Source organism: Sphingomonas insulae (genome assembly GCF_010450875.1).
GTDB classification, from domain to species: Bacteria; Pseudomonadota; Alphaproteobacteria; order Sphingomonadales; family Sphingomonadaceae; genus Sphingomonas; species Sphingomonas insulae.
This window is the reverse complement of sequence record NZ_CP048422.1, coordinates 2,543,739-2,600,704: the sequence shown is the minus strand read 5'-3', so window position 1 is coordinate 2,600,704 and position 56,966 is coordinate 2,543,739. Positions and strand designations below refer to the sequence as shown.

The 56,966-nt window shown below is 66.5% G+C and carries 53 protein-coding genes, 2 tRNA genes and 1 pseudogene (2 of these 56 cut by a window edge); 20 read left to right on the top strand and 36 right to left on the bottom strand.

Annotated features, from left to right (window positions below; genetic code table 11):
* Together GTH33_RS14060 and GTH33_RS14055 are read left to right on the top strand one after the other, a co-directional pair.
* On the top strand, positions 1-739 hold the 3' portion of the coding sequence (locus GTH33_RS14060) for a class I mannose-6-phosphate isomerase (RefSeq protein ID WP_163958925.1). Its footprint begins 86 nt before the window's first position; the window shows 739 of its 825 coding nt (coding positions 87-825); its start codon lies off the left edge, out of view; its stop codon occupies positions 737-739.
* Positions 740-806: 67 nt separating this feature from the next.
* Complete coding sequence (locus tag GTH33_RS14055; protein WP_163958924.1) at positions 807-2,012, top strand: glycosyltransferase; 1,206 nt, start codon at positions 807-809, stop codon at positions 2,010-2,012.
* Here GTH33_RS14055 and GTH33_RS14050 read toward each other — a convergent pair.
* The 4 genes from GTH33_RS14050 to yajC are packed head-to-tail and all read right to left on the bottom strand — an operon-like array spanning position 1,994 to position 5,300.
* On the bottom strand, positions 1,994-2,365 hold the full coding sequence (locus GTH33_RS14050) for an Mth938-like domain-containing protein (protein WP_163958923.1): 372 nt from the start codon (positions 2,363-2,365) through the stop codon (positions 1,994-1,996). The genes GTH33_RS14055 and GTH33_RS14050 overlap by 19 nt on opposite strands.
* Positions 2,366-2,369: 4 nt before the next feature.
* The gene (gene secF / locus GTH33_RS14045; protein WP_163958922.1) at positions 2,370-3,347 is read right to left on the bottom strand and encodes a protein translocase subunit SecF; all 978 of its coding nucleotides are present in this window, start codon (positions 3,345-3,347) and stop codon (positions 2,370-2,372) included.
* A gap of 16 nt (positions 3,348-3,363) precedes the next feature.
* A complete protein-coding gene (gene secD / locus GTH33_RS14040; protein ID WP_163958921.1) occupies positions 3,364-4,962 on the bottom strand; it encodes a protein translocase subunit SecD in 1,599 nt (532 codons plus the stop codon).
* Entirely contained in the window at positions 4,962-5,300 is a 339-nt protein-coding gene (gene yajC, locus GTH33_RS14035) for a preprotein translocase subunit YajC (protein ID WP_163958920.1), read from the bottom strand. Before yajC ends, secD begins: the two co-directional genes overlap by 1 nt.
* Positions 5,301-5,503: 203 nt before the next feature.
* On the opposite strand from yajC, the gene GTH33_RS14030 reads away from it, so the two are divergent.
* Positions 5,504-5,580, top strand: a tRNA-Pro gene (locus GTH33_RS14030).
* Between the two features lie 125 nt (positions 5,581-5,705).
* Positions 5,706-6,752: a spore coat protein U domain-containing protein gene (locus tag GTH33_RS14025; protein WP_338054385.1), complete on the top strand. Its 1,047-nt coding sequence runs from the start codon at positions 5,706-5,708 to the stop codon at positions 6,750-6,752.
* On the opposite strand, the gene GTH33_RS14020 is transcribed toward GTH33_RS14025, so the two are convergent.
* Positions 6,737-7,393, bottom strand: coding sequence for a GntR family transcriptional regulator (locus GTH33_RS14020; RefSeq protein ID WP_163958918.1), 657 nt, complete (start codon positions 7,391-7,393; stop codon positions 6,737-6,739). The two genes, GTH33_RS14025 and GTH33_RS14020, sit on opposite strands and share 16 nt — an antisense overlap.
* Positions 7,394-7,544: 151 nt before the next feature.
* Between GTH33_RS14020 and GTH33_RS14015 the strand changes: the two genes are divergently transcribed.
* Together GTH33_RS14015 and GTH33_RS14010 are read left to right on the top strand one after the other, a co-directional pair.
* Positions 7,545-8,576 (top strand): LacI family DNA-binding transcriptional regulator, encoded by a 1,032-nt coding sequence (locus GTH33_RS14015; RefSeq protein ID WP_163958917.1) that lies wholly within the window; start codon positions 7,545-7,547, stop codon positions 8,574-8,576.
* 54 nt (positions 8,577-8,630) lie between these two features.
* The gene (locus tag GTH33_RS14010) at positions 8,631-9,905 is read left to right on the top strand and encodes an MFS transporter (protein ID WP_163958916.1); all 1,275 of its coding nucleotides are present in this window, start codon (positions 8,631-8,633) and stop codon (positions 9,903-9,905) included.
* 239 nt (positions 9,906-10,144) lie between these two features.
* Here the strand turns inward: GTH33_RS14010 and GTH33_RS14005 are convergent, their stop codons facing one another.
* Positions 10,145-12,580: a TonB-dependent receptor gene (locus tag GTH33_RS14005; protein ID WP_243848225.1), complete on the bottom strand. Its 2,436-nt coding sequence runs from the start codon at positions 12,578-12,580 to the stop codon at positions 10,145-10,147.
* A 181-nt stretch (positions 12,581-12,761) separates the two neighbouring features.
* On the opposite strand from GTH33_RS14005, the gene GTH33_RS14000 reads away from it, so the two are divergent.
* The 7 genes from GTH33_RS14000 to GTH33_RS13970 are packed head-to-tail and all read left to right on the top strand — an operon-like array spanning position 12,762 to position 20,077.
* Positions 12,762-13,643 carry an aldo/keto reductase gene (locus GTH33_RS14000; RefSeq protein ID WP_243848250.1) on the top strand — a complete coding sequence of 294 codons (882 nt, stop codon included), beginning with the start codon at positions 12,762-12,764 and terminating at the stop codon, positions 13,641-13,643.
* A complete protein-coding gene (locus tag GTH33_RS13995; protein WP_163958915.1) occupies positions 13,640-14,707 on the top strand; it encodes an LLM class flavin-dependent oxidoreductase in 1,068 nt (355 codons plus the stop codon). The genes GTH33_RS14000 and GTH33_RS13995 overlap by 4 nt, the downstream gene beginning before the upstream one ends.
* Before the next feature lie 54 nt (positions 14,708-14,761).
* Positions 14,762-15,355 carry an NADPH-dependent FMN reductase gene (locus GTH33_RS13990; protein WP_243848226.1) on the top strand — a complete coding sequence of 198 codons (594 nt, stop codon included), beginning with the start codon at positions 14,762-14,764 and terminating at the stop codon, positions 15,353-15,355.
* Positions 15,352-17,364 carry an alpha-glucosidase gene (locus tag GTH33_RS13985; protein WP_163958914.1) on the top strand — a complete coding sequence of 671 codons (2,013 nt, stop codon included), beginning with the start codon at positions 15,352-15,354 and terminating at the stop codon, positions 17,362-17,364. The genes GTH33_RS13990 and GTH33_RS13985 overlap by 4 nt, the downstream gene beginning before the upstream one ends.
* Positions 17,361-18,398 carry a YeiH family protein gene (locus tag GTH33_RS13980; RefSeq protein WP_163958913.1) on the top strand — a complete coding sequence of 346 codons (1,038 nt, stop codon included), beginning with the start codon at positions 17,361-17,363 and terminating at the stop codon, positions 18,396-18,398. Before GTH33_RS13985 ends, GTH33_RS13980 begins: the two co-directional genes overlap by 4 nt.
* Before the next feature lie 16 nt (positions 18,399-18,414).
* Positions 18,415-19,641, top strand: coding sequence for a molybdopterin-dependent oxidoreductase (locus tag GTH33_RS13975; RefSeq protein WP_163958912.1), 1,227 nt, complete (start codon positions 18,415-18,417; stop codon positions 19,639-19,641).
* Between the two features lie 10 nt (positions 19,642-19,651).
* Positions 19,652-20,077 carry a hypothetical protein gene (locus tag GTH33_RS13970; RefSeq protein WP_163958911.1) on the top strand — a complete coding sequence of 142 codons (426 nt, stop codon included), beginning with the start codon at positions 19,652-19,654 and terminating at the stop codon, positions 20,075-20,077.
* 9 nt (positions 20,078-20,086) lie between these two features.
* Here GTH33_RS13970 and GTH33_RS13965 read toward each other — a convergent pair whose 3' ends face one another.
* The 16 genes from GTH33_RS13965 to GTH33_RS13890 form a co-directional block, all read right to left on the bottom strand.
* Positions 20,087-21,493 (bottom strand): M20/M25/M40 family metallo-hydrolase, encoded by a 1,407-nt coding sequence (locus tag GTH33_RS13965; RefSeq protein ID WP_163958910.1) that lies wholly within the window; start codon positions 21,491-21,493, stop codon positions 20,087-20,089.
* A gap of 79 nt (positions 21,494-21,572) precedes the next feature.
* Positions 21,573-21,839, bottom strand: coding sequence for a hypothetical protein (locus GTH33_RS13960; protein ID WP_163958909.1), 267 nt, complete (start codon positions 21,837-21,839; stop codon positions 21,573-21,575).
* 23 nt (positions 21,840-21,862) lie between these two features.
* On the bottom strand, positions 21,863-24,643 hold the full coding sequence (locus GTH33_RS13955) for a TonB-dependent receptor plug domain-containing protein (protein WP_163958908.1): 2,781 nt from the start codon (positions 24,641-24,643) through the stop codon (positions 21,863-21,865).
* A 515-nt stretch (positions 24,644-25,158) separates the two neighbouring features.
* Complete coding sequence (locus tag GTH33_RS18395) at positions 25,159-25,383, bottom strand: FCD domain-containing protein (RefSeq protein ID WP_212592693.1); 225 nt, start codon at positions 25,381-25,383, stop codon at positions 25,159-25,161.
* Positions 25,384-25,400: 17 nt separating this feature from the next.
* Positions 25,401-26,294, bottom strand: a complete 894-nt coding sequence (locus GTH33_RS13945; protein WP_163958907.1) for a glycosyltransferase family 2 protein — start codon at positions 26,292-26,294, stop codon at positions 25,401-25,403.
* Positions 26,291-27,235 carry a polysaccharide pyruvyl transferase family protein gene (locus tag GTH33_RS13940; protein WP_163958906.1) on the bottom strand — a complete coding sequence of 315 codons (945 nt, stop codon included), beginning with the start codon at positions 27,233-27,235 and terminating at the stop codon, positions 26,291-26,293. Before GTH33_RS13940 ends, GTH33_RS13945 begins: the two co-directional genes overlap by 4 nt.
* The gene (locus GTH33_RS13935; protein WP_163958905.1) at positions 27,232-28,293 is read right to left on the bottom strand and encodes a glycosyltransferase; all 1,062 of its coding nucleotides are present in this window, start codon (positions 28,291-28,293) and stop codon (positions 27,232-27,234) included. Before GTH33_RS13935 ends, GTH33_RS13940 begins: the two co-directional genes overlap by 4 nt.
* Positions 28,290-29,195 carry a glycosyltransferase gene (locus GTH33_RS13930; RefSeq protein WP_163958904.1) on the bottom strand — a complete coding sequence of 302 codons (906 nt, stop codon included), beginning with the start codon at positions 29,193-29,195 and terminating at the stop codon, positions 28,290-28,292. The genes GTH33_RS13935 and GTH33_RS13930 overlap by 4 nt, the downstream gene beginning before the upstream one ends.
* A 4-nt stretch (positions 29,196-29,199) precedes the next feature.
* Positions 29,200-30,339, bottom strand: coding sequence for a glycosyltransferase (locus GTH33_RS13925; protein ID WP_163958903.1), 1,140 nt, complete (start codon positions 30,337-30,339; stop codon positions 29,200-29,202).
* On the bottom strand, positions 30,336-32,204 hold the full coding sequence (locus GTH33_RS13920; protein ID WP_249054906.1) for an HAD-IIB family hydrolase: 1,869 nt from the start codon (positions 32,202-32,204) through the stop codon (positions 30,336-30,338). Before GTH33_RS13920 ends, GTH33_RS13925 begins: the two co-directional genes overlap by 4 nt.
* 912 nt (positions 32,205-33,116) lie before the next feature.
* Positions 33,117-33,192 (bottom strand) — tRNA-Lys (locus GTH33_RS13915).
* Positions 33,193-33,307: 115 nt separating this feature from the next.
* Positions 33,308-34,417 carry a rod shape-determining protein RodA gene (gene rodA / locus GTH33_RS13910; RefSeq protein WP_163958901.1) on the bottom strand — a complete coding sequence of 370 codons (1,110 nt, stop codon included), beginning with the start codon at positions 34,415-34,417 and terminating at the stop codon, positions 33,308-33,310.
* Entirely contained in the window at positions 34,414-36,480 is a 2,067-nt protein-coding gene (mrdA, locus tag GTH33_RS13905) for a penicillin-binding protein 2 (protein ID WP_243848251.1), read from the bottom strand. Before mrdA ends, rodA begins: the two co-directional genes overlap by 4 nt.
* Positions 36,481-36,509: 29 nt before the next feature.
* A complete protein-coding gene (mreD, locus tag GTH33_RS13900; RefSeq protein WP_249054905.1) occupies positions 36,510-37,034 on the bottom strand; it encodes a rod shape-determining protein MreD in 525 nt (174 codons plus the stop codon).
* A gap of 4 nt (positions 37,035-37,038) precedes the next feature.
* Positions 37,039-37,917, bottom strand: coding sequence for a rod shape-determining protein MreC (locus GTH33_RS13895; RefSeq protein ID WP_163958899.1), 879 nt, complete (start codon positions 37,915-37,917; stop codon positions 37,039-37,041).
* Between the two features lie 144 nt (positions 37,918-38,061).
* Positions 38,062-39,102, bottom strand: coding sequence for a rod shape-determining protein (locus GTH33_RS13890; protein ID WP_163958898.1), 1,041 nt, complete (start codon positions 39,100-39,102; stop codon positions 38,062-38,064).
* A gap of 130 nt (positions 39,103-39,232) precedes the next feature.
* On the opposite strand from GTH33_RS13890, the gene mutL reads away from it, so the two are divergent.
* Complete coding sequence (gene mutL, locus GTH33_RS13885; RefSeq protein WP_163958897.1) at positions 39,233-41,068, top strand: DNA mismatch repair endonuclease MutL; 1,836 nt, start codon at positions 39,233-39,235, stop codon at positions 41,066-41,068.
* 120 nt (positions 41,069-41,188) lie between these two features.
* On the opposite strand, the gene GTH33_RS13880 is transcribed toward mutL, so the two are convergent.
* From GTH33_RS13880 to GTH33_RS13860, 5 genes are all read right to left on the bottom strand, one after another.
* Positions 41,189-41,677, bottom strand: a complete 489-nt coding sequence (locus GTH33_RS13880) for an Imm26 family immunity protein (RefSeq protein WP_163958896.1) — start codon at positions 41,675-41,677, stop codon at positions 41,189-41,191.
* Between the two features lie 451 nt (positions 41,678-42,128).
* The gene (rplI, locus tag GTH33_RS13875; protein WP_163958895.1) at positions 42,129-42,722 is read right to left on the bottom strand and encodes a 50S ribosomal protein L9; all 594 of its coding nucleotides are present in this window, start codon (positions 42,720-42,722) and stop codon (positions 42,129-42,131) included.
* A 12-nt stretch (positions 42,723-42,734) separates the two neighbouring features.
* Entirely contained in the window at positions 42,735-42,959 is a 225-nt protein-coding gene (gene rpsR / locus GTH33_RS13870) for a 30S ribosomal protein S18 (RefSeq protein ID WP_007403456.1), read from the bottom strand.
* Entirely contained in the window at positions 42,959-43,390 is a 432-nt protein-coding gene (gene rpsF, locus GTH33_RS13865) for a 30S ribosomal protein S6 (protein WP_163960073.1), read from the bottom strand. The genes rpsR and rpsF overlap by 1 nt, the downstream gene beginning before the upstream one ends.
* A gap of 169 nt (positions 43,391-43,559) precedes the next feature.
* The gene (locus GTH33_RS13860) at positions 43,560-43,919 is read right to left on the bottom strand and encodes an RcnB family protein (protein WP_163958894.1); all 360 of its coding nucleotides are present in this window, start codon (positions 43,917-43,919) and stop codon (positions 43,560-43,562) included.
* Between the two features lie 208 nt (positions 43,920-44,127).
* On the opposite strand from GTH33_RS13860, the gene fabD reads away from it, so the two are divergent.
* The 6 genes and pseudogenes from fabD (at position 44,128) to mltG (ending at position 49,041) form a co-directional block, all read left to right on the top strand.
* Positions 44,128-45,087, top strand: a complete 960-nt coding sequence (gene fabD / locus GTH33_RS13855) for an ACP S-malonyltransferase (RefSeq protein ID WP_163958893.1) — start codon at positions 44,128-44,130, stop codon at positions 45,085-45,087.
* 34 nt (positions 45,088-45,121) lie between these two features.
* Positions 45,122-45,577, top strand: coding sequence for a GxxExxY protein (locus GTH33_RS13850; protein ID WP_163958892.1), 456 nt, complete (start codon positions 45,122-45,124; stop codon positions 45,575-45,577).
* Positions 45,556-46,295 (top strand): annotated as a pseudogene (gene fabG, locus GTH33_RS13845) (3-oxoacyl-[acyl-carrier-protein] reductase). The gene GTH33_RS13850 and the pseudogene fabG overlap by 22 nt, the downstream one beginning before the upstream one ends.
* A gap of 119 nt (positions 46,296-46,414) precedes the next feature.
* Positions 46,415-46,651 (top strand): acyl carrier protein, encoded by a 237-nt coding sequence (locus GTH33_RS13840; RefSeq protein WP_017979028.1) that lies wholly within the window; start codon positions 46,415-46,417, stop codon positions 46,649-46,651.
* A gap of 157 nt (positions 46,652-46,808) precedes the next feature.
* Positions 46,809-48,068: a beta-ketoacyl-ACP synthase II gene (gene fabF, locus GTH33_RS13835; RefSeq protein WP_163958891.1), complete on the top strand. Its 1,260-nt coding sequence runs from the start codon at positions 46,809-46,811 to the stop codon at positions 48,066-48,068.
* 4 nt (positions 48,069-48,072) lie between these two features.
* Positions 48,073-49,041: an endolytic transglycosylase MltG gene (gene mltG, locus GTH33_RS13830; protein WP_163958890.1), complete on the top strand. Its 969-nt coding sequence runs from the start codon at positions 48,073-48,075 to the stop codon at positions 49,039-49,041.
* A gap of 111 nt (positions 49,042-49,152) precedes the next feature.
* Here mltG and GTH33_RS13825 read toward each other — a convergent pair whose 3' ends face one another.
* The 9 genes from GTH33_RS13825 to GTH33_RS13785 form a co-directional block, all read right to left on the bottom strand.
* Positions 49,153-49,542, bottom strand: coding sequence for a hypothetical protein (locus tag GTH33_RS13825; RefSeq protein ID WP_163958889.1), 390 nt, complete (start codon positions 49,540-49,542; stop codon positions 49,153-49,155).
* A 76-nt stretch (positions 49,543-49,618) separates the two neighbouring features.
* Positions 49,619-50,224 (bottom strand): bifunctional 4-hydroxy-2-oxoglutarate aldolase/2-dehydro-3-deoxy-phosphogluconate aldolase, encoded by a 606-nt coding sequence (gene eda / locus GTH33_RS13820; protein WP_163958888.1) that lies wholly within the window; start codon positions 50,222-50,224, stop codon positions 49,619-49,621.
* Positions 50,225-50,235: 11 nt separating this feature from the next.
* On the bottom strand, positions 50,236-51,204 hold the full coding sequence (gene glk / locus GTH33_RS13815) for a glucokinase (RefSeq protein WP_163958887.1): 969 nt from the start codon (positions 51,202-51,204) through the stop codon (positions 50,236-50,238).
* Positions 51,205-51,316: 112 nt separating this feature from the next.
* Entirely contained in the window at positions 51,317-53,128 is a 1,812-nt protein-coding gene (gene edd, locus GTH33_RS13810; protein ID WP_163958886.1) for a phosphogluconate dehydratase, read from the bottom strand.
* A 34-nt stretch (positions 53,129-53,162) separates the two neighbouring features.
* Complete coding sequence (gene pgl, locus GTH33_RS13805) at positions 53,163-53,867, bottom strand: 6-phosphogluconolactonase (RefSeq protein WP_163958885.1); 705 nt, start codon at positions 53,865-53,867, stop codon at positions 53,163-53,165.
* Positions 53,868-54,016: 149 nt separating this feature from the next.
* Complete coding sequence (gene zwf, locus GTH33_RS13800) at positions 54,017-55,480, bottom strand: glucose-6-phosphate dehydrogenase (protein ID WP_163958884.1); 1,464 nt, start codon at positions 55,478-55,480, stop codon at positions 54,017-54,019.
* A gap of 19 nt (positions 55,481-55,499) precedes the next feature.
* Positions 55,500-56,429 carry an N-acetyl-gamma-glutamyl-phosphate reductase gene (argC, locus tag GTH33_RS13795; protein WP_163958883.1) on the bottom strand — a complete coding sequence of 310 codons (930 nt, stop codon included), beginning with the start codon at positions 56,427-56,429 and terminating at the stop codon, positions 55,500-55,502.
* Positions 56,426-56,692 (bottom strand): SH3 domain-containing protein, encoded by a 267-nt coding sequence (locus tag GTH33_RS13790; protein WP_163958882.1) that lies wholly within the window; start codon positions 56,690-56,692, stop codon positions 56,426-56,428. The genes argC and GTH33_RS13790 overlap by 4 nt, the downstream gene beginning before the upstream one ends.
* Before the next feature lie 52 nt (positions 56,693-56,744).
* Positions 56,745-56,966: the 3' portion of a MarR family transcriptional regulator gene (locus GTH33_RS13785; RefSeq protein WP_163958881.1), read on the bottom strand. Its footprint extends 99 nt past the window's final position; the window shows 222 of its 321 coding nt (coding positions 100-321); the start codon falls outside the window, past its right edge; it ends in the stop codon at positions 56,745-56,747.

The window sequence follows — 56,966 nt, the reverse complement described above, 5'->3', positions numbered from 1 at the left end:
GGGTGGCGAGCCGATCGGCGAGATCTGGTTTCAGGAGCCGGGCGACACCACCCCCGACCTGCTGATCAAATACCTCTTCACCGGCCAGAAGCTGTCGGTGCAGGTCCATCCTGATGACGAGCAGGCACACGCGCGGGGGCTGCCGCGCGGCAAGGACGAATGCTGGACGATCCTCGCGGCAAAGCCCGATTCGACGATCGCGCTGGGGCCAAAGCAGCCGATGACCGCGGAGCAGCTTCGCGCCGATGCGCAGGACGGCTCGATCGAGGCGGACCTCGACTGGGTGCCGATCAAGGTCGGCGATTTCTACTATGCGCCGTCGGGGACGATCCACGCCATCGGTGCGGGCCTCACCCTGATCGAGGTGCAGCAGAACTCCGAAACCACCTATCGTCTGTACGATTACGGCAGCGATCGAGAATTACATCTCGAGGACGGCGTCGCGGTCTCCCACCTGACGCCGTATCGGCCGATCACGTCGCCGGGTGGCGCGGGCGCGGGCCGCGACATTCTGGTCGAAGGCCCCAAGTTCGTCCTCGAGCGCTGGACCGGCGGCGAGCGGAACGTCGCACTGGCGGACGGGCAGACCGGCTGGCTGGTGCCGATCAGCGGGTCGGGGGACGTTGCGGGCGTCGCCTTCAAGGCCGGCGAGTGCGTCACCGTCACCGGCCATGAGACGATCGTGGCCAGCCCGGATGCCGATCTGCTGTTCGCCTATCCCGGCACGCAAAGGATCTGATCTGGGGTCGGTCCGATCAGGGGGAGGGTGGAAGCGTTAACCCCAAGGCCCTAGCGTTCGCCGCGACATGCTTCGGGTCCTGACGCTTTCCACCCTGTTTCCGGACGCGACGCGGCCGAACTTTGGCATCTTCGTCGAACGGCAGACCGCGGGGCTGGCAGCACGCGACGGGGTCGAGGTTCGGGTGGTCGCACCGATCGGTCTGCCGCCCGGACCGCTCGCGTTGATCCAGCATGCCGATAAGCGGTCATTGCCCGAGCGAGAAGCCTGGCGTGGACTGGACGTGTACCGGCCGCGGTTCACGAGTATACCGGGGGTCGGCGGACGTTGGCACGCCCGCCAGCTGCAACACGCGCTGGAGCCGCTGTTCGATGCGATCCGACGCGATTTCGCGTTCGACGTGATCGACGCCTCGTTCTTCTTTCCGGACGGGCCCGCGGCGGTGGCGCTCGGTGCGCGCTATGGCGTGCCGGTGTCGATCAAGGCGCGGGGCGCCGATATCCACCATTGGGGAACCGGCGGGCCGACCGCGGCGCAGGTCGTCGCGGCCGGGCAGGCGGCGGACGGCGTGCTGGCGGTCAGCGGCGCGATGCGCGCGGACATGATGGCGCTGGGCATTCCCGGCGAGCGGATCAGAGTCCATCACACCGGTGTCGACCTCGATCGGTTCCGGCCGGTCGATCGGGTCGGCGGCAAGGCCGAACTGGGCATCGCCGGGCCGCTCGTGCTGTCGCTGGGTGCGCTCATCCCGCGCAAGGGACAAGACCTGGTGGTGCGGGCCGTGGCGACGCTGCCGGACGTGACCCTCGCGATCGTCGGCGAGGGCGCGGAACGGGCGCGGCTGACAGCGCTGGCTGAGAAACTGGGCGTGGGTCACCGCGTGCGATTTCTTGGCAGCGTGGCGCACGATAGCCTGCCCGCGATCATCGGCGCCGCCGACGTCATGGCGCTTGCCTCGACGTCGGAAGGGCTTGCCAATGCGTGGGTGGAATCGCTCGCCTGCGGCACGCCCATCGTCATCACCGACGCTGGCGGCGCGCGGGAGGTGGTGACGACGCGCGATGCCGGACGGATCGTTCCGAGCCATCCCGTCAGCATCGCCGCGGCGATCGGCGAGCTGTTGGTGCATCCGCCGGAGCCGGCGGCCGTGCGCGCCGCGGCATTGCCCTTTACCTGGGCGGCGAACACCGCCGCGCTGCACGACCACCTGTCGGGACTCGTCGCGCGCGGTCGGCGGCGGACGATCCGGTCCGGTCAGGCTTCGAGAGGATAGAGCGCGGCGCCGATGACGCGCCCTTCACCGCGCAGCACGCCCCAGGCCCGCGCGGCGGCGCGGCTGTCCATCGCCTCGACGCCGATGCCGCGATCCCCCAGCGCCCGGACCAGCGCAACCGGAGGACGCACCAGCGCTGCACCCGTGCCGATCAGCACGAATTCCGGCGCCTGATCGATCAGCGGCTGCAACGCCGCCTCGTCCAGCGCGTCGAGCGGCGGCGGCGTCCATGCCGTGGCGGCTTCGGGCGTCAGCAGCAGGGCACGCCAGACCGTGTCGTCATCGATGCGGAAGCCGCTGCCGACGAAGCCGCGAACGATGGGTCCGCCGATCGAATCGCGCTCCATCCGCATGCGATCAACGCTCCCGCGGGGCGACCCGCTCGGCATTGTCCATGCCGCCGCCGCGGCGGGGCTTGTCGATCCCCTCCGGCTCGGCGCGCAGGCCGAGCGTGATCAGCAGCGAGGACGACACGTAGATCGACGAATAGGTGCCGACGACGATGCCAAGGATCATGGCCGCGGTGAAGCCGCGCAGCACGTGGCCGCCCAGCAGCAGCATCGCCACCAGCGCAAGCAGGATCGTCACCGAGGTCATGACGGTGCGAGGCAGCGTCTCGTTCACCGACAGGTTGATGATCTCGCGCATCTCCATCTTGCGGTAGCGGCGCATGTTTTCGCGGATGCGATCGTCGATGACGATCTTGTCGTTGATCGAATAGCCGATGATCGTCAGCACGGCCGCGATGATGTTGAGATCGAATTCGAAACCCGACAGGGCGAAGAATCCGATCGTCATCAGCAGGTCGTGCACGATGGCGACGATGGTCGACACGCCGAACTGCCATTCGAACCGCACGATCGCGAACAGGCCGATGCCAAGCACGGCCAGCACCACGGCAAGGACGCCGTGGCGGATCAACTCGCCCGACACCTTGCCCGACACCGTCGAATAGCGGCTGAACGTGGCACCTGGAAATGCCTGCCCCAGCGCCGCCTCGACCTTCTTCACGACGGCGTTGGTGGCGCCTTCGTCCGCGCCGCTCTGGACGGGCAGGCGGATGATCAGCGTCTGCGGGCCGCCCTGCTGCTGCAAGGACGCCTGGCCGACGCCGAGGTTATCGACGATGGTCCGCACCTTGTCCTGATCGGGCGGGGTCGGGAACTTCTCTTCGATCATCAGGCCGCCGACGAAATCGACGCCGAAGTTGAGGCCCTTTACCGCGGTCAGGCCGACCGCGAGCACGCTGAGCAGCAGCGTCAGGCCGAAAGCCCAGCTGCGCAGCGAGACGAAGTCGATGTTGGTATGGTCTGGTACGATTTTCAGGAGGCGCATGTCTTGGCCTTTCGCCTCAAATGTTGATCGTCTTGGGCTTTTCGCGCCGGATCCACTGCGCGACGAGCATGCGCGTGAACGTAACGGCGGTGAAGACCGAGGTGACGATACCGATCAGCAGGACGACGGCGAAACCCTTCACCGGGCCGGAACCCAGGATGAACATGATGACGCCCGAGATGGCGTGGGTCATATTGGCTTCGAAGATCGTCCGGCTGGCTTCCTTATAGCCGAGTTCGACCGCCTGCACGACGGAGCGGCCGCGGCGGCGTTCCTCGCGGATGCGTTCGTTGATGAGGACGTTGGCATCGACCGCGGTACCGATCGTCAACACGAAGCCGGCGATGCCGGGCAGCGTGAGCGTTCCCTTGAGCAGCGCCAGCACGCCGAGGATGACGAACACGTTGATGACGACCGCCAGGTTGGCATACAGGCCGAACCGGCCGTACGTCACGAACATGAAGGCGACGACCAGCGCCACCGCGACGGCGGATGCGAGAATGCCCGCGCGGATCGAATCGGCGCCGAGGTCGGGACCGACGGTCGATTCCTCGATCACCTTCAAGGCGACCGGCAGCTTGCCGGACCGCAATGCGATCGCGAGCTGATTGGCGCTTTCGACGGTGAAGCCGCCGTTGATCACCGCATTGCCGCCGAGAATCGGTTCGTTGATGTTCGGCGCCGAGATCACCTTGTTGTCGACGATCATGGCAAACGGCTTGCCGGTATTCTGCTGGGTCACGCGGGCGAAGCGGTTGCCGCCGATCGCGTTGAACGTAATCTGCACGTTCGGCTGGTTGGTCTGCTGATCGAACGCCTGCCGCGAATCGGCCAACTGGTCGCCCGAGATGATGACCGAGCGCTTCACCGCGATGAACGGCGGTCCGGCCGGGTTGCCCGGATAGGGCAGTACCTGGCTGCCGATCGGTGCGATGCCCTTGACGACGTCGGCGGGATTGGCGGTCGTGTCGACAAGCTTGAATTCGAGCCGCGCGGTCTTGCCGAGCAGATCCTTCAGCGCCTGCGGGTTCTGCAGGCCTGGCACCTGGACGAGGATGCGGTTGTCGCCCTGGCGCACGATGGTCGGTTCGCGCGTGCCGAGTTCGTCGATTCGACGCCGGACTACGTCGGTCGCATCCTCCATCGCGGTCTTGACCGCCTGGGTCAGTCCGGCCTGTGTCGGGGTCAGCACGAAGCGGCTGCTGTCGACGACCTGGATGTCCCATTCGCGCTGCCCGGTCATGCCCGCGCCACCGCCGGTAATGCCGAGCAGGCGTTCGCGCGCGGCATCGACCTGGCTCGGATCGCGCAGCATGAAGCTGATCTGGTTGTTGCGGGTCGAGATATCGCCGATCAGGATGCGCGGCGTACCGTTGCGCATCGATCCCTGGATCTGTTCGCGCAACGCCTCGATCCGGGTGTTGGCGAGATCCTGCGTATCGGCTTCCAGCATGAGATAGCTGCCGCCGGCAAGGTCGAGCCCCTTGTTCACCCGCGGATGGAACGGCCAATTCGCGGTCGTCGATTCGGGCAGGAACGTCGGAATGGCCAGCGCGCAGAGCACCGCCAGCAACGTCCAGATCGACACCACCTTCCAGCGTGGAAAGTCCAGCATCAGTCGTTCGCCGGCTTCGTGTTGAGGCCGGTCACCTCGGCCAGCGTCGCCTTGACGACGCGGATGCGGGTGTTGGGCGCGATCTCCACCTCGACGAAGGCGTCCTCGACCCGGGTGACCTTGCCCATCACGCCGCCGGCGGTGACGACGCTGTCGCCCTTCTTCACCGCCGCGACCGCCTGCTGCAGCGCCTTCATGCGGGTCTGCTGCGGCCGGATCATCAGGAAGTAGAAGACGATGAAGATGAGCAGCAGCGGGGCAAAGCTGATGAGCGAGGCGAACCCGCCGGATTCAGCGGCGCCGCCGGCAGTCTGGGCATAAGCTGGGGAGATGAACATCTGATCCGTGCATGGCTGATCGGCAGAGGAAATCCCCCGCACCTGAAGCGCCGCGCGCTAGCATCGACCGGGGCGTCGCGCAACGTTGCGACGTTCCGACCGCGCGTATCTCTCCGCTCGGCATTTGTCAGCTTGCATCGTCGGGACGACCCGCCTACAGGCCCCGCTCCGGGATCGGCGGCATTGCCGCACGGTCCCTCGGTCGGGGCGTAGCGCAGCCTGGTAGCGCATCACACTGGGGGTGTGGGGGTCGCAGGTTCGAATCCTGTCGCCCCGACCAATTATCGGCAGCACGGTGATGCTGCCACGGCGATCGGGCGACGGTCGTTTGCAACCGAAATGACTTTGTAACGGGGCATTTACCGCCGAAGCCTCATCGCGTTTCCCAATGAACACGGGGACGGCATGACAGGCTTTCGATGGGTGGGGATGCTCGGGCGCCTTCTGGCGGTTGCGGCGTCGACTTTGGCGGTGCCGGCGATGGCGGCCCCCGTATGTGCGGTCACAGCGAAAGTCGCGACATCGAGCGGCCCGTATTCCCCCGCTGCCGTCGAGGCCGGAAAGGTGCCGCCGATCGTCAGTTCCGGGGGGCTGACGTGCAGCAGCGCGCTGCTCGTCCTGCTCGGCAGCAATTCGATCAAGGCGACATTCGCCAGCCTGAACGATTTGAAGCTGAAGGGCAGTGCGGGCGATATCGTCTATACCGCGTCCGCCGATCCCAACGGGACCGTGCCGCTGACGCAGAACAAGACGACTGAATATATGCAAAACAATGTGCTCAACGCGCTGGGGCTGCTGGGGAGCAACAACGGTACGCTACCGGTCAATATAAAGCTGGCGAGCGGCGTGCGCCCGGCGCCGGGGCGCTATACCGACACGATCACGATGACGTGGGACTGGCGGATCTGCAACGGCATCTCGGCGCTGGTCTGCGTCGGCAGTTACGAGACACCGCCCAGCCCGGTGAAAAGCGACGTGACCGTCACGCTGGACGTTACCCCGCAGGACATGACGATCACGCTGACCTCCGCCGCCACATGGGACGCGACGAACGGAACGGCGCGGCCGCTGGCGGTTCCGGGCAGCAAGGGGCGGACGACGTTGGCGGTCCGCAATCCCGATCTGGTCGCGCTGGACAATGCATCGGTCGCCCTGATTTATAAGGTGCCGGCAAGGACCAGCGTCATCCTGGACGGCGATGGTACGACGTCATCGACCGTGATCGGCTTCACCGACGGATCGCCCTCGGCCGGGGTGACGCTCAGCTATGTTCCGGGCAGCGCGACCGACGACGTCGATTTTTCCGCCGACAATGGGGTTAGCTGGACCTATTCGCCGGTCGCTGGCAACCGCGCGTCCGAAGGCGCCATCACGCAGCTACGGTTTCGGCCCAAGGGTGCGATGAAGGCCGGCGGGGCTTTCTCGTTGTCCTTCCCCTACCTGCTCCGCTGATCGCCGAGTTCGACCTGAAGATCGGACCGCGTCGAGGCGAGATGACGGATCATGGCCCGTTCGACCGTGTCTGCATCGCCCATGGTCCAGGCGTCCAGCATGTCGCGGTGTTCGCGATGCGCGCGTGCGTAACGCCCGGCCGGCGCGAGGTGCGCTATGACATAGCGTTCCGCCAGCATCGCCAGCCGTTCGACCAGATCGGTGGTCAGCGGTCGATCGGCGGGCCGAACGAGCGCAAGGTGAAACTGGCGATGGCGAACCGCGATTTCGCTCGCCGTGGAGGCCTGTGCATCCTCCAGTGCGGCCAAGGCGGCGGTCGCCAGCACCCTGGCGGCGGCATCCGCGACCCTGGCACCGGCGGCGGCGGCGGAGGGTTCGATGGCTAGGCGTAAGGCGTAGATTTCGTTCGCCTCGTGCGGCGACAGCGGAAGCACCGAATATCCGCGGTTTGCATGGCCCTGGATCAGCCCGTCATGCGCCAGTCGGGCGAGCGCCTCGCGCAGCGGAATCTTGCTGACGCCCAGTTCGGCGGCGAGCGCATCCTGGCGGATGGGCGACTCAGGGCGGATCAATCCCGCGACGATCCGTTCGCGCACGATTTCGAAGACCTGTTCCGACAGGGTGCGGACAACGATGCTCATCGGCTCTGATCCTCGGGCGACGGGCTCGACGCGATAGGACACCCTTCCAGAATGCGGATATACAATCAACGCCTTGCGTGACCGTGCCGCAGGACGGGCCGTTGCGGCGCGACCCCTTTCCCCCGCGCGTTGCACTGCCTAGTGCAAGGCGATGGAAAACGATCCGACTATCCCCCGTTCGGGGCGGCCGACCATCCGCGACGTATCCAGGCTGGCGGGCGTGTCGTTCAAGACGGTGTCGCGGGTCATCAACCATCAGCAATATGTAAGCGCCGAAAAACGCGAGCGGGTCTTGGCGGTGATGGCCGAGATCGGGTTCCAGCCGTCGCAGGCGGCGCGGGCGCTGGCGGGGCACCGGTCGCACCAGATCGCGTTGATCTGCGACAATCCCAATCCGTGGTTCGTGTACGAGGTGCAGGCCGGCGTGCGCCAGCGGTGCGAGCGCGACAATGTCCGCATGATCGCGCAGCCCTACGATCGATCGTCCCCGGCGCTGCTCGACGATATCGTCGCCCTGATCGACCAGGCGCATCCGGACGGCCTGGTCCTTGCGCCACCGGCCTGCGACGATCGCCGCGTCATCGACGAGTTGCAGCGCCGCGGTATCCCGTTCGTCCGCCTGTTGCCCGGCGCGCGGATCGAGGGGGTGCCGGCGACGTCGATCGACAACGAACAGGCAGCGTATCGCATGACGACGCACCTGATCGGGCTGGGCCATGTCCGCATCGGCTTCGTCGTCGGCGATCGCAGCTATGCCGCGTCGAGCCAGCGCCTCGCCGGTCACCTGCGGGCGCTTGCCGATGCGGGAATCGCCGTCGACCTGGACCATATCCAGCAGGGCAGTTTCGATTTCGCATCGGGCAAGGCGGCAGCGGACGCGCTGCTCGACCTGCCTGCGCCGCCCACCGCGATCTTTGCGGCCAGCGACGACATGGCGGCGGGCGCGCTGGTCGCCGCGCACCGCCGGGGCATTCAGGTGCCGGCGATGCTGTCAGTCGCCGGGTTCGACGATGCGCCGCTGGCGGAGATCGTCTGGCCGCCGCTGACGACGATCCGTCAGCCCGTCCGGCAATTGGCGATCGAGGCGGCGGACCTGTTGCTGGTCCAGAGCGACAGCAGCGAACGCCGCCTCGACTTTCAGCTGGTCGAGCGGGAGTCGACGGCGCCGCCGCCCTCCGCTTGACCTGACGCACCACATGGGTGACACCGTTGTCCTAACGATAAGCGGAGAGGTCGGATGACACAGGGCGCGCACGCCGGGCAGGGGGTGGACCATTCGGCCAGACGATGGGCGATCGTCGCGCTCGCCTTTACGGCGATCATGCTGAACTATGTCGATCGACAGATCATCGCGCTGCTGAAGCCGACGTTGCAGGCCGAATTCGGCTGGAGCGACCGCGATTACAGCCACATGGCATCGGCGTTCCAATTCTGTGCGGCGGTGTCGTTTCTGGGGACCGGCTGGTTCATCGACCGGATCGGCCTGCGCCGAGGGTTCGCGATCGGCGTGGCGGGATGGAGCCTCGCCGGGATGGCGCATGCCTTCGTCAGCAGCGTCGCCGGCTTCGTCGGCGTCCGCGCGCTGCTGGGCGCCGCCGAGTCGATCGGTACGCCGGCGCAGGTGAAAACGGCGGCGACCTATTTCCCGCCCGAACAGCGATCGCTGATGCTCGGCATCGGCAACATGGCATCGAATTTCGGCGCGGTGGCCGCACCGCTGGCGATCCCGCCGCTGGCGCTGTGGCTGGGCTGGCGCGCGGCGTTCCTCATCACCGGCGGTCTCGGTTTCGTGTGGGTCGTGGCCTGGCTGGCCGTCACGCCGCGGACCGGCAGCACGGCATCGTCCACTGCGGATGCGCCCGCAGGCAAGGTGCCGTGGGCGGCGATGCTGCGCGATCGCCGCCAGTGGGCGATCATCGCGGCCAAGGCGCTCAGCGATCAATGCTGGTGGTTCCTGCTGTTCTTCATGCCCGACCTGTTCCACCGGATGTTCGGCCTGTCCCAGGGGCAGCTGGGCCTGCCGATCGCCTTCATCTACCTGCTGGCGGCGCTTGGCGCGCTGAGCGGCGGGCTGCTGCCGACCTGGCTGCTGCGGCGCGGCGTCGACATGAACCGCGCACGCAAGGGGTCGATGTTGCTGTACGCGCTGCTCATCCTGCCGGTGCCGCTGGTGCTGCTGACCGGCAACGCCTGGGTCGCCGCCTCGCTGCTGGGGCTGGGGCTGTTCGCGCATCAGGGGTTTTCCACCAACGTGTTCGGCATGACGGCGGATATCTTTCCATCGCGCATGATCGGTACGGCGATCGGCATCGGCGCCTTCGCCGGCAACCTGTCGGGCATGGCGATGATCGAGGGCGCCGGCTTCTCGCTCGACAAGGGCTATGGTTACGCACCGCTGCTGATCGTCTGCGGTGGATCGTATCTGGTGGCGCTGGCGCTGGTCCATCTGCTCGTACCGCGGCTGACGCTGGCCGAGCCAGGTGCGGCGCGGGAAATGCCGTTCGGGCACTAGACGGATCGAGGCCATGCGCGGCGTCGCTTCCGCGGCGCCGCGCTGGCTTCGAGGCGGGCGATAGGGTTGGTGCCCCGAGTACCTTGGGCCGTGCGTCGAGAGGGCGCGAATGGCGCGGGACGTGCCCCGATCGTCTTGCTGCGCTCGGGCCGTCGGCCGTTTCCATGCGGTATCAGGCCGGCAGAACGTGAAACGGCCCCGGATCGCTCCGGGGCCGTTCGCTTATTGTGGGGCCGGGATCAGAAGTTGATCCGGCCGGTCACGCCGTAATAGCGATCCGCATCGCGCGGAATCTGGTAGCGGTACGAACCCGAGGGGCCGCCGTTCTGGATCGCGGCCGCGAAGCTCTGGTCGAACAGGTTGCGCACCTGGAACGTGAGGCGATAGCGATCGTCCGCATCGCCGACGCCGGCCGAGAGGTTGACGAGGCCGTAGCTGCCGATCGTCCCCAGCCGCCGCTGCACCGCATCCGGCGAGAAGAGCGCAAGCTGCTTCGACTGGTAATTGCCCTGCGCGCCGAGGAACAGGTCCACCGCGCCACCGGTGCGCCAGCGATAGTCGGCCCCGAGCGATCCCTTCCACTTGGGTGCGAACGGCAGCGCGGTGCCGGCGGGGATCACGGCCGTGACGGGTGCGCCGGGTGCCTGGATGAAGCGATCGACCCGCGCCTCGGTATAGGCGAGGCCGCCCGACAGCGACAGATCGTCGACCGGACGGAAGACGATGTCCGCCTCGCCGCCGCGCGTCGACACCTTGCCGGCATTGGTGAAGCGGGTGACGACGACGCCGGCGACCAGATCGGGGTTGTTGGCCTGGAAGTTGTCGTACTTGGCATAGAAAGCGTCGAGGTTGAGGACGAGCTTGCCGCCGAACAGGGTGTTCTTCAGCCCGACTTCGTAGCTGTTCGACGTTTCCGGCGCGATCACGTTGGTGCCGGTGCCGGTCAGGTTGAAGAAGACGTTGAATGCCGGCCCCTTGTAGCCGCGCGTGTAGCCACCGTAGGCGGTAACGTTCCTGGTCACGTCGAATTGCAGCGACGCCTTGCCCGATACGTTGGTGTTGGTCGTCTTGCCACGGAATTGCGTCGCCGGCGTGCCGGTACCGGTTGCGGTCGTCGGGAAGCTCGGCTGGATGCCAGGGCCCGCCAGGGTCGTCGTCCGGCTGTGGAAGACGTTCAGCTGGTCGGCGGTCCAGCGCAGGCCGCCGATGAAGCGGAAGCGATCGGTGAAGTTGGCGGTCGCCTGACCGAAGGCGGCGATGTTCTTGAAGACCGATCCGAAATCGGCCCGCCCGAACGGTGTGGTCGTCGCCGGTGCGCCGGTGCTGCCGCAGGGGATCAGCGTCGTCGGCGCGGTCGCGGCGTTGCAGACCACGTCGGCGCGCGAATAGACGCGTTCCGATTCCGCCCGCGAATAATAGAGGCCGACGACGTAGGACAGGAACTGACGGGCAGGGGAGGTCAGGCGCAATTCCTGACTGAAGGTGTTGCCGGTCTGCGGCCCGGTGTCGTGCAACTGGTTGAAGCCGACATAGGCCTGCGGCAGGAAGTCGCCGTCGCGGATTTCGGTGTTGCGATAGTCGCGATAGGCGGTGATGCTGGTGACGGTCTGCGTACCGAGTTCGGTGTCGATCTGCAGCGAGGCACCATACCCCTCTTCCTTGGTACGGGTGACCAAATTCTGGTTGACCGCGCGGGTGCGATCGCCCTGAGGGGTGGGCAGCACGCCGAACACGGGGCTGGTGATGGCGGCGCCGGCCGCGTTCAGCGGCCCGGTGCCGATCACCTCTGCACAGCAATTGTCGTCATTATGGTGATAATCGGCGATCAGCGCGATCGTCGTGGCGTCGCTGGGCGTCCATTTCACCTGTGCGCGTGCGCCGTAATGTTCATAGCCGTTGACCCGGCCGCCGGTCGCGACGTTGCGGATGTTGCCATCGTAGCGGCTGTAGAAGCCGGTGACCCGGGTCAGCAGGTCTTCGCTCAGCGGAATATTGAGCGCGCCGCGGACGCGCGCCTCGTCGCCGTTGGTGAAATAACCGCCCTCGACATAGCCGCCGAAGTCGCGCGTCGGCTGCACCGACACGATGTTGACGACGCCGGCCGACGCATTCTTGCCGAACAGCGTACCCTGCGGACCGCGCAGCACCTCGAGCCGTTCGATGTCGACGAGGTCGCCGAACGCCTCGCCCGAGCGCGCGAAGACGACGCCGTCGACGACGGTCGACACCGACGGTTCGCCGGCGATCGAGAAAGTGGTCGTGCCGACGCCGCGCAGGAACAGCGACTGGTTCAGCGTCGTGCCGGATTTCTGGAAGTTCAGCGCCGGGACCAACGTCACCGCGCCTTCGAGGCCGGGCTTGCCGAGGGCGGCGAGCGCCTCTCCACCGATGACCGAGACGGCGATCGGCACGTCCTGCAACCGTTCGCTGCGCTTTTGCGCCGTCACGACGATGTCGCCGGTCGCGCCCGCGGCATCGCCGGCATTGTCCGCGGCCTGTTCGGCGGCGACGCCCGGTGCCGGCGGGCTGCCCGGGACGGCCTGCGCGGCCGGGCTGGATGCAGGACCGCCGGCGAGGGGCGTGGCCGCATCCTGTGCATGCGCAGGCGCGGTCAGCATGAGCGCCGGTACGGCGACCCCCAGCATCATCGCGATTCGCGTCGGTGTCGCCTTCATCGGTATTCCTCTCCTGATCCCATCGCCGCGGCGGCGATTTCCATGTCGTCAGCTGGCGGTCGCGGTAGTTTTTCTTGACCGGTCAGCACGGTGGCGATCGACGCGTCGCCATTTCCGGCTTTTCTTTATGCCGATTTCGAACCATAAGACAACGGTGTCTTACATCAAATCACCCGATCGCATGGTCGCCCTCGGCGACTCCGGCCTGACCGTCAGCTCCATTGCCTGGGGCATGTGGCGTTTCGCAGGCGACGACGTCGCCGCCGCGCGCATGCGGGTGGAGGCGGCGCTGGACGCCGGCGTCACCCTGCTGGACACGGCCGACATCTACGGTCCCGACAATGGCGAACCGTTCGGCGCCGCCGAATCGCTGCTGGGGCGGGTGCTGGCCGAGGCCCCGGCGCTGCGCGACCGCATGGTCCTTGCCAGCAAGGGCGGCATCAGGATGGGCGTGCCGTATGATTCGAGCGCGACGTATCTGGCCGCGGCGATCGATGCATCGCTGTCGCGGCTGGGTTGCGAGCGCATCGACCTGTACCAGATCCACCGGCCCGATCTGCTGGCGCATCCGCAGGAGGTCGCGCGTGCGCTGGACGATGCGCAGACGGCCGGCAAGATCGCGGCGGTCGGTGTTTCCAACCATACGCCGGCGCAGGCGGCGGCGCTGGCGAGTTTCCTGACCGTGCGGGTGGTCAGCCACCAGCCGGAATTCTCGGCGCTCGCCACCGCGCCGCTGTTCGACGGCCTGCTGGACCAGGCGATGACCCGGAACATGGCGGTGCTGGCCTGGTCGCCGCTGGGCGGCGGCCGGCTGGCCGATCCGCAGGACGAGCGCAGCCGCGCCGTCGTCGCGCTGCTCGACCACAAGGCCGAAGAGGCCGGCGTCGATCGTGCCGCGGTCGCCTATAGCTGGATCATGGCGCATCCCGCCCGGCCGATCCCGATCGTCGGCACCCAGAATCCGTCCAGGATCGCAACGATACCGGACGCCTACACGCCGCGCTGGACCCGTGCCGAATGGTATGCCGTCCTGGAGGCGAGCCTTGGAGAGAGACTGCCATGACGAAGCCTTGCGAAGTCAGCTGGTTTTCGGCGCTGTGCGACGACGACTATGAATTTCTCGGCGTGCCGGAACCCAAGCTGAAATCCAGCTGGGAGCATTGCCGGGACATCGTGCTGCAGGCGGAAAGCGGCGGTTTCGACAATATCCTGCTGCCGTCGGGCTATGCGCTGGGCATCGATACCACCGCCTTTGCCGCGGCGATCGCGACGATGGTGCAGCGCATCCGCCTGCTGATGGCGGTGCGGATCGGCGAAAGCTGGCCACCGCAGCTGGCGCGCCAGATCGCGACGATCGACCGCATCCTGGGCGGGCGGTTGACGGTGAACATCATCTCCTCCGACCTGCCGGGCGAGAAGCTGGCGTCGGCGCCGCGCTATGCCCGCACGCTGGAGGCGATGCAGATCCTGAAGGCGATGCTGAACGGCGAGGCGCTCGATCACCAGGGCGAATTCTGGCAGCTAAAGCTGGATCCGCCGGCGGTGACAACGGTGTCCGGCAAATGCCCGCCCTTGTATTTCGGCGGCCTGTCGCCGGACGCGCGCGAGGCGGCGGCGCAGGGCTGCGACGTGTACCTGATGTGGCCGGACAAGCAGGAGGTCGTGCGCGAGATCATGGACGACATGACCGCGCGCGCCGCACGCCACGGCCGGACGCTGAAGTTCGGCTATCGCGCCCATGTCGTCGTGCGCGATACCGAGGCGGAGGCAAGGGCAGCGGCGGACCGGCTGCTGTCGAAGCTGGATGCGGCCGAGGGCGAGGCAATCCGCAACAAGTCGCTCGACACCACCTCCACCGGCGTCGCGGCACAGGCGGCCCTGCGCGAGAATGCGACCGACGACGGCTATGCGGAAGAGCATCTGTGGACCGGCGTCGGTCGCGCGCGATCGGGCTGCGGCGCCGCGATCGTCGGCGATCCGGACCAGGTGCTCGGCAAGCTGCGGATGTATCAGGACATGGGGATCGAGGCGTTCATCCTGTCCGGATATCCGCATGCCGCGGAGGCGGACCTGTTCGCCCGCCATGTGCTGCCCAGGATGCAGCATGGGCCGCTGTCGCTGGACTGATAGACATCCGGCACGGCCACCCCGCGAAAGGGCGGCCGGCCATCAGGAGAGACGATGATGACCGCCACCATGACCCGTCCGCTCGTCGTCGGCATCGGCGGCACGACCAGTGCGGGATCCTCGACCGAGCGCGCATTGCGGATCGCGTTGCGGGCCGCTGCCGACCAGGGCGTCGACACGCTGTGCTTCGGCGGCGGGGCGCTGGCTGCGCTGCCGCTGTATACGCCGGGCGCGCTGCGGCTTCCCGGCGAGACGGCGCTGGTCGATGCGGTGCGGCGGGCGTCCGGCGTCATCATCGCCAGTCCGGGCTATCACGGCAGCGTGTCGGGGCTGGTGAAGAACGCCATCGACCTGCTCGAGGAAACGGCCGGGGACGTCCGGGTCTACCTGAGCGACGTGCCGGTGGGATTGGTCGCGACGGCGTACGGATGGCAGGCGACGGGCACCACGGTCGCGGCGCTCCGGTCGATCGTCCATGCCCTGCGCGGCTGGCCGACACCGTTCGCCGCGGCGATCAACAGCGCGCAATGCCGGTTCGACGCGGAGGGCGGGTGCGGCGACGAGGCGGTGGCCGGGCAACTGGCGCTGGTCGGGCAGCAGGTCGCCGCGGCGGCGCTGCGCGACCAGCGTGCGCGAGTGGCCGCATGAGCGTGCTGCGGCTGATCCCGTGCGAGGGCGGTTTCGACCTCGCCATCGGCGGCACGCTGGTGCTGCGGCATCGGCCCGACACGCCCGCGCTGTTCGTCGGGACCGGACATGCGGATGTCGACATGTACCGCGGCAATTACTTCCTGTCGGACCGGCTCGACGCCCGGATGCCGCTGGTCGATGCGAGCATCGAGGGTGAGACGGTGACGCTGGCGGCAGCGGGCGGTGAGCCGCTGCTGCGCATCGAGATCGATGGCGGTGCGCTGGCGCTGACCGCGCTCGACCCCGCGCTCAATCGCGTGTGGCTGCGCTGCGTCGCCGAGCCGGGCGAGCGGTTGTGGGGCGGCGGCGAGCAGATGTCCTATTTCGATATGGCGGGCCGCCGGTTTCCCCTGTGGACGTCCGAACCGGGCGTCGGTCGCGACAAGTCGACGCTGATGACGTTCCAGTGCGATCGCGACGGGCGATCGGGCGGGGATTATTGGAACACCAATTATCCGCAGCCGACCTATGTCTCGTCGCGGCGCTATGCGTTCCACCTCGACACCACCGCCTATAGCTGCTTCGATTTCCGCGACCCGGCATTCCACGAGATCGAGGCGTGGGAGATCCCGGCGCGGATCGAATTGTTCGGCGCGGATCGTTTCGCCGCGCTGGTGACGCAATTGTCGACGCGGTTCGGTCGCCAGCCGATGCTGCCGGCCTGGGCCTGTGACGGCGCGATCCTGGGCCTGAAGCAAGGCGAGGAGAGCTTCGCGCGGATGGAGGCGATGATCGCCGCAGGCGCGGTGGTCAGCGGTCTGTGGTGCGAGGATTGGGTCGGCCTGCGCGTCACCAGTTTCGGCAAGCGCCTGTTCTGGGACTGGAAGGCCAACGAGGCGCGCTATCCGGCGTTGCGCGACCGGATTGCGGCTCTGGCGGCGCGCGGCATCCGCTTCCTCGGCTACGTCAATCCGTATCTGGCGATCGACGGATCGCTGTACGCCGAAGCGCTCGCCGCCGGCTATCTGGCGCTGCGGATCGATGGCGACGAACCCTATGTGGTCGATTTCGGCGAATTCGACTGCGGCATCGTCGATTTCACGAACCCTGCCGCGGCCGACTGGTTCGCGGATCGGGTGATCGGGCGCGAGATGCTCGATTACGGCCTGTCCGGCTGGATGGCGGACTTTGGAGAATATCTGCCGACCGACGTGCGGCTGTACGACGGTACGGATGGCATGCTGGCGCACAACGCCTGGCCGACGATCTGGGCGGAGGTGAATGCCCGCGCCATCGCATCGCGCGGGCGGACTGGCGATGCCCTGTTCTTCATGCGTGCGGGGTTCACCGGTGTCGGGCGTCATTGCCCGTTGCTGTGGGCGGGCGACCAATGCGTCGACTTTTCGCGTCATGACGGGATCGGCACGGTGATCCGCGCCGCGCTGTCGTCGGGGATGGTCGGCAACGCCTATCATCATAGCGACCTTGGCGGGTATACGAGCCTGTATGGCAACGTCCGCACACCCGAATTGCTGATGCGCTGGAGCGAACTCAGCGCGTTTTCCCCGGTGATGCGCAGTCATGAGGGCAATCGGCCCGACGACAATTTGCAACTGGACGGCGATGCGGCGGTACTGTCGCATTTCGTCGACATGACCCGCGTGCATGCGGCGCTGGCTCCGTACATGCGGACGCTGTGCGAGGCGGCGGCGACGAGCGGCCTGCCCGTGCAACGCGCGCTGTTGCTGGATTGGGAAGAGGATGCCGCATGCTGGGGCATCGAGACGCAATTCGGGCTGGGCCGCGACATGATCGTCGCGCCGGTGATCGAGGCCGATCGCGATACGTGGTCCGCCTATCTTCCCGCCGGCGCGCAGTGGGTGCACCTGTGGACCGGCGACCGGTTCGAGGGCGGGGCGCATGTCGAGGTCGCGGCGCCCCTGGGTAGGCCACCCGTATTCTGGTGTGCGGACAGCGAGCATGCGCCGCTGTTCGCCTCGTTTGCCGATGACGGCGTGAAACGATGAGGGACGCCGCCGACTATCCCCGCGCCGCGGATCTGTTCAACGATCTTGAGCCCGATCCGCCGAAGCGGTGGACGGAAAACGGGCCGGGACTGGTGGTCGCGGCGCTGGCGACGATGGCGGCGGGCTTCGTCGCCGATCACTATAGCGCGCCATTGACGCTGATGGCGCTGCTGATCGGTCTGGCGCTCAACTTCCTCGGCAACGATCCACGAATGGCGGCCGGACTTGGCTTTGCGTCCCGAACGCTGTTGCGCTGGGGCATCGTGCTGGTCGGCGCGCGCGTGACCATCGCGCAGATCGTCGGGCTGGGACCATCGACATTGCTGGCGGTGGTGCTGATCCTGCTGGCGACGCTGGGCACCGGCGTGCTGGTGGCCCGCGCGATGGGGCTGTCGAGCGCGTTCGGGACGCTGGCGGGCGGCGCGGTGGCGATCTGCGGCGCCTCGGCCGCGCTGGCGCTGGCGACGACGCTGGGGGAACGCCGGGTCAACCAGGCGCAGCTGGCGCTGGTGCTGGTCGGCATTTCGGCAGCGAGCGCCACCGCGATGTTCTTCTATCCGCTGATCGCGCATTCGGTTGGCCTGTCGGACCGGCAGGCGGGATTGATGCTGGGCGCGTCGATCCACGACGTGGCGCAGGCGATCGGTGCCGGCTATTCCTTTTCGGACCACGCCGGTGAGGTGGCGACGATCGTCAAGCTGACCCGCGTCGCGCTGCTGGCGCCGGTGCTGGCGCTGCTGACCGTCTTCTTCCCGGCTTCGGATGGCAAGAAGACCAAGCTGTCGGTGCCGTGGTTCGTCACCGGATTCTTCGTGGTGGCGGCGGTCAATTCGGTCGTGCCGGTCCCCCCGATCGTCGGACGGTCCGCGCAGACGCTGGCGACCGCATTCCTGGCATGTGCGGTGGCGGCGACCGGCATCCGCGCGCCGATGAATGCGCTGCTCGGGACGGGTATCAAGCCGTTGCTGGTCATCGTGGCATCGTCGCTGGTCGCGCTTGCGCTGGCGTTTGCCGCCGCGTTGCTGATCTTTTGATGCGGGAGACGATCGCGTGGACACGCTGAATACCTGGCTGGCGACCCGTACCAGCCGCCGCCGGCTGCTCGGTGCGGCGGCGATCACGGGTGCTGCGGCGCCCGCGATCGCCCAGCAGCTGGTCGACCTGCGGCTGCCCGGCGGCAACGGCGAACGGCCGATGACGAGCGCCTTTCCCGGTAAGGGAAGCATGATCCTGCAGCGCATGCACCCGCCGCTGCTGGAAACGCCGATGGACGTGTTCGACCGATCGGTCTTCACCCCCAACGACCAGTTCTTCGTCCGATGGCATTGGGCCGACATTCCGACGGCGATCGACGTCGAGCGGTTTCGGCTGAAGGTGTTCGGCCACGTCGGCCGCCCCTTGTCGATCAGCCTCGCGCAATTGCTGGCGATGCCGCGCGTCGAACTGGCGGCGGTGAACCAGTGTTCGGGCAACAGCCGCGGCCTGTTCCAGCCGCGCGTGCCCGGCGCGCAATGGGGCCATGGCGCGATGGGCAATGCGAAGTGGATGGGCGTGCGCCTGCGCGACGTGCTCGACCTTGCCGGGGTGAAGGCGGGGGCGGTGCAGGTCCGCTTCGGTGCGCTGGACAAGCCGGCGGTCGCGGGTGCGCCGGATTTCGAGAAGGCGCTGGATATCGATCATGCGCGCGATGGCGAGGTGATGATCGCGTTCGGCATGAACGGCGAACAGCTGCCGTTGCTGAACGGATTTCCGTGCCGCCTGATCGTCCCCGGCTGGTATTCCACCTATTGGGTGAAGATGCTGGACACGATCGAGGTGCTGCCGGCCGCCGACGATAATTACTGGATGGCCAAGGCCTATAAGATCCCGTCGACGCCGGGCGCCGACGTGACGCCGGGTTCCAAGGATTTTCCGACCGTGCCGATCAACCGGATGATACCGCGCAGCTGGATGACGAGCTTGCCCGCCGGGCAGGTGGTTGCACTGGAGCCGTCGATCCCGGTGGGCGGCATCGCGATGGGCGGGGACTGCGGCGTCGCCAAGGTGGACGTATCGTCCGATGGCGGCCGCACGTGGTACAAGACGACGCTGGGCCCCGATGAGGGGCGCTACGGCTTTCGCCGTTGGGACGGGCGCGTCCCGCTGCGCCGCGGCGCCAACGCGATCCTGACGCGCTGCTGGAACACGCGGGGGCTCGCCCAGCCGATGCGGCCGATCTGGAACCCCGGCGGTTTCATGCGCGGCAATATCGAAACGACGACGATCGTCGCGGCCTGAGGACATCGCCATGAAGCCACCCTCTGCAGGATTGATCGCCGGCGGCGTCGTCGGGATCGCGGCGATCGTGCTGATAAGCATCGGCACGCCCAACAACCGCAAGCCACCCGCGGCCATCGCCGCGACCTCAAGCGTCGCAGCGCCAAGCAGCGTGGCGGCGAACGGCTTCACGCTCGCATCGACCAGCGTCGACCTGCCGGTGGACGAGGCGACCTATCCGGACGGTCCGCATGCCGATGTGGTCAATGCCAATTGTACCGCCTGCCATTCGGCGAGCATGGCGCTGACCCAGCCGGCGCTGTCGGAGGATCAGTGGAAGGCCACCGTCACCAAGATGCGCGAGGTCTACAAGGCGCCGATCGCGGAACAGGACGTTCCCGCGATCGTCGCCTATCTGACCGCGCTGCCTGGTCAGAAGGCCGCGGCCAAGCCCTAGGCCACCCGCCTATCCGGCATATGCCCTGACGAGATCGTACAGATAGTCGCGGCCGGTATAGACGGCCTTGACGCTCGCGCGCTCGTTCAGGCCATGCGTGCCGTTGCCGTCGGGATCGCCATAGACGCCCGGTGGACCATAGACGGGGATGCCGATCGCGCCGAGATAGATGCCGTCGGTGGCCCCCGTTGACATGGTCGGCGCGAGTGGCACGCCGGGATAGTATTTGGCGAGGAGCGTTTCGGCCGGCTTGATGATCTTTGGATCGAGCGGCGGCGGCACGGCGGCCGGACCCCGATCGTCGGTCTGCTTCACCGTCATGCGCGGATCGTCGATGACCGTGGCGATCGTCTCGCGCACCTGCGCCGCAGATACGCCGGGAAAGATGCGGCAGTTGACGTTGGCCGCCGCACGCTGGGGCAGGGCGTTGTTGGCATGACCGCCATCCAGCAGCGTGGCGACACAGGTGGTGCGTAACATCGAATGATAGCTTTTATCGCCGTTCAGCGTCGCCTCCGCCGTCTTGTCGGCGGGATCGGCGGCGATCGCGACCATCGCCTGGCCCATGGCGTCGCCGCGCGCCTTGCCGGCGATGCGGAAATAGGCGCGCGTCGTGTCGCTCAGCTGCACGGGGAAGTCATAGGCGCGCAGCTTCACCAGCGCGTCGGCCAGTTCGTAGATCGCATTGTCGCGCACCGGTGCGGAGCTGTGCCCGCCAGGGTTGGTCGCCTCGATCCGGTAATTGACCGCCGCCTTTTCACCGACATGCATGTTGGCGATGACGAGCTTGCCGTTGCCATCCGAACGGCCGCCGCCCCCTTCGTTCAGCGCGAATTCGGCGGCGATCAGATCGGGTTTGTTTTTGGCCAGCCATTGCGCGCCGTTAAACGCTGTGCTGGTTTCCTCGCCGCAGGTCAGCGCCAGCTTGATCGTCCGTTTGGGGCGGTAGCCGCTCTGTTTGAAGCGGATCATGGAATCGATCCAGATCGCGTCCATCGCCTTCATGTCCTGCGTCCCGCTGCCATAGAAATAGCCGTTCTCTTCGACCATCTTGTAGGGATCGCGGGTCCAGTCCTCGCGCTTGGCGGCCACCACGTCGATATGGCCGAGCAGCAGCATCGGCTTCGCCGTCGCGGACGATCCGGGCAGCACGACCACCAGGCCGCCCTCCTTTGGGTGATCGGGCGCAGCGAAGGATGTGATCTGATCGTCGGCGTAACCGGCTGCCTTCAGCCGCACGGCAACCTTGTCGGCCAGCGCGGTGCAACTGCCGGTGGTGATGCTGGTATCGGTTTCGACCAGCTCCTGGTACAGCGCACGAAAGGCCGTCTGATCGGGGCGCAATTGCTGCGCATCGGCGGCGCCCGGAACGGCCAGCGCCAGCGTTCCCGCCATCCATCGCCACATCTGCATCATCGTGCGGTCCCCTCGTTCGTTCTGCGTCATTGTCGTGCGGATGGCCCAGGCGAGGGGGACGGCGGACGTCGTGCCGTTCCTATTCGCCGGGATCCGGTTGCGGTCGCTGGTCGGTCAGGCGTGCCGGCCCATGTCGCCATCGGCGCATGAGCGCGCGGACCAGGCCGCCCTTGTGGAAATATTGCTCGTGCCATTCGGCCGCCCGGCGCTGTCGCAGCCGACGATCCCGGCGCTGGAGCGGGACGATCGCCGCCAGCGATAGCACCACGATAGCGATCGCGAGGCAATCGACGGTCGAAAGATGCTGCCAGACCATCGCCGGACCATAGCCGATGGGCGCGGACACACCAGTGCCCGCGCCCGTAACGGTCAGAAATTGATCGCCGCCCGCGCGTACAGGAAGCGGCCGTTGAAGCCGAACGGCGAAAAGCCGCTGTACGGCAGGAATTGATACGTCGCGGGATAGCTGCCGCCGACGCTCGATGGGCGCAGGCCGAACGGACGACGATCGGGATAGACGTCGAACGCATTGTCGACCCCCAGCGTCAGTTGCACGCCCTGCAATTCATAGCTGAGCGAGAAATCGGTGATCCACTTCGGCCGCAGGACCTGATCGTCCGGCCCCAGCGCGGTGAGGCTCGTCGCATCGGCACCGAGCGGCGCGGTCGTTTCCGGTGAGATGACCGAGCCATAGCGGGTCGTGCGCGCCGACACGCCGACGCCGGCGATCTTGCCGTCGGTCGCCAGTACGACCTTGGTGCGCGGCTGGCCGCGTTCGAAGCGGATGCCTTCGACCCGGCCGAACAGGACCAGGCCCGGGATCTGCGCCAGCGAGCCGAGATTGTTCAGCCGCTTGTCGATCTGGTTCTGCGTGTAATTATAGGCTGCCGAGAAATTCCATGCGCCAAGGCCGCCGAGATTGGCGCGATAGGTCGCCACCGCGTCGACGCCCTGGGTCGTCGTGTCCAGGCCGTTGATGAAGAAGCGCGCGGCACCGACGTTGCTGAAGCCGTTCGCCGCCAGCACCGCCTGCACTGCGCTGTTCTGCGCTGCGGTTCCGACCCCGGCCGCGCCGAGATTTTCGGACAGCACGATGCGATCCTTGATCTTGATGTGGAAGTAATCGACCGTGACGTTGAAACCACGGAACGGATTGAGCGTGGCGCCGCCCGACAGGTTGAGCGACTTTTCGGGATCGAGCGGCTGGGAACCGAGCGCGCGCGCAACCGGGCTGCTGACCGGCACCGTCGAGACGTCCACCGGCACGCCGGCGAGGAAGTTGGTGGAGGTGGTGGTGAAATATTGCTGGTGCAGCGATGGCGCCCGGAAACCGTTGGACACCGATCCGCGGATCGCGAAGCCCTGGACGAATTCATACCGCAACGCGAGCTTGCCGTTCACGGTATCGCCGAAATCGCTGTAATGTTCGTAGCGGCCGGCGGCCGTTGCGGTCAGGCCGGTGAACAGGTCGGCGTCGAATTCGACATAGCCTGCAAAGCTGTCGCGGTCGACGTTGGTGCGTGCGGAGGCGGGCAGGCCGCCGAACCCCTGCGCGCCCGCCGCTGCGGCACGTCCGGGGAAGGTGCAGGCATTGTTGGTGCCGGGCAGCCCGCCGAGCGCCCTGCAATTCGCCTCGGGCGTCGTGCGGGCGGCGACGAAGAACGGTCCCGTCTGGTACGATTGGGGATCGCCGGGGCGGATCTGGTAGATTTCGTGGCGGTATTCGCCGCCGAACGCGAACGACAGCGGGCCGGCGAGACCCGCGTCGAATTGGCGCGACAGGTCGGCATTGGCGAGGATCTGGGAAAAGGCGAGGCCGCCGGCGTCGAACGAGCGCTGGCTTTGCGGCCCGAACGATACGTTGACGCTGTCCTCGGTCCGATAGTTCAGTTCGTTGCGACCGAAGCCGAGCGAAAAGTCGCCCTTGAAGCCGGCGAGGTCCGCGCGGAGGCCGCTGGTCACCGACATGTCGTCGATGTTCGACTGGATCTTGGGCAGGTAACCGTCCGGCGTCAGCCCGACGAAATTGCCGGTGGTCGGGGCCGTGCTGGGTTGCAGCACCGAAAAGTCCCGGTTGGTCGCGGCCGATTGCTGGCGGAAATTGGCCGCCGACAGTCCGTCGCGATGCCCGTAGGTCGCGAAAGCGTAGAATTCGGCGCTTCCCAGCGGGACGGACGAATTGATGAGGAAGTTAAAATCCTCGGTCTTCGCATCGCCGTAGCGGAAGTCGAGCCGGTTGAAGGTCGCCTCGCGCGGATCGAACGTCGTCGTGGTCGGACGGATGTAGTTGGGCCGCAGGTCGTAGCCCTGCCGGTTGGTGAAATTGCGGTCGCGATATTCGCCGGTGAAGTTGAAGAACCCGCCGTCACCGACCGGCAGGCCGACGTTGACGCCGAACGTGGTGTAGACGCCGTCGCGAGCCTTGCGCTCGCCCGAGCTGCTGCCCTGGAGATAGCGTGAATCGGTCGCGTCCAGCGCGGGCTGACCGCCAACCAAGCCGTCGAAATTGGATACGCCGTCCAGCGTCGTTACATATTTGCCGTAGCTGACCTGCGCACGCCCGCCGGAGGAGGCGGTCTTGAGCTGGACGTTGATGACGCCGGCGATCGCGTCCGACCCATATTGGGAAGAGGCACCGTCACGCAGCACCTCGATCCGCTGGATCGCAAGCGCCGGGATCATGTTCATGTCGACCGCGGCGGCACCGCGTCCGACCGTACCGTTGATGTTGAGCAACGCCGAGACATGACGACGCTTGCCGTTGAGCAGCACCAGCGTCTGGTCGGGATTGAGGCCGCGGAGCGTAGCCGGGCGCGTGACATCCGAGCCGTCGGCGATCGATGGCTGCGGGAAATTGAACGACGGTACCAGCTGGTTGAGCGTCTTGTTCAATTCGCCCGTGCCCGATGCCTGCAACGCGCTTTCGGAAATGACGTCGATCGGTACCGGACTGTCGGACACCGTGCGATTGGCAACGCGGCTGCCGATGACGACGATCTGGTTGCCGGCATCGTCATCGGGTCCGGTCTGCGCCTGGGTGGTCGTTTCCTGACTTGGCGCGGACTGGATCGTCTGTGCCGTGGTCGCCGTCGCCCAAGCCGCCATCGACACGGGCAATGAAATGCCCGCAAGCAAGTATCCACGCTTCATGCTGTTCCCCTTGACCCGATCGGCTTATTACCGTGCGGGTTGGCGACACTTTATGTCGTTCGTGGCGAGCGGCAAGCCGGCGTGCGGCGAAATGCCGGTTTGATCGCAACGTGTTGCCGTACTGCAACATCATTGTAACGCAGCGGATGGCTAGGGCGGAGCGGATGGCGGGTGGGTTCGTGCCAAATGTCCGCACCGGCCAACGATCGTCCGCCGGCGTCAACACTTCCACCGTGATGCAAAACGTCGATACGTCGAATGCCAAACTTGCCGGACCGGATTGACCTTCGACGGATCGCTGCCCTTCACATCGCGAACCTCACCGTTCGATGAGACTCAGACGCACATCGACCATGGCGTCGAACCGACAATCGTCTCTCACGGTGCGGATCCCGGCGACCGGGCGTGGGTCCGGTGCAGTGCGTGCCAAATCGGTTCATGTGCTGCGCCCGGTCCAAGCCGCTGTCACAGAGGCAATCGGCCTCCGCTCGTCGAGCTCTGCGACCGCGTTCTCGTCAGTCCGGCTGGGCCCCGATCAGCGTCAGCACGTCGCCGATGATGCGGCGCATCGCGATGCGGGCGTTGTCCGGATCACGCGCGGCGATCGCCGCTGCAACCGCCGCATGGTCGGCGACATTGGCGCTGCGGCCCTTGATCGCGGTCATGAAGCGACTGACCGGATCATTGTCGCCATTGCGCGACCTGATGCCCGTATAACTTAAATTGAGGCCGCTAAGCAAAATCCTCGGAATGCGTATCAGAGGGGAACGGCCATCTTTAGATAGGAAAAAAAACCTTTTACCTTGAAACGAAGAACAAAAAGATAAAAGTTTTGTATGCCTGAAAATGACGTAACGGCCTCATTGCGTCCAGGCATCAAATTCCTGATGTCGTTGTAGATGGCTTTTACGACGCGATGATCTCTCAAGAAATGCTTTGCATAGAGGGCTCCGTCTCCATAGCTGTATCCGGCGAGCAGTCGAACGACTTCATCCGGGCACCGCCGGCCATGGTGATGGTTGACGGTGAAACGGGGATCGTAACGGACCGGGATATTCTGCCCCAGCGCGCGGAACAGGAAGTCGGTGTCCTCGGCCGACACGAAGCGTGCGCCGGCGCCGAAACGCTCGTCGAACCGACCTATGCGCGCAATCGCATCGGCGGTCATGGCAAGGTTCGCGCCCATGACGAACCCGCCGGGAAACATGTCCCATGGCGCGATCATCGGGTGATCTTCCAGCTTCACGGTCACGGGCAGATCCGCGGGATCGCCGAGCAGGATGCGGCCGCCGATGATCGCCGGTCCCGTCACATCGGCGAAACAGGTCGCGAGCTGGCGGAAATAACCATTGTCGAGCACGCAATCGTCATCGGTCATCGCGACGATGCGGCCGCTCGCCCGCGCCATCGCGATGTTGCGGGCACGCGCGAGGCCGGGACGTGGTTCATGGACCAGGTGGACGGGGAAGGGGCGTTCGGCACTCCATGCCGTCAGCCGGTCGGCGGTGTCGTCGGTGGAGCCGTTGTCGACGACCACGACCTCGATCTTCAGATGCGGCGCGCCGTGGATCGCGCGGTCGATGGAGGCAAGCGTCGCGGCAAGTTGGGGCGACCGGTTGCGCGTGCACACCAGCAGGCTGATGTCGGTCATACGACGCAGCCGAGTTCAGCGACGACCTCTTCCGCGGACGCGGCGGTGCGGACACCGTCGCAATCGCCCGTCCAGCAGGTGATATAGGCGGATATCTTGCCGTAATCATTGTCGAGCGCGACATGCGGGATGCCGAGCAGCGTCGCGAGGATATGGGCATGCAGCCGGTCGGTGACGATGCTGCGCCCGCGCGACAGCAGGCGCAGGCCACGCTCTACCCGTGCCGCAGCCATTCGATCATATGCCTGTGCCGTCGTATCGCCGCCGGTGTCGGGCAACGCATCATCGTCCAACCAATCGAGGATCACCGCGCCGGCCACGTTGGTCAGCACCGATCGATCTTGCGGGCGGCGTTCGGCGTCGGTGCGCATCAGCATCAGCACGTTACAATCTGCCGGTGCATTGCGTATCTGCGGCCCCAGCGCGAAGGCCGAATCCGGCGCAAGGTCGGTGGTGCAGGCCAGGTGCCGGGCGGCTAAGTCGAGGCTTTGCCGATCCCGGACGTACAGGTGCAGATCGGGATGGTCCGCAACGAGGCCCGCGAACGAGCCGATCCGGGCGATGTCACGGAAATGGATCGACTGCGGCAATTGCACGACCGGCCGGTCGCGGACGGTGCGCAGGATATATTCCCGGAACGTCTGATGATGCGCCCAAATATCGCCGATATTGCCTCCGCCATGCAGGAACAGCACGCCGTCGGGACTGGCGCGTCGGAACGCCGCCTCGTCGAAATCCGCCCATGTCGAGACATAATCCGGTGCCCGCCCCGTTATCGCACGCAGCATGCGCGTCTCTCCCAGCCAGATCGCGCTGTCGCCGACATTGGCGTGGTCGGGAAAGTCGACCAGGGCGTACGATTGGCCCTGACCGACATGGCGGCGATACAGCTTGTCCAGCATCGCCCGCTGCGCGACGATCGTGTCTGCCATGCCGGTCATGCGGAAACGGTCTGGACCTGCGCGTATAACGCCTCGCACGCGTCCAGCCACCGGTCGTGCGTGAACAGGCGTTCGACGCGTTCGCGGGGGATATCGCGCGGAATCGCCATCGCCTCGCCAATCGCCTTCGCCAGTGCCACGGCATCGTCCGCGGGGGCGAAGCAGCCACCCTCGCCGATCACCTCGCGCGCGGCACCCATGTCGAACGCGGCGACGGGCAGGCCGCACGCCATCGCCTCGACCGCGACGAGACCGAACGGTTCGTCCCAGCATGGCGTGAACAGGAACACCGATGCACGACCCATCTCGGCCGCCAGCGTCGCGCCGTCCAGATGCCCGCCATATCGTATGTCGCCGCCCAGCAAAGGGGCGACCCGCGCGTCCCAGTAATCGGGGTCCTCGATCTGTCCGAACAGCTTCAAGGGCACGCCCGCCATGCGCGCGGCCTCGATCGCCAGATGCGGGCCCTTGTTGGGCGTGATCCGGCCGCTCCATACGGCGCTGCCGTCACCGTTCGCGACGAAGGGCCATGCCGTCGCGTCGATGCCGTTGTGCAATACCGATGCCCGGCGTGGCGCGCCGTCCGGCCACCAGGCGGCCATCTGCCGCTGCGACGTGACGGTCAGGTGATGACCCGGCGTCGCGCTCTCCTTCACGAACCAGTGAAGCGCGTCGTAGGGGGGTACGTGCAGCGACGTGACGGTCGGCACCACCGCCGTGCGGCGCGGCTCGATCGCGAAGCGATGCAGGCTGTTGTTATGGACCACGTCAAAGCCCCCGGCTGCGATCCGGTCGCACGCCGACGCATAGCCGGCATCGAGGTGGGCGATCAGCGGTGCCGATCCGCGGTGTTCGGCCCAGGGGAACGTGCGTTCGTAATGCTCGGCCACGACAGGATCGATCGCAAAGCGGGGGTCGCTGTCGCCCGCCGCGAACAACACCACGTCATGCCCGCGCGCCATCAGCCCATCGGCCAGATACCAGCTGTGCGATTCCATCCCGCCCATGAAGGGTTGTGCGATCCGCTGGCGGACATGCGCCAGCAGCGCGATCCTCATGCCGCGATCCGCTCTTCGAGTATGCGGATCACGCTGGCGGTATTGGCATAGGGCTGGTGGCTCTGCTGACCGGTCAGCGCGAGGTCGTCGGCATCGGGGCGGCGCAGGATGCGGATCGGGCGGCCCGGCGCCTGATCGACCAGCCCCATCAGCGCAAAGGCGTGGAGCCAATGGCCCATGGTGCGATAGCCCCATTTGGACTCGAACAGTTCGGCATTGCGGACCACGCTGTCGAGGTGGTGGACGGGCGGCATGTGGTGCGGATGGTATTGGTGATAGGCGAGGCCGCCCCTGATCCAGGCGATCGGAATGCCGGCCTGATCGATCGTCTTGCCATAGTCGGTATCCTCACCGCCATAGCCGACATAGCGTTCGTCGAAGCCGCCGCTCGCGATGAACGTCGCGCGGCGCATGGCGAAATTCAGCGACCAGAAGCAGCGATAGTCGGCGCAGCGCTGGATGCCATCGGCGGGTGGACCCTGCCGGTCGGAATGGCGCACGGCCACCCCGGCGAAGGCATCGTACGACCATTCGCCCTGCGTTGCGCCACCGGGGAGGTACATCACCTCGCCCATCAGCAGTCCGTCGAGTTCATCGAGGCGACGCGCATACTCGGCAATCAGCGTGGGCGTGGGGATGCAATCCATGTCGAGGAAGACGATCGCGTCGCCCGTCGTCGCACGGGCGGCCGCGTTGCGCGCTGCGGCCAGCGCCAGTTCGGGGGAGGCCATCGCCATCTGGCGCACGGGAAACGGCGCATCGGGCAGCACATAGGCCTCGTCCTGCATCACGGCGACGATCAGTTCGACGGGCAATTGCGTCTGACGACCGAGGCCGAGGACCAAATTGTGAAGATGGTCCGGGCGACCCCCGGCGAGCGTGACGACGGAAACGGCATTCATGGGGTCAGGCTCCGGTCAGATCGGGAGAGGGAATGAGGCCCGGTGCGGGCGCCCACAGGCGCTTCGACAGCGCCTCCAGCCACGCCGCGACATCGTCCGCGGGGGTATCGGAGATCATCGCCCGTTGGGCGTCGGGGCGATGCGTCGCGAGCGTCTCGGTCAGGGCGTGATGCCATGCTTCGGCCGACGAGGGAAGATGGGGGCGGACGCACGCGACGCCGGCGGCGGCCAGCGCATCCGCCTTGCGGTGCTGTTCGTCGAAATAGCGCCATTCCGGGATTGCCAGCCAGGGTTTCCCGGCAGCGAGGATCTGCTGGCAGGTAGTGTTGCCGGTCGATGCGATGACGAGGTCCGCAGCGGCGACATGGTCGGCGGCATTGTCCACCCAGCCGCGATGCTCGATATTCGCCGGTTCGGTCGCGTGCCAATCGCGCTGCACCGGGCCGATCGTGATCCACCGCGCGCCCGGCCGCGCCCGTGCACCGACGCCGAGCGGCGCCTGACCGAAGCCGTCACCACCCCCGCCGGACAGGACAAGAATCATCTCCTCCCGCGCGCCGACACCGATGCGCTGTCGGGCAAGTTCGCGCTCCGGCACGCGGGTATCGACCCCCAGGCCACCGGCGAAACAGGTTTTCGCCAGCATCGCCGTATCCCATTCCGGCTGGGCCAGACCCGCATGGAACGCGGCAAGCAAACCGGCTGCGCCATCATAGGCGGCACGATGGCCCTGATCGCCCCGGTCGCCATGCTGCAGCACCTTGACGTGCGGCACGCTGCATATCCGGGCGAGCTGCGCGATCTCGGCGGAGACGTCGCAGATCATCAGCGCGGGGTTCGCGGTTTCGAACCAGCTCGTAATCGTCGCCATCGCGCGGCGAATGCCCGGCCAGCCGAGCGGCGCGCAGTGGAGCGTCGCCGGCGTCGCAATATCGCTCATCGTCGTCGGCTCGCCCCCCATGGGTTCGAACAGCGACGGGATGCGGACGATGTCGACATGCGCGGGCAGGGCGGGGAAGATATCGTCGCGGGCGCAAAAGATCGTCAGCGGACGCCTTGCCGGCAGCGCGTTGGCGATCGCGGCGCACCGTTCGGCGTGGCCACGCCCCTGATGATGAACGAAATAGCCGAAGGGGCGCATCATGCCGCAACCGCGACGCGGTGCGTCAGGCCGAGCAGGTCCAGCCCCTCCATCACACCCGCCGCATGCCGGGACCTTACCCGATGCAAGCCGGCGCGCGGGGTCAGCATCGCCAGCTCATCGCTGGCATTGGCCACGACGATCGCGTGGCCGCATGCCTCCAGCATGTCGACGTCATTGCCGCTGTCACCGGAGGCGACGCATTGGTTCAGCGACAGGCCGTGGCGCGCGGCATAGGCGGCAATGGCGGCGGCCTTGCCCCCCATCGGCGCGATCACGTCGATCAGATGCCCGTGCGAGAAGATGACGCGCGCCTTCAGTCCTGTCGTCTCCAACGCCGCGCGGATGTGCGCGGCATCGGTTGCGGTGCCGAAGAAACTGAGCTTGTGCGGGCCGTCCGTTTCCGCTGGCTGTCGTTCGATACCCAGCGGCGCGAGCGCACGGGCGATAGCCGAGCGGTCCCAGTCATGGTCCAGCGCCGCCGCATAATCCGGGCAGGCATGCCATCGTCCGGCATCGTCCACGACCATCAGCCGCGTACCGACATCGACGATATAGGCATCGGGTTCGGGCAGTCGCCATTGCCGCAGCACCGCACGGGCCGCATCGAACGATCGACCGGTCGCGATGACGAAGGGGAGCGCACTGCCCGCGCGCCACTCCGCAAACGCCCGCGCACCGGCCGCACAGCCGGTCAACGTGTTGTCGATGTCGCATGCCAGGAGTGCCGGCTGAGCAGCACCGACCGAGGCATAGACCGCGATGCTGGCGGTGGCGTAGCGCTTCCAGTCATAGGCGCCGACATTGGCAGTCGCTGCGTCGCTCAAGCGTGCATGGCGTGCAGGATCGCCGACGATCGCCAGACAGGCGCGTCCGATCGCATCCTCGTCGCGCGGGTCGACGAGCAGGCCGTGGCCGATCGTCTCGACAATCTCGCAGGGGCCCCCGTTCATCGTCGCGATCACGGGCACGCCCATCGCGGCCGCCTCGATCAGGGTCAGGCCGAACGGTTCGTGCAAGGCCGGATTGACGAAGACGCCGCCTTTCGCGGCCAGAGCATAGAGCGCGGATACGTCGTCGGCGTCATGCGAGGGGGGCAGGGCGATGGAGCCTCGCAAGGCCGGTGTCGCAGCGAGTGCCCGCATTTCCGTCAACACGTCCTGCTCCTCCCGCGAGCAGGGCCGGTCGTGTTGCCCGGCGAGGATCACGAGGTTCGCCCGCTCTCGCAGTGCCGGTGTCAGCATGAAAGCGCGGATCAGTGCGGCTAGGTTCTTTTTGCGCACTGGCCTTGCGATGGCGAGAACGATGGGTTTTTCCGGGTGGTCCAGCCAAGCGCCCAGCCGATCGGCCAAGGTGGCCGCGCCCTGCGGTACCGGACGTTGCGGCACGCCGGGGGGCAGGCAATGGATGCGGCCATCGATTGCCACGCCATACGCCCGCAGCTGGCGTTCGGCTTCGTCATGGGTCGAGACGATGATGCTGTCCGCGGCAATGATGGCGGCACGTTCCGCGTCGATCCGCGCATCCACGCTCTCATCCGCACACCCTTGCGCACGCTTGTCGATACCGAGCGCGTGGGGGGTGTAGACGAATGGTATGCCGAACCGGCGCTGCGCCTCGATGGCGACGGCTGCTGCATCGGCGAAATGGGCGTGAATGATATCGGGATGTCTCGGCAATCGACGGATATGGTCGCAGAATGCCTCGGTAAACGCGACCAGATCAGCGGCAAGCGCCTCTTTCTCCAGATAGCGCTGGTCGTCGGTGGCAATGCGATCGATCGTGACGCCATCGGCCACATATTCGCTCGACCAGGAATGTCGTGGTGACAGATTGCTGTCGCTGAACAAGCGCGTGACGATCGACACGCGATCCACCGATGCGCTTCGTGCCTGGGTCAGTGCAGCGTCTATGACATAGGCGATGTGACCGCCTGTGTCGGCGGTTATGCCGAAGGTTATCGGTGGCGCATGGACACAGCCCCCAAGCGCAAGATGCAAGATGAACACCCGGTCCCCACCATTGTTGACATCATGCAACGCTTGTCCTGCACATATTGATCCCGCTTCTTAACTGATCGACATATTGATGTGGATCAACGTGGGTTAGCTTGTGGCGGAAAAGGAGGAGGGAGGGTTGATTTGAATCAATAAATTCGAGCCCGTTGCGGTTGGATAGGCGCCGACTCTATTTCTTTTGGCCGAAAGGCGGCAATATCGAAGGATTATAAATCGATAGTTATCGAATATAAATCATGTATGAATAACATTGCAACACTTAAAACTGATGCAATAAGCAACATGATTCACTTATTTCGAGTTTTGTTCAAGTTACACGTCTATCAATAGATTGCGGGGGTTTGTTACCCCTAGATTGAATACTCGAAAGACGATTGGGTTTATCTATTGACGATAAAGTGGTGTTAATTCCTGTTGGCGATGTTTGATGCCGTTGGACAGGGGTGTTGCGTAAACGTGCAAGGGGAGTCGTGCGACAACCTGCACGAGATCGTCCAGCCGACGATGACCGAACAACGGCGATCCCGACATTTACTGATGTCTGGCGACATCGGTGTCGCGCCAGCCTTGAGCGCACGAAGGCTGGTCGGGATCGAACGCCACTATCCGATGCGGGGTTCATTCGGGACCAGCGAATATCAAACTCGGGGTCATCGCTAGCCTGCTGAAGAGCACGGAACGGTTAGTGTCCGCCTAGCGCATCGGAGTTCGCGCCTGCCTCAGTAAGGCAAACGAAATGCTTGTATTCACTATGGCGAGGGGTGGTGGACGCACTTGGGCTCGAACCAAGGACCCGCTGATTAAGAGTCAGCTGCTCTACCAACTGAGCTATGCGTCCATGACCGGCCTGTGTGATGGCGCTTTGGAGAGGCGCCGGCCCCGTCGGGAGGCGGCCAATTAGCAGCCGATCCGGTTGATGCAAACCCTTTTTTGCAGTGCACCGATTTTTCTGGTCACCAGCGTATGGCACGACGGTTCTGGCGGTCGATCGACATCAGGATGCCGAGACACAGCAATACGGTCATCTGTGCCGAACTGCCGAAGCTGACCAGCGGCAGAGGGATGCCGACGACAGGCGCAAGGCCCATCACCATCGACAGGTTGATTGCCACATAGAAGAAGATCGTCGTTGCCAGCCCCGCCGCGGTCAGGCGGGCGAAGCGAGTGCCGGCCTGTTGCCCGACGTTGACACCCCAGCGGATGACCAGAAGGAAGGCGAGGATCAGCAGGCAACCGCCGACCAGCCCCCATTCCTCTGCCATGGTGGCGAAGACGAAGTCGGTGTGGCCTTCGGGAAGATAATCGAGATGGCTCTGGGTGCCGTTGAGGAACCCCTTCCCCCACAGGCCACCGGAGCCGATGGCGATTTTGGATTGGCTGATGTGATATCCTGTGCCGAGGGGGTCGCTTTCGGGATCGAGGAAAATCAGCACGCGATTGCGTTGATAATCGTGCAACAGGAAGTTTACCGCGAGGGGCGCCGCGATCGCCAGGCTGAGCGCGCCGCCGACGAACAGGCGCATCGGGATGCCGGCGAGGAACATCACCACAACCCCGCCGCCGCAGACCATCAACGCGGTGCCGAGGTCGGGCTGTTTCATGATGAGCGCCGCAGGAATGCCGATGAGCAGCACCGCGGGCCAGATCGCGCCGAACCGGCGGGTCTCACCCGGCGGCAGCATGTCGTAGAAGCGGGCGCAGGCGAGGACGATCGCGGGCTTCATGAATTCGGACGGTTGCAGCCGGATGCCGACATCCAGCCAGCGCTGGCTGCCGCCGCGCACCGCCCCCACCAGTTCGACGAGGACCAGTGCGACGACGATGACCACATAGGCCGGCAGCGCTGCCGACCGCCACGTCCGTTCCGGCACGTAGGACAGCGCAAGGGCGGCGGCGAGCAGGACGAAGAAACGCACGCCCTGCGACAGTGCCCAGGGCTGTAGCGAGCCACCGGCGGCGGAATAGAGCACGACCTGCCCGAAGATGCCGATCGCCACCACGAGGCCGAGCACGCGCCACGGCAGGCGGGCGATCGGTTCGGGGATGATGCCGCCACGGCTCATGGTTCGTTCCGTTCGCTGGTGCCGTCGTCGGGCGCGGTTTCGCCGGCCGCGCTGCGATCGGCGAAGGCGGCCTGGGCCTGGTTGGCAAGGTCGGTGGCAGCCTCCACGGCGTCCGAATCGCTCGGCACCACGCCGTCGGTCTTGGTCGCATTGGCGGCCGGCGGCGGGGCCTGGGCGGCGCGATAGGCGTCGGCCTGCGCGGTCATCCGCGTCGCGATGTCGCCACCCCAGGTGGGTTCGACATCGGCAAGGCTCTTGATCGCGCGGTCGCGGTCGAACAGCCAGGTCATGATATCGCGCCCGATCATCGGCGTATCGAGATTGCGCACCGTATGGCCATTGTGTTCGAGCACGACGGCGATGGCATATCGCGGATTGTCGGCCGGTGCGAAGCCGACGAACAAAGCGTGGTCGCGCATCTTGAACGGCAATTGCCCGTTCTTGAGCACGCCCGTGCTGCGCCGTTCGGCCATGGTGATGCGGCGGACCTGCGCGGTGCCGGTCTTGCCGGCGATCGCGACGCCCGGCACCAGCAGCCGCGCCGCCCCGCCGGTGCCGCCCTGGTTGACGACGCCGAACATGGCATCGCGCACACTGGCGAGATGTTCGGAGGCAATCGGCAGTGCCGGTGCATCGAGATGGACGCGATCCGCCAGCAGGCTCGGCTGCAAGGCGCGGCCCGAAGCGATGCGCGCCGCCATCACCGCGAGTTGCAGGGGATTGGCGAGGACATAGCCCTGGCCGATCGCAGCGTTGAGGCCATCGGCGACCGTCCAGCGCGCCTTGTATTTGCGCATCTTCCAGTCGGAATCCGGGACGGTGCCGTAACGCTGGGTGGAAAAGGGCAGGTCGAATTTCTGCCCCAGCCCGGTCAGGCGTGCGATCGGTGCGATCTTGTCATACCCGATCCGCCGGACCATTTCCCAGAAATAGACGTCGCAGCTCTGTTCGATCGCATGCTTGAGGTCGACGGGGCCATGGCCGCTGCGCTTATGGCAGTGGAAGAGGCCGGTGCCGATGCGGATGACGCCGGTGCAATTGACGCGTGCCTCGGCCGGGACCCCCGCTTCGAGCAGGGCAAGGCCCGCCATCGGTTTCACGGTGGATCCGGGGGGATAGAGCCCCTGCGTCACCTTGTTCATCAAGGGGACGTGATCGTCATCGGACAGCATCTTCCATTCGAGATGGCTGATGCCGTCCGAGAAGCTGTTGGGATCGTAGGCGGGCATCGATGCCATCGCCAGTATCTCGCCGGTGCGGCAATCCAGCACGACGGCGGAACCCGAATTGGTGCCGAGGCGGCGGGCGGCATATTCCTGCAAGCCGGCATCGATGGTGAGCCGCTGGGTCTGGCCCGGCACATCGGCGCGGGTCGGCAGTTCGGCGACAACCTTGCCGCGCGCCGTCACCTCGACCCGCTTGGCGCCGGGGGTGCCGCGCAGCTGCTGTTCGAGCTGCTTTTCCAGCCCGTCCTTGCCGAGCTTGAAACCGGGCGTCACCAGCAGCGGGTCGCGCGTCGCCTTGAACTGTTCGGCATTCGCGGCGCCGACATAGCCGGTGAGATGCGCCACCGCCGCGCCGGCCGGATAGGCGCGGGCGAAGCCGCGGGTGGGCGCGACGCCGGGCAATTCGGGCTGGCGCAGGCTGACGGCGGCGAACCGGTCCCAGCTGATGTTCTCGGCGACCTGCACGGGCTGGAAGCCGGCGGCGCCCTTCAGGTCGATCTTGATGCGCTCGACCTCTTCGGGCGGCAGCGCGAGGAGGGTGGCGAGCAGGGCGAGCACGCGGTCGCGTCCGCTATCGCCGCCCTCGAGCCGGTCGGGGATGATATCGACGCGAAAGTCGGTGCGGTTGTTGGCGATCGGCGCACCGTGGCGATCGACGATCCAGCCGCGACGCGGCGGGATCATCGTCAGGTTGACGCGGTTGCTTTCGGCGAGGTGGTTGTATTTTTCGTTCTGGGCGATGGCGAGCCAGCCCATCCGGCCGGCCAGCAGCACGCCGATGCCCGCCTGCGCCGTGCCGAGCAGCCAGGCGCGCCGCGAGAAGCTGTACGCCTGCATCGCTTCGGTGACGAGCCGGGGGGAGCGCCTCAGGATGTCGGCCCCCGCTTGCGATCGATCCACGCGACCAGCCGCGCCGACAGGGGAAAGAGCATGACCGATGCCATGATCTGGGCCAATAGCATCGTATCGACATGCGCGCCGATCGGCAGCGCGATCCAGCGGCCGAGCGCAAGGCAAAAGGCGATGGCGCCGGTGGCGATCAGCCAGTCCTGCCAGAAGTCCCGGAACACCAGCCGTTGTTCGATGAGGTCGATGGCGATGAAGCACAACGACCAGAGCAGCACCGCCGACCCCAGCGGCTGGCCGCTGACGAGATCGTCGAACAGGCCGAGCGGCGCGGCGGCCCAGGGACGCAGCGCGAAACGCGCGAGCAGCCGCCAAGTCAACAGCGTGATGAGGCCGAGCGGCGGCATCAGCGGCAGGCTGGCGACGACCGGAACGACCGCCGTCAGCGCCGATGCCGCGAGCACGGTCGCCCAGGGCAGCGCCCGCGCCCGGCCTGGCGGCAATGGCGGCTCGAACGGCCGAAAGTCGATGGTGTTGGGCGCCACGACGTCAGGGCGCCGTGGGGCGGGGCGGGGGAGGCGGGGGCAGCGGCATGAACGGGCGTTCGACCACCGCGAAATCAAGACCATCGGGCGCGGCGAAGGGGATGGCCAGAACGCTGTCCGCGCCGGCCCGTTCGACCTGCGCGACCGGGACACCCGGCGCATAGAGACCGCCGGTGCCCGAGGTCACGAACATGTCGCCTTGTGCGAAGCGGACGTTGGTGGCGTTGACCGAGCGGATGTCGACGCGCCCGTCGCCGCGGCCGGCGGCGATCGCGGGCATGCCGTCGCGGGTGCGGCGGACGGGCACGAGGCTGTCGGGATCGGTCACGAGCAACACGCGCGCCGCGATCGGCCCGGCTTCCAGCACGCGGCCGACCAGCCCTTCGGGACCGCGTACCGGCATGCCTGGCCGCACGCCCTGCATGTGACCGGCGTTGAGCAGCGCGAATCGGCGGCCGCTGGACGCGGTGGAACCGACGAGGCGGGCGGTCACCACCGGTTCGGGCGTGCGTTCCCGCACGGCGAGCAGCGCGCGCAGGCGGCGATTGTCATAGGCGATCGTGCGTGCGGTGGTGAGGATGGCACGGGTGCGTTTCACCTCGGCGCGCAGATCGGCGTTTTCGCCATGGACGCGGAACCACGTACCGATGGCACGTGGCACCGACGTCACGGCATCGGCGACGACGTCCAGGCCCGTCGCGACCGGCGTGGTGACGCTGGCCACGGCCATCCGCAGCGCGCTGAAGGCGGGCGGGTTGAAGGTGGAGGCGACGAGCAGCACCGCGCCCACCACCGCACCCGCCACCGCGAGCACGTAGCCGAGAAACGCCGTATATTGCCGCCGCCGCGAGAAACCCGTGCGACGGTCGCGGGCAGGCGCCATGCGCCGGTCCCCCCGTCTCTTGAGAATATCTGCCGTCCGCTTAGCGCATTCGGCGTCCGATCCAAACCTTGCAAAGGTCCGGAACCGTCGTGCGTGCGTAACCGGGGGATGGCCTGACGCCCGCCCGCCAGAAACGCGATCGGATCAGCCGGTCTGGAGTACGCCGCGGAACATCGGATCCTCCAGCGCGCGACCGGTGCCGAGCGCGACGCAGGTCAACGGATCCTCGGCGACGGTCACCGGCAGGCCGGTTTCGTCGCGCAGCACCTCGTCCAGCCCTTCGAGCAGGGCGCCGCCGCCGGTCAGGACGATGCCCTGATCGACGATGTCGGCAGCGAGTTCGGGCGCGGTGTTCTCCAGCGCGACGCGAACGCCCTCGACGATCGTCGCGACCGGTTCGCTCAACGCCTCGGCGATCTGGCCCTGGTTGATCTGGATCTCCTTCGGCACGCCGTTGACCAGGTCGCGGCCCTTGACGAAGATGATCTTGCCGACGCCATCGGCGGGCGGGCGGGCGATACCGACCTCCTGCTTGATGCGTTCGGCGGTGGCTTCGCCGATCAGCAGATTGTGGTTGCGGCGGACGTAGCTGACGATCGCCTCGTCCATCTTGTCGCCGCCGACACGCACCGACGTGGTGTAGGCGAGACCACGCAGCGACAGCACCGCGACTTCGGTGGTGCCGCCGCCGATGTCGACGACCATCGAACCGATCGGTTCGGTGACCGGCATGTCGGCACCGATCGCGGCGGCCATCGGCTCCTCGATCAGATACACCTGGCTGGCGCCGGCGTTGGACGCGGCATCGCGGATCGCGCGGCGTTCGACCTTGGTCGAGCCAGACGGCACGCAGATGACGATTTCGGGCCAGCGGGCGAACTTGCGGGGGCCGTGCACCTTGCGGATGAAATGCTTGATCATCTCTTCCGCCACGTCAATGTCGGCGATGACGCCATCGCGCAAGGGACGGATCGCCTCGATCGAGCCGGGGGTCTTGCCCATCATCAGCTTGGCGTCGTCGCCGACCGCCTTGACCCGGCGCACGCCGTTGATCGTCTCTACCGCCACCACGGATGGTTCGTTGAGTACGATGCCGCGCCCCCGCACGTAGACCAGGGTGTTCGCGGTGCCGAGATCGATCGCCATGTCGTGCGACATGAATTTGAAGAAGCGGGGAAATGCCATCGGGCGCTAGGTTCCGTTTTCGGGACGCAGAATGTCCGCATGACCCGCCGCAACACCGTGTCGGCCACGAAGTTCGTCATAGTGTGCGGAAGGCTCGCGGGATGCGTTCGCTTGGTATAGAGCTTGCGCGGTGTCAATACGCCGTCTGCCCGAACATCTCGTCAACCGTATCGCCGCCGGTGAAGTGGTAGAAAGGCCCGCCAGCGCGTTGAAGGAGCTGGTCGAGAATGCGATCGACGCAGGCGCGAGTCGGATCGCCATCAGCCTGTCCGAAGGCGGGCTGTCGCGGATCGAGGTGGCGGACGACGGTTGCGGCATGACGCCCGCCGACATGGCATTGGCGCTGGAACGGCATGCGACATCCAAGCTGCCCGACGAGGCGATCGAGATGGTCGCGACGCTGGGCTTTCGCGGCGAGGCGCTTCCATCGATCGCCAGCGTCGCGCGGCTGACGATCGAATCGCGCGTGTGCGGCGCGGAGGGCTGGGCGCGGGCCGTCGACAACGGCATCGTCGTCCGCGAGGGGCCGGCCGCGCTGCCGCCGGGAACCCGGGTGATCGTCGAGGCGCTGTTCGGGCGGGTGCCGGCGCGGCGCAAGTTCCTGCGGTCGGCGCGGGCGGAATATGGCGCCTGTATGGATGTGGTACGACGGCTCGCGATGGCGCGACCCGATATCGCCTTCACGCTGGAACACGACGGGCGCCGGGCGCTGGCCGCGACGCAGGCGGACGACCGGCCGGGACGGGTGGCGGCGCTGACCGACCGGGCGCTGGCGGACAATGCGGTGACGATCGATCTGGAGCGGCCGACCGATGCGGGCGTGCTGGTGCTGGGCGGGGTGGCGAGCCTGCCGACCTACAATCGCGGCGTGGCAGACCATCAATATCTCTTCGTCAACGGCCGGCCGGTGCGCGACCGCCTGCTGATGGGGGCGATTCGCGGCGCCTATGCCGAAATGCTGCCGCGCGATCGGCATGCGGTGGTCGCGCTGTTCCTCGACATGCCGGCGAGCGAGGTGGATGTGAACGTGCATCCGGCGAAGACCGAGGTCCGGTTCCGCGATCCTGCGATGGTGCGCGGCATGATCGTGTCCGGCTTGCGGCGCGCGCTGGATGCCGCGGGACATCGCAGCGTGCAGCGACCCACGGATGCGGCGCTGCAAATGTGGCAGCCGGAACGCTTGCCGGGCGCGCCCGATGCGGCAGGCGGGCTTGGTCCGGCGGCGGTCGCAGGGGTCGGGATGGGCGAGGCGGCGTTGTTCGCGACGCCATCGTCGGTGGCGGCGATGGCGCCGGGGCGCGTCGCCGATCATCGATCGACCTTCTTCACGACGCCGCCGGCGGCGCGGGCCGAGCCGGCGTGGGCGCCGCCGCCGGAAACGATCGCGCATCCGCTCGGCGTCGCCCGCGGGCAGGTCGCCAAGACCTATATCGTCGCCGAGGCGGAGGACGGGCTGGTGCTGGTCGACCAGCATGCGGCGCACGAGCGGCTGGTGCTGGAACGGATGCGTGCGGCGCTGGCGGGCGGACGGGTGGCGGCGCAGGCATTGCTGATCCCCGAGGTGATCGAGCTGGACGAGCCGGCATGCGACCGGCTGGAGGCGCGGGCGGGCGAGCTGGGCGAGCTGGGCCTGGACCTCGAGCGGTTCGGACCTGCGGCGATGCTGGTGCGATCGACGCCGGCGTTGCTGGGGCAGGCGGATCCGACGGGCCTCGTCACCGATCTCGCCGACGAACTCGCCGCCTTCGACGAAGCGCTGTCGCTGCGCGAGCGGCTGGATGCGGTGGCGGGGACGATGGCCTGCCATGGGTCGGTCCGCGCGGGGCGGGTGCTTTCGGTCGCCGAGATGAACGCACTGCTGCGCGAGATGGAGGTGACGCCGCATTCGGGCCAGTGCAACCACGGCCGCCCGACCTGGGTAAAGCTGGCGCATGGCGATATCGAGAAGCTGTTCGGCCGGCGGTGAATTGTTGAGTGATGCCTGATAGGATGCGTCACGCCCCACACGGCCGTGATTGAATAAATGACGGCTTACGCCCAACGCCAGTCATTCAGGAGGCGCAGCAAGGTGCCGACAAGCGAATGCTCAAGGAATCGCAGACTCATCAATCCGTAAGCTATCGACCCACTTGTTAGGCCGAGCCGTGAGGTGGTCACGAAGTCGGTCCTCAACGTGCTCGGGTTCCCATACGGCGGCAGCTTCTAATCCGGCGCAGTCTGCAAGGGTCGCGGTTCGCTCCCAGTTCGTCGCTGCAAAACTGGAATGATAGAGCGCCAATCGCCCGGTGATCGCGTCCTGTTTGTAGAAGAACGGCTCTGCACGGTTTTCACCGGTGAGCGCTGCGCGACCGATCACCGGCCAGCGTTCACTCGTCACTGCGTGGTTTGCAACCCAAAGCCGGAAGAGGACCGGCAGGCGGCTTAGTTCTTCCGGGGCAAGATCGTCGACGCTGCCGCCTTCAAAGAACACCATGAGCGGTTCTGCGGCAACCTGAGCATACGAATGGCAACCGTCGCCAAGATCGATTTTCAGGAGATCGCCTTCACGACGGCGGACCCTGGAGACGCGTTGCATCCGACCATGCTACGCTCGGGACGGCGTTGGTTGCAATGTCCGCTAACAGCGACCACCGCCTTAAAGCTGCCGGTCCGCTCTCCTCCCAAATTCAGCCATTCTGACACGGTCGTCTCATAGGTTGACCTGGGTGAAGCTGGCGCATGGCGATATCGAGACGCTGTTCGGCCGGCGGTGACGCGCCGGGGCCTACTGCGGGGGAGCGGGGCCGTTCACGGAATCGCAACCTTTGCGCGCGGCGTGCATTCAGCGTCCGAACAGAGCATTTTGGGTTTGCCGCATCATGAAGCAGATTTTCCCCGTCGTCCTCGCCCTCATCCCCCTCGCCGCCGTCGTCGGCGCCTGCATCAGCTGCCCCTGATCGCTGCCGGACCATAGACAGCGAAAAGGCCGCCCGGTGGATCACCGGGCGGCCTTTTTCATGGGTGTCGGCGAAGGGCCGGCGAGGGGATCAGCCCTGCGCCTGCTCCTCGTCCGGCTGCGCTTCGGCGGTCGCGCCCGGCTCGGCGTTGGGATCGTAATCCTCGACGAAGCCGGCCTCGTCGCGTTCGAACATCGATGCCATGACATCGACGCCGGTCGCCTGCATCTCGGCCTCTTCGGGCGAGCGGGCGACGTTGACCTTGACGGTCACCGCGACTTCCGGGTGCAGCGCGACGCGCACGTCGTACACGCCGATCGACTTGATCGGCTTGTCCAGCACGATCTGGCTCTTGGCGACCTTGTGGCCGGCGCCCTCGAGCGCCTCGATCAGGTCGCGCACGGCGACCGAGCCGTACAGCTGGCCCGTGTTCGACGCCTGACGGATCAGGGTAACCGATGCGTCCTTGAAGCCTGCCGCATCCTTCTCGGCTTCGCCGCGACGGTTGGCATTATCCGATTCGATGCGGGCGCGGTTCGCCTCGAACACCTTGCGGTTGGCTTCGTTGGCGCGCAGCGCCTTCTTGTTCGGCAGCAGGAAGTTGCGGGCGAACCCGTCCTTGACCTTCACCACGTCGCCGATGGCGCCGAGCTTCTCGACGCGCTCAAGCAGAATGACGTCCATGTTCCGGACTCCTTACTTAACGACGTAGGGCAGCAGGCCCAGATGACGGGCGCGCTTGATGGCCTGGGCCAGCTCGCGCTGCTTCTTGGCGCTCACCGAGGTGATGCGCGACGGCACGATCTTGCCACGCTCGGACACGAAGCCCTGCAGCAACCGGACGTCCTTATAGTCGATCCGGGGAGCATCCTTGGCCGAGAACGGGCAGGACTTGCGGCGGCGGAAAAACGGGCGAGCCATTATGCGGCCTCCTCTTCACGGTCACGACGGGGGCCACGGTCAGCGCGGTCACCACGCGGGCCGCCATCACGGCCACCTTCGCGGTCGCCACGGCGCTCACGGTCGCGCTCCTGCTTGCGCATCATCACGGTCGGACCGTCTTCCAGCGCATCGACCTTGACGGTCATGTAGCGGATCACGTCCTCGTTGATCTGGGTCTGGCGCTCCAGCTCGGCGATCACGTTGCCTGGGGCATCGATCTCGAGCATGACGTAATGCGCCTTGCGGTTCTTGGCGATGCGATACGCCAGGCTGCGAAGACCCCAGCTCTCGGTCTTGACGACCCGGCCGTTATTGTCCTCGACGATCTTGGTGGCGGTTTCCGCCAAAGCGTCCACCTGCGCCTGTGCCAGATCCTGGCGCGCAAGGAACGTGTGCTCGTACAGAGCCATGCCTTGTCCTTCGTTGGCCGATCGCTGACGCCGCCCCATGCGACGCCCCTCCGGCTGTCTTCCGTGCAATAGAAACCGGGGCGGAGAGACTGGCTCTCCACCCCGGATGTGGGCCTCATACCCGCCCTGCCGCAAATAGCAAGGCCGAGCCATCAGGGCCGGACGGCGTTTAGCGGAACGACCGCTGGATCACGCGAACGACGGTGCCATTGTCGCGGACCAGAACCGCATCGCGGCCCGAGCGTGCCCAATAGTGGCCGCGCGGCGGGGCGGCGAGGCGGTAGGTGCGATAGTCGCGGACGACGCGATAGTTGGTCGCATAGCGGCGATCGAAGCGCTGGCCGGCGCGCCAGGCGCGCGGCCCGTTGTTGCGCACGGTGCGCTGGGTCACGACGGTACGGCCGTTCGGGCGTTCCTTGACGGTGGTGACCGTCCGTTCGCGCTGGACCGGCGCGGCATCGGCGGCCGCGATGGCCATCGGGCTGGCGACCAGCGTGGCGGCGATCGCGCTCAGGATCAGCTTCTTCATGTCACAACTCCCATTCGATTACAGGCGCCGTTCCGTCCGGCGTCGAAGGGAGATATGGGCCCGACATGTCGCAGCCCTCTCTCATCGACGGTACAGATTGGTCGCAACGTGTCGCAACTCGGCAAGGCGCGTTCAGGTTGCGTGAGGGCCGTGTCGGTCCTAGGGGCGCGCTCCTGTCATAATACGCCAAACGTCACAGGAGAGCGCGATGCGGGCATTCATCTTTCCCGGCCAGGGAAGCCAGGCAGTCGGTATGGGCAAGGCGCTCGCCGAAGCGAGCCCGACCGCGCGCGAGGTGTTCGGCGAGGTCGACGAGGCGCTCGGTCAGCACCTGTTCCGGCTGATGACCGAGGGGCCGGCCGAAGACCTGCAACTCACCGAGAACGCGCAGCCCGCGATCATGGCCAATGCCATTGCGACGCTGCGCGTGCTGGAGCGCGAGGGCGGTGTGCGGCTGGCGGACAAGGCGGATTACGTCGCCGGCCACAGCCTGGGCGAATATAGCGCGCTGTGCGCCGCGGGCACGTTCGACCTGGCGACGACCGCGCGGCTGCTGAAGGTCCGTGGCCGGGCGATGCAGGCGGCGGTGCCGGTCGGCGAAGGCGCGATGGCCGCGCTGCTCGGTGCGGACCTCGACAAGGCGCAGACGATCGCCGGTGCTGCGGTCGATGCGATCCTGGCCGAGGGCGGCGAGGAACTGGTCTGCACGGTCGCCAACGACAACGATCCTTCGCAGGTCGTGATCTCTGGCCATCGCGCCGCGATCGAGCGTGCGGTGGCGCTTGCAAAGGATCTGGGGGCAAAGCGCGCCGTGCTGCTGCCGGTGTCGGCGCCGTTCCACTGTTCCCTGATGCAGCCGGCAGCCGATGCGATGGACGCCGCGCTCGCCGACGCGCGCATCGCCGCGCCGCTGGTGCCGGTGTTCGCCAACGTCGATGCGGTGGCGATCGCCGATCCCGGTGCAATCCGGGTCGCGCTGGTCCAACAGGTCACCGGCATGGTCCGCTGGCGCGAATCGGTGCTGGCGATGGTCGACGCGGGCGTCACCCAGTTCGTCGAATTCGGCGGCAAGGTGCTTTCGCCGATGGTCAAGCGCATCGCTCCGGATGTCGAGGCGATCAGCGTCGTCACGATGGACGACATCGAGGATTTGCTTAAGAAGGTGTGATGTTCACGCGGAGGCGCGGAGGCGCGGAGAAGAAGTGAGGGATATTGACGCGATAAGCGGCGACGTCCTCGACCTCTCACTTCGTCTGCATCGCGAGCTCGGTCCCGGCATGCTCGAGAGCGTGTACGAAACCGTGCTGGCCGGTCGCCTCTCCGCGATGGGCTATAGTGTCGCACGGCAACGGCCGGTCGACATCGTATTCGATGGCCAGCGATTTGTCGGCGCGTTCCGCATCGACCTGCTCGTCGATGAGCGACTGGTGGTCGAAATCAAATCGATCGAGCGGCTGAGCGCCGCTCACGCCAAGCAATTGCTGACGTACCTCAGATTGCTGAACCAGCCCGTAGGGCTGATCGTGAACTTCGGAGGCGAAACGCTGAAGGAGGGCGTGAAGCGGGTGGTTAATGACTATTCTTCTTCCTCCGCGCCTCCGCGCCTCCGCGTGAACAAACCTTTGGAGGTTAAAGAATGTTCGATCTTACAGGCATGACCGCGCTCGTCACCGGGGCGTCGGGGGTATCGGGTCCGCGATCGCGAAGGCGCTGGCGGGGCAGGGGGCGCGGCTCGCGGTGTCGGGGAGCAATGCCGACAAGCTGGAGGCGTTCCGCGCCTCCCTCGGCGGTGATCATGTCGCGGTGCCGTGCAACCTATCGGATGCCGCGGCGGTCGATGCTTTGGTGCCGGAGGCGGTGCAGGCGCTGGGCGGGCGGCTCGACATCCTGGTCAACAACGCCGGCGTCACCCGCGACAACCTCGCGATGCGGATGAAGGATGACGAATGGGATCAGGTGATCCGCGTCAACCTGGAGGCCGCGTTCCGGCTGATCCGTGCCGCCGCCAAGCCGATGATGAAGCAGCGCTTCGGCCGCGTCGTCTCGATCACGTCGGTCGTCGGACAGACCGGTAACCCGGGCCAGGCCAATTACGCCGCGTCCAAGGCCGGGCTGGTCGGCATGTCCAAGGCGCTGGCGCAGGAGCTCGCCAGCCGCAACATCACCGTCAATTGCGTCGCGCCGGGCTTCATCCGGTCGGCCATGACCGACGGGCTACCGGAGGCGCAGAAAGCCGCGCTGCTGGGCCGCATTCCTGCCGGCGACCTTGGCACGGGCGACGATATCGGTGCGGCGGTGGTGTATCTGGCCAGCCGCGAGGCAGGATATGTCACCGGACAGACCTTGCACGTCAACGGCGGCATGGCCATGATCTAGGCAGGCGGCGGGTTGGCCGCACGCGGCCGACCCTTAACAGACGCTTGCCACCCGAACGCCTGCGTTCTACGGGCGTCCAGGAACAACGAAACACCCCCAACGTGAAGAGGGACAAGAACATGAGCGAGACCGCCGACCGCGTGAAGAAGATCGTCGTCGAGCATCTCGGCGTCGAAGCCGACAAGGTGACCGAGGACGCGAGCTTCATCGACGACCTGGGTGCCGACAGCCTCGACATCGTCGAGCTCGTCATGGCGTTCGAGGAAGAGTTCGGGGTCGAGATCCCGGACGATGCCGCCGAGAAGATCACGACCGTCAAGGACGCGATCACCTACATCGACGAGCATAAGGCGTAATAGCCTGGGGCATGGCTTTCGCCTTGCCCGCGCCCGCCAAGGGCCGGATCTGAACGGCTCCCCGTCCCCGGGCTAAGAGGGCGGGGGGCCGTTTTTCGTAACAGCCGGTCGCAGGTCATGCGACCGGTGGCGTAATGGACTGGATGGAGTGAAGGGTATGCGGCGCGTTGTCGTAACCGGATTGGGCCTCGTGACGCCGCTCGGCGCGGACGTCGAGACGGCCTGGGCCAATATCATCGCGAGCAAGTCGGGGGCGGGGACGATAACCCGTTTCGATGCGACCGACTTCCAGTCGAACTATGCCTGCGAGGTAAAGCCCAAGGACCACGAATATGGCTTCGACGCCGGCAAGCGCGTCGACCACAAGATCCAGCGCCAGGTCGACCCCTTCATCGTCTATGGCATCGATGCCGCGGGACAGGCGCTCGAGGACGCGGGCCTGACCGAGATGAGCGAAGCCGAGCGTTTCCGCGCCGGCTGTTCGATCGGTTCCGGCATCGGCGGCCTGCCGGGGATCGAGAGCGAATCGCTCGTCCTTGCCGCCAAGGGGCCGAAGCGGGTCAGCCCGCATTTCGTCCACGGCCGCCTCATCAACCTGATTTCGGGTCAGGTCAGCATCAAATACGGCCTGATGGGCCCGAACCATGCGGTCGTCACCGCCTGCTCGACCGGCGCGCATTCGATCGGCGATGCCGCACGGATGATCGCGATGGACGATGCCGACGTCATGCTGGCGGGTGGTGCGGAAAGCACCGTCTGCCCGATCGGCATCGCCGGTTTCGGCCAGGCGCGCGCGCTGTCGACCGGCTTTCGCGACGAACCGTGGCGCGCGAGCCGCCCGTGGGACAAGGACCGCGACGGCTTCGTGATGGGCGAGGGCGCCGGCGTCGTCGTCCTGGAGGAATATGAGCGGGCCAAGGCGCGCGGCGCCAAGATCTATGCCGAGGTGATCGGCTATGGCCTATCGGGCGACGCCTATCACGTCACCGCACCGCATCCCGAGGGATCGGGCGCGTTCCGGTCGATGGAAATGGCGATGAAGAAGTCGGGCCTTGCCCTAGAGGATATCGATTACATCAACGCGCACGGCACCTCGACGCCGCTCGGCGACGAACTGGAACTGGGCGCGGTACGGCGGCTGTTCGGCGATGCGCTGAACGGTGTGTCGATGTCGTCGACGAAATCGGCGATCGGGCATCTGCTCGGCGGTGCCGGCGCGGTCGAATCGATCTTCTGCATCCTCGCGATGCGCGACAGCATCGTGCCGCCGACGCTCAACCTCGACAATCCCAGCGACAATTGCGTCGGTGTCGACCTGGTCCCGCACGTGGCCAAGAAGCGGCCGGTGAAGGCGGTGCTGAACAACTCCTTCGGCTTCGGCGGTACCAATGCGTCGTTGGTGATGAAGGCGATCTGACCCCGTGCGCAAGGTCGGCTGTATCGGATTGCTGATCGGCCTGGCGGCGCTGGTCGCGGCGTTCCTGGTGGTCCAGGGGTGGGGCGGCAACGGGCCCGCCGCGCGCACGTTGACCGTGCAGGTTGCGGATGGCAGCAGCCTGGCCGCGGCGGCACGGCAGCTGGAAGCGGCCGGCGCGATACGATCCGCCAGCCGCTTCCGCCTGCTGGCGCGCGTGTTCGGATCGGGCGAGCCGATCAAGGCCGGCGAATATCGCATTCCCGCGCGCACCAGCCCGTCCGACATCCTCAAGATGTTGCAGGGCGGCAAGGTGCTCCAGCGGCTGGTTGTGGTGCCGGAGGGTTATCCGTCGGTATTGGTGCATGACGCGCTGGCCAAGGCGGACGGCCTGACCGGCAGCGTCCCCGTGCCGGCGGAAGGTTCGGTGCTGCCCGACAGCTACGCCTTCCAGCGCGGCGATACGCGTGCCGCCGTGGTCGCGCGCATGCAGAAGGCGATGCGCGATTATCTGGCGGCAGCATGGGCGAAGCGAAAGCCGGGTATCGCGGTGACGACGCCTGCCCAGGCGATCGTCCTTGCCTCCATCGTCGAGAAGGAAACGGGCAAGCCCTCGGAACGCCGGATGGTCGCCGCGGTCTATGCCAACCGGCTGAAGCGCGGCATGCCGCTGCAGGCGGATCCGACCGTCATCTATCCGATCACCAGGGGCCGCCCGCTCGGTCGCCGCATCCTGCGCTCCGAATTGCGCGCGAAGAACGGCTATAACACCTATGCCGAGGCAGGCTTGCCGGTCGGTCCGATCGCCAATCCGGGACGCGCATCGATCGACGCGGTGCTCGATCCGGGGCAGTCCAACGCGCTGTACTTCGTCGCGGACGGTACCGGCGGACATGTCTTCGCCGACACGCTCGACCAGCATAACGCCAACGTGCGCAAATGGTATGCCATCCGCCGCCAGCGCGGCGAGATGTGACGTCGACGGGAGCGACCCCGTCGTGGCGTTCGAGGTCAATCTGCCTAAGGCGTTTCTGGGAACACCAGAATGCCCCACTTTGCTGGCAATGACGGCGGGCGGTAAGCGGGTCTAGGCGGCCTGACCGAGCAGCCACCGTTCCGCGGCCGATCGATCGGTGAACAGTCCGAATGCCTCCGTCGTCGCCAGTCGCCTGATCTGCAATTTCGACAGGAAGCTGGTGACGACGAACGCGCGCCGGTCGCCAGGTTGCTTCAGCGCCAGAGCATGGCTGCGAACGTGCAGGGCGATGGCGGGGGATTGCACCGTCTCGACGATGACGAGCGTCCGGGTCGTGCCGCTTCGCCGCCGCGCCTCGTGATACAAGGGCGTCAATGCTGCAAAGAAAGCGTCGACCTCATCGCGGGTCCACACGCCACGGATCGTCAGGGTCAGGATCGCGTCCGGGGTCAGTTCCGCATCATAACCCGCATGGGCTCCGGCAACATTGGTGATCCGCATATGAACGATATACGGATTACGACCGCGCCCGCAATGTCCCTTTCGGACATTGCGGGCGGGGACGCCTATGATCGCGTCAGCCGCGCAGGGCGCTTGCGGCGCGCGCCTTCGCTTCGACGTCGGCCATCGCGCCGCCGGTCACCCAGCTGCCGCCGACGCACAGGACGGGGTCAAACGCCAGCCATTCGGGCGCGGACGCCTCGGTGATGCCGCCGGTCGGGCAGAATTTGCACTGGTAGAAGGGCGCGGCGAGCGCCTTCAGCGCTTTCAGCCCGCCGGAGGTCTCGGCAGGAAAGAACTTGAAATGGGTGAGGCCGAGGTCGAGGCCGCGCATGATGTCGCCCGCGGTGGCGGTGCCGGGGAGGTAGGCAACGCCGGCATCGATGATCGGACGGGCGAGCCGTTCGGTCAGGCCCGGCGATACGATGAATTCGACGCCCGCATCGATCACGTCCCGCGCCTGCGCCTCGCTGACGACGGTGCCGGCGCCGACGATCGCGCCGGGGACCGTCTTCATCTCGGCGATCGCCTCCATCGCGGCGGGGGTGCGCAGCGTCACCTCCAGCACGCGCAGGCCGCCAGCGACCAGCGCCTCGGCCAGCGGTTTGGCGGTCGCGGCGTCGTCGATGACCAGCACCGGGATGACGGCGCTGGTCTGCATGATGGTGGCGATGTCGGTCATGCTGGGATTCCTCACGAATGTTCTTGGGCGAAGGCAGCGGCGGCGCCGAACAGGCCCGGCTGCGGATGGGTGATGAGCTTGACGGGGATGCCCGCCATCAATGTCTGGAACCGGCCCTTCGCCTGGAACCGCTGGTCGAAGCCAGAACGGATCAGCTTGTCCTTGATCCGAAGACCGAGCCCGCCGGCGATCACCACCGCCTTTGCGCCATGCGCCAGCGCGAGATCGCCCGCGACCGCGCCCAATGCAAGGCAGAAGCGGTCGAGCGCGGCGAGCGCGATCGAATCGGTGCCCTCGATCGCCTCGGTCCAGATCGTCTTGTCGTCGCGGCTGGGGACGGCGCGGCCCTCCATCTCGGCGAGCGTTTCGTAGATCGCGATGATGCCGGGGCCGGAGCAGATGCGCTCGGCCGAGACGCGGGTGTAGGTGCGGCGCAGGCGCTTGACGAAGGCATCCTCGATCCCGTCGAGCGGCGCGTAGTCGACATGGCCGCCCTCGGTCGGGAGGACGTGATAGGGACCGCCCTCGGTCTTGAAGACCTGCGCGACGCCGAGGCCGGTGCCGGGTCCGCAGACGGTGGTGACGCCCTGAGTCGGCAGCGGCGTGTCAGGGCCGCAGAGGTGTTCGAAATCCTCCGCGGGCAGTTGCGCGACGGCATGGCCGACCGCGCCGAAATCGTTGATGACGGTATAGACGTCGGCGCCCAGCCGTTCGGGGATTAGCGATGGGCGGATCACCCAGGGATTGTTGGTCAGGCGGATGATGTCACCCGTGATCGGCGACGCGACGGAGATCGCCGCTGCCCTGGGCAGGTCGCCGCCATGGCGCGCGGCGAAGGCCTGCCACGCGGTCTGCAGGCTGGCATGCTCTGCGGTCTTCAGCGTGACCGGTTCGCCGAGGGAGACGACATGGCCGTCCGCCACCTCCGCGATGGCGAAGCGGGCATGGGTGCCACCGATGTCGACGCTGACGAGTTGCATTCTTCTCTCCTATCGTTCCACCCTCACCCTATCACCGACTGCGCCGTCTCTTCCCTCTGCCGATGGGAGAGAAGGAGCGCCGCAGGCGGCGATGAGCGAGGACGCTACTCCGCTACAGCCCCGCTGCCGCCAGCATCCCCGACGCGCCCTTTTCGGCTTCGTCCGCCAGACCGCGGAACATGCCGAACAGTTCGCGGCCCATGCCGGTCGCGGCGCCCGGCGCGTCGCAGAGCGGCCGTTCCAGCCATTCGGCGGGATCGACCAGCGCGTCCAGCGTGCCGTTGACCGCATCGACGCGGATGATATCGCCGTCCCGGATCTTGCCGATCGCGCCATGGCCGAGCGCTTCGGGCGAGCAATGGATCGCGCACGGCACCTTGCCACTCGCACCCGACATGCGGCCATCGGTGACCAGCGCCACCTTGAACCCGCGATTCTGCAACACACCGAGCGGGGGCGTGAGCTTGTGCAATTCGGGCATGCCGTTGGCCCGCGGGCCCTGGAAGCGGACGACGACGACGACGTCCCGCTCCAGTTCGCCGCGCTTGAACGCCTCGATCACATCGAGCTGATCATGGAAGACGCGTGCCGGCGCCTCGATCACCCAGCGTTCGCGATCGACCGCGGAGACCTTGATGCACGACCGGCCGATATTGCCCGCCAGAATACGCATGCCGCCGTCCGGCGAGAAGGCCTTCGCAACGGGACGCAGGATGCTGGTATCGCCGCTGTCGCCGACCGGTTCCCATGCGAGCGTGTCGTCGACGATCGCGGGCTTGTCGGCATAGGCCGCCAGGCTGTCGCCGCTCACCGTCCGAATGTCTCCGTGCAGCAGCCCGGCCGACAACAATTCGCGGATGACGAAGGGCATGCCGCCCGCCGCCTCGAACGCGTTCACGTCCGCCGAGCCGTTCGGGTAGACGCGGGCGATGGTCGGTACTGCCCGGCTGAGGCGGTCGAAATCCTCCCAATCGATGACGATGCCCGCCGCACGGGCGATCGCCGGGACATGCAGCAGGTGGTTGGTCGAGCCGCCGGTGGCGAGCAGGCCGACCGCGGCGTTGACGATCGCCTTTTCATCGACGCAATGGCCCAGCGGGCGGTAATCCTGCCCACGCCAGCCCATGCCCGCCAGCCGGTGCACCGCAGCCCGCGTCAATTCCTGCCGAAGCTTGGTACCCGGATTGACGAAGGCGGCGCCGGGCATGTGGAGGCCCATCACCTCCATCATCATCTGATTGGTGTTGGCGGTGCCGTAGAAGGTGCATGTGCCCTTGCCATGATAGGCCTGGATTTCCGCATCGAGCAGTTCCTCGCGCCCCGCCTTGCCCTCCGCATAGGCTTCGCGCACCGCTGCCTTCGCCTTGTTCGGAAGGCCGGAGGGCATCGGCCCGCCGGGGATGAGCAGCATCGGCAGATGACCGAAGCGTAGCGCCCCCATCAGCAGCCCGGGCACGATCTTGTCGCAGATGCCGAGCAGCGCCGCGCCTTCGAAGGTGCCATGGCTGAGCGCGATCGCAGTGCTCAGCGCGATCGTGTCGCGGCTGAACAGCGACAGCTCCATGCCGGGATAGCCCTGCGTCACGCCGTCGCACATGGCGGGAACGCCGCCCGCGACCTGTGCGGTCGCGCCGACCTCTCGCGCCCACACCTTCATCAGTTCGGGGTAGCGATAATAGACCGCATGCGCCGACAGCATGTCGTTATAAGCGGTGACGATGCCGATGTTCATGCCGGTATCGGCGCGCAGCGTGTCGCGGTCCTCCTCGGTCCCCGCATAGGCATGCGCCAGATTGGCGCAGCCGAGCTGCGGGCGACGCGCGCCATTGTCCCGTTCGCGTTCGATCAGCGCCAGATAGGTGGCACGGCTCTCACGCGATCGTTCGACGATGCGGTCGGTGACGGCGGAGACTTCGGAGTTCATGACGCTGATCCTGGGGAGGGGCGGTGAGGGCGGTTCAGGGCGCCCAGTGGATGTCGACGGGCAATTCGGCATCGGCGAGGACGCGGCCGATCGGATAGGGCGACGACGGCCCCTGATCGATCGCCTGTTCGATGACCGTGCGCTTGTCCTTGCCGGTGACCGCGATCATCAGCGCGCGGGCGGTGACGATGCCCTGCCGCGACAGGGTGACACGCGCGACCGGAGCTTCGGGCGGCAGCGGATCGGGCATGACGCCCAGCATGCGGCGTTCCTTCGGTCCGTTCAGCGCCTCGTCGAAATCGGGGCCGGGGAAGATCGAGGCGGTATGCCCATCCCCGCCGACGCCGAGCAGGCAGAGATCGAGCGGCCAGTGGAGATCCTGCATGAGCGCATCGGCGGAACGGCCGGCGGATTTGTAATCCTCTGTCTGCTTGGGAACGATCGGTATGACGCGGGCGCCCTTGGGGATGAACAGCTTGCCGAGCTGCGTCACGTTGGACAGCGGGTCGCCCAGCGGGACGATGCGTTCGTCCCCGGGCACGATCGTCACCCGCTTCCAGTCCAGCTTCGCTTTGGCGAGCTTTTCGTAGGCCGGAAACGGCGTCTTGCCGCCGGCCAGCGCGATGACCGCAGAGCCGCGGGCTTCGATCGCGCTTTCGATGACGAACTGGATATCGCCGGCGACCGCGTCGGCCAGTTCGGCCGCGTCGTCATAGTCCCACCATTCGATCTCGGTCATGCGTTCGGTCTCTCGTGTTCGGCGCGCATCGTCCGGCCCCGATAGACCGGGGCCGCGCGCAAGGTAAGTAGTCCCGCGTAGCGATGAGGGACATTTTCGGTCGTTCGTCCCGGATTCCGCTTCCGTTTGGTAGAAGCTGGCGCAGGCGATCAGTCGTCCTGCCAGGTCACTCCGTCGCGCTCGGTCAGCGCGATCGCGCCGGCCGGACCCCAGGTGCCGGCAGAATAATGCTTGGGCTTGGTCTGGTTCGCTTCCCAACCGGCGCGGATCGCGTCGATCCAGGTCCATTGCGCCTCGACCTCGTCGCGGCGGACGAACAACGTCTGGTCGCCCTCGATCAGGTCGAGCAGCAACCGTTCATAGGCGATGCGCCGACGCGCTCCGGCGAATTCCGCGTCGAGGCTGAGGTTCAGCGGGACTTCGCGCAGCCGCAGGCCCTCGCGGTCCAGGCCCGGTTCCTTGGTCATCACCAGCAGCTGGATATATTCCTCGGGCTGCAAGCGGATCACCAGCGTATTCGGCTGGAGCAACCCGCCGCGGCCGCGGAACATCGAATGCGGCACGGGTTTGAACTGGATCGCGATTTCGCTGCGCCGCTTCGCCATGCGCTTGCCGGTGCGCAGGTAGAAGGGGACACCCTGCCAACGCCAATTGTCGATATGGGCCTTGATCGCGACGAACGTCTCGACGTCGCTGTCATAGCCCAGCTCGTCGTCGTAACCCTTCACGACCTTGCCGCCGACCGCGCCCTCTTCATATTGGCCGGTGACCGTGCATTGCTGCACGGCTTCGGGTGCGATGGTGCGCATCGAGCGGAACACCTTGGCCTTTTCGTCGCGAATCGCGGTGCCGTCATACAGCGCCGGCGGCTCCATCGCGATCAGGGCGACCAACTGGAGCATGTGGTTGGCGACCATGTCGCGCAGCGCGCCTGCGCCTTCGTAATAGCCGGCGCGATCCTCCAGCCCCACCGTCTCGGCGATGGTGATCTGGACGTTGTCGATCCCTTGCGCGTTCCAGATCGGCTCGAACATCGAATTGCCGAAGCGGAGCGCCAGGATGTTCTGGACGGTTTCCTTGCCGAGATAATGGTCGATGCGGAAGATGCGATCCTCAGGGAAGACCGACGCGACGGTGTCGTTGATCTCCTTGCTCGATCCAAGGTCGTAGCCGAGCGGCTTTTCCAGGCCGATGCGTACGGTGTTGCCGGCAAGGCCAACGCTTTCCAACCCCTTCACGGCCGGTTCGAACAGCGAGGGCGCGGTAGACAGATAGATGGCAAGGCCGCCCGATACGTCGCCCACCTTGTCGGCGAGCGCGGCGTAGGTCGCCTGATCCGACAGGTCGACGGACTGATAGAAGATGCGATCGAGGAATCCGGCGAGCTTGCTTTCGTCCTTGCGGTCGGCAGGCAGAAACTCGTCCAGCGCCTTCTTCGCGAAATCGCGGAAACCGGCGTCATTGAGGTCGCTGCGGGCCGAGCCGGTGATCGTCAGCCCGTCCGGCAGCAGGCCATCCGCGTGCAGGCCGTAGAGCGAGGGCAGCAGCATACGCTGGGCGAGGTCACCGGTGGCTCCGAACAGGAGCAGCTTGCCGACGGGATTGCGCTGCATGACGATCCTTTACAGGTGATTAGAGGACGAGGCCGGCGAGCGGATCGAGGCCGGCCATGATGTTGAGATTCTGGACCGCGGCGCCGCCGGCACCCTTGCCGAGATTGTCGAGCGTCGCGATCAGGCGGACATGGCCGCTGCCTGCATTGCCGCAGACGCGCAGGGTCATCCGGTCGGTACCCGCATTTTCCTCGATCCGTACCGCGGCCACGTCGCCGGTCGCCACCGAGACGAGCGCGGCATCGGCATAGGCCGCGGCCAGCCTATCTTCGATCTGTGCGATCGTCGGCGCGCCGGGCAATTGTCGCAGCGGCAATGGCACCTCGCCGAGCATCCCGCGGTTCAGGCGGGCGACGGCGGGCGCAAAGATCGGGGGATACGCCAGCCCGGCGTGACGACGCATTTCCGGCAGATGCTTATGGGCAAGGCCGAGGCCATAGATACGGAATGCGGTGTCGGTTCCGCCCTCCTCGAATTCGGCGATCATCGCCTTGCCGCCGCCCGAATAGCCGGACGTCGCATTGTAGGTCAGCGGCCAGTCGGCAGGTACCAGTCCGGCGCGCACCAGCGGCGCGACGAGGGCGAGGAAGGCGGTGGGATAGCAGCCGGGGTTCGATACGAAGCGCGCGCCGGCGATACGCTGGTGCTGGCCCTCGGCAAGTTCGGGGAAGCCGTAGGTCCAGCCATCCGCGACGCGATGAGCGGACGAGGCATCGATGATCCGCGTCGTGCCGCCCTGCGCCAGCGCGACCGCTTCCCGCGCCGCATCGTCAGGCAGGCAAAGGATGGCGATGTCGGCATCGTTCAGCGCTTCTGCCCGCGCGCCGGCATCCTTACGACGATCGTCGTCGAGCGTGACGATGGTCAGATCCGCACGGCCGGCCAGCCGGTCGCGGATATCGATGCCGGTCGTGCCCACGGCACCATCGATGAAGACCGTGACGCTCACGAATCGAAATCCGATACCTTGTCGAGCGCGGTGCGGTCGACGTATCCGACGCATCCTGCCCGGATGGCGACCCCCCAGGCATGCCTGCCGGCCAGTTCGAGCACCTCGAACACCTCGCCCTTCGCCAGATCGGCCAGCGGTTCCGACAGATTGCGATCAGAAAACACTGCGATGTCGTGGAGCGTACGGGCCTTCAACGGCGCGGCATAATGCGGTGCGAACACCTGTTCCGCCAGCCTGACGTCCGCCAGATCGCCCCGCACGGCGTGCGTTCGCGGATCGAGCGTAACCGAGGGGCCGGTGAGCGCGAACGCCCTACGCGAGGGCTGGCTGGAGCGACCTTGCGTCGCCTTCACCAAGGAATTGCCCGAACTCTTCAAGAAACTCTGCCCCTTCGGAAGTGCGCGCGACGAAGATATTGCGCTTGTCGCTGTCGTCGCGTTGACGGCGCAGATAGCCGAGCGCACCCAGCCTGTTCAAGGCGCGCGTTACGACGGGCTTCGAGACGTTGAGCGCACGGGCCAATCCGCGCACGGT

What these genes read in the sequence shown, in the direction of transcription:
- rplI (WP_163958895.1), bottom strand. Translation starts at nt 42,722, where the DNA reads ATGGACGTCATTCTGCTTGAGCGCGTCGAGAAGCTCGGCGCCATCGGC.
- GTH33_RS14020 (WP_163958918.1), bottom strand. Translation starts at nt 7,393, where the DNA reads ATGAGCATCGTTGTCCGCACCCTGTCGGAACAGGTCTTCGAAATCGTG.
- GTH33_RS13985 (WP_163958914.1), top strand. Translation starts at nt 15,352, where the DNA reads ATGAGCGTGCTGCGGCTGATCCCGTGCGAGGGCGGTTTCGACCTCGCC.
- rpsR (WP_007403456.1), bottom strand. Translation starts at nt 42,959, where the DNA reads ATGGCTCGCCCGTTTTTCCGCCGCCGCAAGTCCTGCCCGTTCTCGGCC.
- GTH33_RS13925 (WP_163958903.1), bottom strand. Translation starts at nt 30,339, where the DNA reads ATGATGCGCCCCTTCGGCTATTTCGTTCATCATCAGGGGCGTGGCCAC.
- GTH33_RS14005 (WP_243848225.1), bottom strand. Translation starts at nt 12,580, where the DNA reads ATGAAGGCGACACCGACGCGAATCGCGATGATGCTGGGGGTCGCCGTA.
- GTH33_RS13895 (WP_163958899.1), bottom strand. Translation starts at nt 37,917, where the DNA reads ATGGCGCCTGCCCGCGACCGTCGCACGGGTTTCTCGCGGCGGCGGCAA.
- GTH33_RS14050 (WP_163958923.1), bottom strand. Translation starts at nt 2,365, where the DNA reads ATGCGGATGGAGCGCGATTCGATCGGCGGACCCATCGTTCGCGGCTTC.
- GTH33_RS13860 (WP_163958894.1), bottom strand. Translation starts at nt 43,919, where the DNA reads ATGAAGAAGCTGATCCTGAGCGCGATCGCCGCCACGCTGGTCGCCAGC.
- GTH33_RS14010 (WP_163958916.1), top strand. Translation starts at nt 8,631, where the DNA reads ATGACACAGGGCGCGCACGCCGGGCAGGGGGTGGACCATTCGGCCAGA.
- secD (WP_163958921.1), bottom strand. Translation starts at nt 4,962, where the DNA reads ATGCTGGACTTTCCACGCTGGAAGGTGGTGTCGATCTGGACGTTGCTG.
- GTH33_RS13890 (WP_163958898.1), bottom strand. Translation starts at nt 39,102, where the DNA reads ATGGCATTTCCCCGCTTCTTCAAATTCATGTCGCACGACATGGCGATC.
- fabF (WP_163958891.1), top strand. Translation starts at nt 46,809, where the DNA reads ATGCGGCGCGTTGTCGTAACCGGATTGGGCCTCGTGACGCCGCTCGGC.
- rodA (WP_163958901.1), bottom strand. Translation starts at nt 34,417, where the DNA reads ATGAGCCGTGGCGGCATCATCCCCGAACCGATCGCCCGCCTGCCGTGG.
- GTH33_RS13945 (WP_163958907.1), bottom strand. Translation starts at nt 26,294, where the DNA reads ATGACCGACATCAGCCTGCTGGTGTGCACGCGCAACCGGTCGCCCCAA.
- GTH33_RS14015 (WP_163958917.1), top strand. Translation starts at nt 7,545, where the DNA reads ATGGAAAACGATCCGACTATCCCCCGTTCGGGGCGGCCGACCATCCGC.
- GTH33_RS13990 (WP_243848226.1), top strand. Translation starts at nt 14,762, where the DNA reads ATGATGACCGCCACCATGACCCGTCCGCTCGTCGTCGGCATCGGCGGC.
- GTH33_RS13940 (WP_163958906.1), bottom strand. Translation starts at nt 27,235, where the DNA reads ATGACCGGCATGGCAGACACGATCGTCGCGCAGCGGGCGATGCTGGAC.
- glk (WP_163958887.1), bottom strand. Translation starts at nt 51,204, where the DNA reads ATGCAACTCGTCAGCGTCGACATCGGTGGCACCCATGCCCGCTTCGCC.
- pgl (WP_163958885.1), bottom strand. Translation starts at nt 53,867, where the DNA reads ATGACCGAGATCGAATGGTGGGACTATGACGACGCGGCCGAACTGGCC.
- GTH33_RS13955 (WP_163958908.1), bottom strand. Translation starts at nt 24,643, where the DNA reads ATGAAGCGTGGATACTTGCTTGCGGGCATTTCATTGCCCGTGTCGATG.
- GTH33_RS13995 (WP_163958915.1), top strand. Translation starts at nt 13,640, where the DNA reads ATGACGAAGCCTTGCGAAGTCAGCTGGTTTTCGGCGCTGTGCGACGAC.
- GTH33_RS13965 (WP_163958910.1), bottom strand. Translation starts at nt 21,493, where the DNA reads ATGATGCAGATGTGGCGATGGATGGCGGGAACGCTGGCGCTGGCCGTT.
- yajC (WP_163958920.1), bottom strand. Translation starts at nt 5,300, where the DNA reads ATGTTCATCTCCCCAGCTTATGCCCAGACTGCCGGCGGCGCCGCTGAA.
- fabD (WP_163958893.1), top strand. Translation starts at nt 44,128, where the DNA reads ATGCGGGCATTCATCTTTCCCGGCCAGGGAAGCCAGGCAGTCGGTATG.
- edd (WP_163958886.1), bottom strand. Translation starts at nt 53,128, where the DNA reads ATGAACTCCGAAGTCTCCGCCGTCACCGACCGCATCGTCGAACGATCG.
- rpsF (WP_163960073.1), bottom strand. Translation starts at nt 43,390, where the DNA reads ATGGCTCTGTACGAGCACACGTTCCTTGCGCGCCAGGATCTGGCACAG.
- GTH33_RS13930 (WP_163958904.1), bottom strand. Translation starts at nt 29,195, where the DNA reads ATGAATGCCGTTTCCGTCGTCACGCTCGCCGGGGGTCGCCCGGACCAT.
- GTH33_RS13935 (WP_163958905.1), bottom strand. Translation starts at nt 28,293, where the DNA reads ATGAGGATCGCGCTGCTGGCGCATGTCCGCCAGCGGATCGCACAACCC.
- GTH33_RS14025 (WP_338054385.1), top strand. Translation starts at nt 5,706, where the DNA reads ATGACAGGCTTTCGATGGGTGGGGATGCTCGGGCGCCTTCTGGCGGTT.
- GTH33_RS13970 (WP_163958911.1), top strand. Translation starts at nt 19,652, where the DNA reads ATGAAGCCACCCTCTGCAGGATTGATCGCCGGCGGCGTCGTCGGGATC.
- GTH33_RS14000 (WP_243848250.1), top strand. Translation starts at nt 12,762, where the DNA reads ATGGTCGCCCTCGGCGACTCCGGCCTGACCGTCAGCTCCATTGCCTGG.
- GTH33_RS13880 (WP_163958896.1), bottom strand. Translation starts at nt 41,677, where the DNA reads ATGCAACGCGTCTCCAGGGTCCGCCGTCGTGAAGGCGATCTCCTGAAA.
- GTH33_RS13840 (WP_017979028.1), top strand. Translation starts at nt 46,415, where the DNA reads ATGAGCGAGACCGCCGACCGCGTGAAGAAGATCGTCGTCGAGCATCTC.
- eda (WP_163958888.1), bottom strand. Translation starts at nt 50,224, where the DNA reads ATGACCGACATCGCCACCATCATGCAGACCAGCGCCGTCATCCCGGTG.
- secF (WP_163958922.1), bottom strand. Translation starts at nt 3,347, where the DNA reads ATGCGCCTCCTGAAAATCGTACCAGACCATACCAACATCGACTTCGTC.
- GTH33_RS13825 (WP_163958889.1), bottom strand. Translation starts at nt 49,542, where the DNA reads ATGCGGATCACCAATGTTGCCGGAGCCCATGCGGGTTATGATGCGGAA.
- GTH33_RS13980 (WP_163958913.1), top strand. Translation starts at nt 17,361, where the DNA reads ATGAGGGACGCCGCCGACTATCCCCGCGCCGCGGATCTGTTCAACGAT.
- GTH33_RS14055 (WP_163958924.1), top strand. Translation starts at nt 807, where the DNA reads ATGCTTCGGGTCCTGACGCTTTCCACCCTGTTTCCGGACGCGACGCGG.
- zwf (WP_163958884.1), bottom strand. Translation starts at nt 55,480, where the DNA reads ATGCAGCGCAATCCCGTCGGCAAGCTGCTCCTGTTCGGAGCCACCGGT.
- mrdA (WP_243848251.1), bottom strand. Translation starts at nt 36,480, where the DNA reads ATGCAGGCGTACAGCTTCTCGCGGCGCGCCTGGCTGCTCGGCACGGCG.